55 protein-coding genes and 1 pseudogene (2 of these 56 running past the window's edge) are annotated in these 55,946 nt (G+C 58.2%); 20 read left to right on the forward strand and 36 right to left on the reverse strand.

All coding sequences use genetic code 11. The features are described 5' to 3' along the window. The 4 genes in view from mrdA to GRI41_RS05115 are tightly spaced (at most 21 nt apart) and all read right to left on the reverse strand, a layout consistent with a single transcriptional unit that may run on beyond the window. Nucleotides 1–1,518, reverse strand: the 5' portion of a protein-coding gene (gene mrdA, locus GRI41_RS05100) for a penicillin-binding protein 2 (RefSeq protein ID WP_160603665.1). The gene continues 528 nt to the left of window position 1, outside the view; the window shows 1,518 of its 2,046 coding nt (coding positions 1–1,518); its start codon is at nt 1,516–1,518; its stop codon lies beyond the left edge, outside the window. Further along, the gene (locus tag GRI41_RS05105; protein ID WP_160603666.1) at nt 1,518–2,072 is read right to left on the reverse strand and encodes a rod shape-determining protein MreD; all 555 of its coding nucleotides are present in this window, start codon (nt 2,070–2,072) and stop codon (nt 1,518–1,520) included. Before GRI41_RS05105 ends, mrdA begins: the two co-directional genes overlap by 1 nt. After that, nucleotides 2,072–2,995, reverse strand: coding sequence for a rod shape-determining protein MreC (mreC, locus tag GRI41_RS05110; protein WP_160603667.1), 924 nt, complete (start codon nt 2,993–2,995; stop codon nt 2,072–2,074). The genes GRI41_RS05105 and mreC overlap by 1 nt, the downstream gene beginning before the upstream one ends. A 21-nt stretch (nt 2,996–3,016) precedes the next feature. Then, complete coding sequence (locus GRI41_RS05115; RefSeq protein WP_160603668.1) at nt 3,017–4,060, reverse strand: rod shape-determining protein; 1,044 nt, start codon at nt 4,058–4,060, stop codon at nt 3,017–3,019. Between the two features lie 200 nt (nt 4,061–4,260). Here GRI41_RS05115 and mutL point away from each other — a divergent pair, with 200 nt between their 5' ends. Further along, nucleotides 4,261–6,084, forward strand: coding sequence for a DNA mismatch repair endonuclease MutL (gene mutL, locus GRI41_RS05120; RefSeq protein ID WP_160603669.1), 1,824 nt, complete (start codon nt 4,261–4,263; stop codon nt 6,082–6,084). Between the two features lie 22 nt (nt 6,085–6,106). Here mutL and GRI41_RS05125 read toward each other — a convergent pair whose 3' ends face one another. From GRI41_RS05125 to ychF, 3 genes are read right to left on the reverse strand one after another with little or no spacing between them, the layout of a single operon-like run. Next, nucleotides 6,107–6,571 (reverse strand): MaoC family dehydratase, encoded by a 465-nt coding sequence (locus GRI41_RS05125; RefSeq protein WP_160603670.1) that lies wholly within the window; start codon nt 6,569–6,571, stop codon nt 6,107–6,109. Nucleotides 6,572–6,579: 8 nt separating this feature from the next. Then, entirely contained in the window at nt 6,580–7,032 is a 453-nt protein-coding gene (locus tag GRI41_RS05130) for an OmpA family protein (protein WP_160603671.1), read from the reverse strand. Between the two features lie 15 nt (nt 7,033–7,047). Next, entirely contained in the window at nt 7,048–8,148 is a 1,101-nt protein-coding gene (gene ychF / locus GRI41_RS05135; protein ID WP_160603672.1) for a redox-regulated ATPase YchF, read from the reverse strand. A 107-nt stretch (nt 8,149–8,255) separates the two neighbouring features. On the opposite strand from ychF, the gene GRI41_RS05140 reads away from it, so the two are divergent. Then, nucleotides 8,256–9,359 carry a tetratricopeptide repeat protein gene (locus GRI41_RS05140; RefSeq protein ID WP_160603673.1) on the forward strand — a complete coding sequence of 368 codons (1,104 nt, stop codon included), beginning with the start codon at nt 8,256–8,258 and terminating at the stop codon, nt 9,357–9,359. Between the two features lie 62 nt (nt 9,360–9,421). Here the strand turns inward: GRI41_RS05140 and GRI41_RS05145 are convergent, their stop codons facing one another. The 10 genes from GRI41_RS05145 to GRI41_RS05190 all read right to left on the reverse strand — a co-directional run bounded on the left by GRI41_RS05145 (nt 9,422) and on the right by GRI41_RS05190 (nt 16,427). Further along, complete coding sequence (locus tag GRI41_RS05145; RefSeq protein ID WP_160603674.1) at nt 9,422–9,754, reverse strand: PEP-CTERM sorting domain-containing protein; 333 nt, start codon at nt 9,752–9,754, stop codon at nt 9,422–9,424. Between the two features lie 201 nt (nt 9,755–9,955). After that, on the reverse strand, nt 9,956–10,525 hold the full coding sequence (gene pth, locus GRI41_RS05150; protein ID WP_160603675.1) for an aminoacyl-tRNA hydrolase: 570 nt from the start codon (nt 10,523–10,525) through the stop codon (nt 9,956–9,958). A 96-nt stretch (nt 10,526–10,621) separates the two neighbouring features. Beyond that, nucleotides 10,622–11,305 carry a 50S ribosomal protein L25/general stress protein Ctc gene (locus GRI41_RS05155; RefSeq protein WP_160603676.1) on the reverse strand — a complete coding sequence of 228 codons (684 nt, stop codon included), beginning with the start codon at nt 11,303–11,305 and terminating at the stop codon, nt 10,622–10,624. A 121-nt stretch (nt 11,306–11,426) separates the two neighbouring features. Continuing rightward, on the reverse strand, nt 11,427–12,314 hold the full coding sequence (locus tag GRI41_RS05160; RefSeq protein WP_160603677.1) for a TraB/GumN family protein: 888 nt from the start codon (nt 12,312–12,314) through the stop codon (nt 11,427–11,429). Next, the gene (locus GRI41_RS05165; RefSeq protein WP_160603678.1) at nt 12,311–13,249 is read right to left on the reverse strand and encodes a TraB/GumN family protein; all 939 of its coding nucleotides are present in this window, start codon (nt 13,247–13,249) and stop codon (nt 12,311–12,313) included. The genes GRI41_RS05160 and GRI41_RS05165 overlap by 4 nt, the downstream gene beginning before the upstream one ends. Nucleotides 13,250–13,350: 101 nt before the next feature. Continuing rightward, entirely contained in the window at nt 13,351–13,971 is a 621-nt protein-coding gene (locus GRI41_RS05170; RefSeq protein WP_160603679.1) for a hypothetical protein, read from the reverse strand. Further along, nucleotides 13,958–14,152 carry a helix-turn-helix transcriptional regulator gene (locus tag GRI41_RS05175; protein WP_160603680.1) on the reverse strand — a complete coding sequence of 65 codons (195 nt, stop codon included), beginning with the start codon at nt 14,150–14,152 and terminating at the stop codon, nt 13,958–13,960. The genes GRI41_RS05170 and GRI41_RS05175 overlap by 14 nt, the downstream gene beginning before the upstream one ends. 1 nt (nt 14,153) lies before the next feature. Continuing rightward, entirely contained in the window at nt 14,154–14,654 is a 501-nt protein-coding gene (locus tag GRI41_RS05180) for a hypothetical protein (protein ID WP_160603681.1), read from the reverse strand. An 84-nt stretch (nt 14,655–14,738) separates the two neighbouring features. Further along, a complete protein-coding gene (locus GRI41_RS05185) occupies nt 14,739–15,077 on the reverse strand; it encodes a UrcA family protein (protein WP_160603682.1) in 339 nt (112 codons plus the stop codon). 198 nt (nt 15,078–15,275) lie between these two features. Continuing rightward, the gene (locus GRI41_RS05190; RefSeq protein WP_160603683.1) at nt 15,276–16,427 is read right to left on the reverse strand and encodes a TraB/GumN family protein; all 1,152 of its coding nucleotides are present in this window, start codon (nt 16,425–16,427) and stop codon (nt 15,276–15,278) included. A gap of 191 nt (nt 16,428–16,618) precedes the next feature. Between GRI41_RS05190 and GRI41_RS05195 the strand changes: the two genes are divergently transcribed. From GRI41_RS05195 to ppdK, 3 genes are all read left to right on the forward strand, one after another. Then, nucleotides 16,619–17,542: a glycine--tRNA ligase subunit alpha gene (locus GRI41_RS05195; protein ID WP_160603684.1), complete on the forward strand. Its 924-nt coding sequence runs from the start codon at nt 16,619–16,621 to the stop codon at nt 17,540–17,542. Next, nucleotides 17,539–19,683, forward strand: coding sequence for a glycine--tRNA ligase subunit beta (gene glyS, locus GRI41_RS05200; protein WP_160603685.1), 2,145 nt, complete (start codon nt 17,539–17,541; stop codon nt 19,681–19,683). The genes GRI41_RS05195 and glyS overlap by 4 nt, the downstream gene beginning before the upstream one ends. Nucleotides 19,684–19,758: 75 nt before the next feature. Continuing rightward, nucleotides 19,759–22,428: a pyruvate, phosphate dikinase gene (gene ppdK / locus GRI41_RS05205; RefSeq protein WP_160603686.1), complete on the forward strand. Its 2,670-nt coding sequence runs from the start codon at nt 19,759–19,761 to the stop codon at nt 22,426–22,428. 4 nt (nt 22,429–22,432) lie between these two features. On the opposite strand, the gene GRI41_RS05210 is transcribed toward ppdK, so the two are convergent. Further along, the gene (locus tag GRI41_RS05210) at nt 22,433–23,188 is read right to left on the reverse strand and encodes a methyltransferase domain-containing protein (protein ID WP_160603687.1); all 756 of its coding nucleotides are present in this window, start codon (nt 23,186–23,188) and stop codon (nt 22,433–22,435) included. A gap of 53 nt (nt 23,189–23,241) precedes the next feature. Here GRI41_RS05210 and GRI41_RS14450 point away from each other — a divergent pair. The 5 genes and pseudogenes from GRI41_RS14450 to GRI41_RS05230 all read left to right on the forward strand — a co-directional run. Further along, nucleotides 23,242–23,451 (forward strand): annotated as a pseudogene (locus tag GRI41_RS14450) (double zinc ribbon domain-containing protein); the annotation flags it as partial. 120 nt (nt 23,452–23,571) lie between these two features. After that, entirely contained in the window at nt 23,572–24,054 is a 483-nt protein-coding gene (locus GRI41_RS14455; protein ID WP_328600540.1) for a ComF family protein, read from the forward strand. 308 nt (nt 24,055–24,362) lie between these two features. Then, on the forward strand, nt 24,363–24,746 hold the full coding sequence (gene hisI / locus GRI41_RS05220; protein ID WP_160603689.1) for a phosphoribosyl-AMP cyclohydrolase: 384 nt from the start codon (nt 24,363–24,365) through the stop codon (nt 24,744–24,746). 32 nt (nt 24,747–24,778) lie between these two features. Continuing rightward, on the forward strand, nt 24,779–25,246 hold the full coding sequence (locus GRI41_RS05225; RefSeq protein WP_160603690.1) for a MerR family transcriptional regulator: 468 nt from the start codon (nt 24,779–24,781) through the stop codon (nt 25,244–25,246). Between the two features lie 22 nt (nt 25,247–25,268). After that, nucleotides 25,269–27,074 (forward strand): acyl-CoA dehydrogenase C-terminal domain-containing protein, encoded by a 1,806-nt coding sequence (locus tag GRI41_RS05230; RefSeq protein ID WP_160603691.1) that lies wholly within the window; start codon nt 25,269–25,271, stop codon nt 27,072–27,074. Between the two features lie 168 nt (nt 27,075–27,242). Here the strand turns inward: GRI41_RS05230 and GRI41_RS05235 are convergent, their stop codons facing one another. The 6 genes from GRI41_RS05235 to GRI41_RS05260 form a co-directional block, all read right to left on the reverse strand. Beyond that, complete coding sequence (locus GRI41_RS05235) at nt 27,243–27,926, reverse strand: hypothetical protein (RefSeq protein WP_160603692.1); 684 nt, start codon at nt 27,924–27,926, stop codon at nt 27,243–27,245. A gap of 69 nt (nt 27,927–27,995) precedes the next feature. Next, the gene (cysK, locus tag GRI41_RS05240; RefSeq protein WP_160603693.1) at nt 27,996–28,916 is read right to left on the reverse strand and encodes a cysteine synthase A; all 921 of its coding nucleotides are present in this window, start codon (nt 28,914–28,916) and stop codon (nt 27,996–27,998) included. Then, on the reverse strand, nt 28,913–30,220 hold the full coding sequence (locus tag GRI41_RS05245) for an MFS transporter (protein ID WP_160603694.1): 1,308 nt from the start codon (nt 30,218–30,220) through the stop codon (nt 28,913–28,915). The genes cysK and GRI41_RS05245 overlap by 4 nt, the downstream gene beginning before the upstream one ends. 96 nt (nt 30,221–30,316) lie before the next feature. Continuing rightward, nucleotides 30,317–30,655 (reverse strand): PilZ domain-containing protein, encoded by a 339-nt coding sequence (locus GRI41_RS05250; RefSeq protein ID WP_160603695.1) that lies wholly within the window; start codon nt 30,653–30,655, stop codon nt 30,317–30,319. Nucleotides 30,656–30,766: 111 nt separating this feature from the next. Continuing rightward, on the reverse strand, nt 30,767–31,996 hold the full coding sequence (gene tyrS, locus GRI41_RS05255; protein WP_160603696.1) for a tyrosine--tRNA ligase: 1,230 nt from the start codon (nt 31,994–31,996) through the stop codon (nt 30,767–30,769). Between the two features lie 46 nt (nt 31,997–32,042). After that, nucleotides 32,043–32,624, reverse strand: a complete 582-nt coding sequence (locus tag GRI41_RS05260; RefSeq protein WP_160603697.1) for a hypothetical protein — start codon at nt 32,622–32,624, stop codon at nt 32,043–32,045. 123 nt (nt 32,625–32,747) lie between these two features. Between GRI41_RS05260 and GRI41_RS05265 the strand changes: the two genes are divergently transcribed. Beyond that, nucleotides 32,748–33,269 (forward strand): DOMON domain-containing protein, encoded by a 522-nt coding sequence (locus GRI41_RS05265; protein ID WP_160603698.1) that lies wholly within the window; start codon nt 32,748–32,750, stop codon nt 33,267–33,269. Continuing rightward, nucleotides 33,266–34,477, forward strand: coding sequence for an exo-beta-N-acetylmuramidase NamZ family protein (locus GRI41_RS05270; RefSeq protein ID WP_160603699.1), 1,212 nt, complete (start codon nt 33,266–33,268; stop codon nt 34,475–34,477). The genes GRI41_RS05265 and GRI41_RS05270 overlap by 4 nt, the downstream gene beginning before the upstream one ends. A gap of 44 nt (nt 34,478–34,521) precedes the next feature. Here the strand turns inward: GRI41_RS05270 and GRI41_RS05275 are convergent, their stop codons facing one another. Further along, nucleotides 34,522–35,706 carry a vWA domain-containing protein gene (locus GRI41_RS05275; RefSeq protein WP_160603700.1) on the reverse strand — a complete coding sequence of 395 codons (1,185 nt, stop codon included), beginning with the start codon at nt 35,704–35,706 and terminating at the stop codon, nt 34,522–34,524. 125 nt (nt 35,707–35,831) lie between these two features. Between GRI41_RS05275 and GRI41_RS05280 the strand changes: the two genes are divergently transcribed. Then, nucleotides 35,832–37,232, forward strand: a complete 1,401-nt coding sequence (locus GRI41_RS05280; RefSeq protein ID WP_160603701.1) for a methyl-accepting chemotaxis protein — start codon at nt 35,832–35,834, stop codon at nt 37,230–37,232. Between the two features lie 26 nt (nt 37,233–37,258). Here the strand turns inward: GRI41_RS05280 and GRI41_RS05285 are convergent, their stop codons facing one another. The 4 genes from GRI41_RS05285 to GRI41_RS05300 all read right to left on the reverse strand — a co-directional run bounded on the left by GRI41_RS05285 (nt 37,259) and on the right by GRI41_RS05300 (nt 42,865). Then, nucleotides 37,259–38,131: an AAA family ATPase gene (locus GRI41_RS05285; protein WP_160603702.1), complete on the reverse strand. Its 873-nt coding sequence runs from the start codon at nt 38,129–38,131 to the stop codon at nt 37,259–37,261. Between the two features lie 82 nt (nt 38,132–38,213). Beyond that, entirely contained in the window at nt 38,214–39,515 is a 1,302-nt protein-coding gene (locus GRI41_RS05290; protein ID WP_160603703.1) for a serine hydrolase, read from the reverse strand. Nucleotides 39,516–39,629: 114 nt separating this feature from the next. Further along, entirely contained in the window at nt 39,630–41,621 is a 1,992-nt protein-coding gene (gene parE / locus GRI41_RS05295; RefSeq protein WP_160603704.1) for a DNA topoisomerase IV subunit B, read from the reverse strand. A gap of 56 nt (nt 41,622–41,677) precedes the next feature. Continuing rightward, nucleotides 41,678–42,865 (reverse strand): penicillin-binding protein activator, encoded by a 1,188-nt coding sequence (locus tag GRI41_RS05300; protein WP_160603705.1) that lies wholly within the window; start codon nt 42,863–42,865, stop codon nt 41,678–41,680. Nucleotides 42,866–42,904: 39 nt separating this feature from the next. Here GRI41_RS05300 and rsmI point away from each other — a divergent pair, with 39 nt between their 5' ends. The 3 genes from rsmI to gshB are packed head-to-tail and all read left to right on the forward strand — an operon-like array spanning nt 42,905 to nt 45,088. Continuing rightward, nucleotides 42,905–43,765, forward strand: coding sequence for a 16S rRNA (cytidine(1402)-2'-O)-methyltransferase (gene rsmI / locus GRI41_RS05305; protein WP_328600516.1), 861 nt, complete (start codon nt 42,905–42,907; stop codon nt 43,763–43,765). Next, on the forward strand, nt 43,762–44,112 hold the full coding sequence (locus GRI41_RS05310) for a YraN family protein (protein WP_160603707.1): 351 nt from the start codon (nt 43,762–43,764) through the stop codon (nt 44,110–44,112). The genes rsmI and GRI41_RS05310 overlap by 4 nt, the downstream gene beginning before the upstream one ends. 25 nt (nt 44,113–44,137) lie before the next feature. Beyond that, on the forward strand, nt 44,138–45,088 hold the full coding sequence (gene gshB, locus GRI41_RS05315; RefSeq protein ID WP_160603708.1) for a glutathione synthase: 951 nt from the start codon (nt 44,138–44,140) through the stop codon (nt 45,086–45,088). A 43-nt stretch (nt 45,089–45,131) separates the two neighbouring features. On the opposite strand, the gene GRI41_RS05320 is transcribed toward gshB, so the two are convergent. From GRI41_RS05320 to rph, 4 genes are read right to left on the reverse strand one after another with little or no spacing between them, the layout of a single operon-like run. Continuing rightward, nucleotides 45,132–46,028 carry a tyrosine recombinase XerC gene (locus tag GRI41_RS05320; protein WP_160603709.1) on the reverse strand — a complete coding sequence of 299 codons (897 nt, stop codon included), beginning with the start codon at nt 46,026–46,028 and terminating at the stop codon, nt 45,132–45,134. After that, nucleotides 46,025–47,176, reverse strand: a complete 1,152-nt coding sequence (gene hemW, locus GRI41_RS05325) for a radical SAM family heme chaperone HemW (protein WP_160603710.1) — start codon at nt 47,174–47,176, stop codon at nt 46,025–46,027. Before hemW ends, GRI41_RS05320 begins: the two co-directional genes overlap by 4 nt. Before the next feature lie 28 nt (nt 47,177–47,204). Then, entirely contained in the window at nt 47,205–47,831 is a 627-nt protein-coding gene (rdgB, locus tag GRI41_RS05330) for an RdgB/HAM1 family non-canonical purine NTP pyrophosphatase (protein ID WP_160603711.1), read from the reverse strand. Beyond that, on the reverse strand, nt 47,828–48,541 hold the full coding sequence (rph, locus tag GRI41_RS05335) for a ribonuclease PH (RefSeq protein ID WP_160603712.1): 714 nt from the start codon (nt 48,539–48,541) through the stop codon (nt 47,828–47,830). Before rph ends, rdgB begins: the two co-directional genes overlap by 4 nt. 173 nt (nt 48,542–48,714) lie before the next feature. Between rph and hrcA the strand changes: the two genes are divergently transcribed. Next, nucleotides 48,715–49,758, forward strand: a complete 1,044-nt coding sequence (gene hrcA, locus GRI41_RS05340) for a heat-inducible transcriptional repressor HrcA (RefSeq protein ID WP_160603713.1) — start codon at nt 48,715–48,717, stop codon at nt 49,756–49,758. Between the two features lie 10 nt (nt 49,759–49,768). After that, nucleotides 49,769–50,374, forward strand: coding sequence for a nucleotide exchange factor GrpE (grpE, locus tag GRI41_RS05345; RefSeq protein WP_160603714.1), 606 nt, complete (start codon nt 49,769–49,771; stop codon nt 50,372–50,374). Here the strand turns inward: grpE and GRI41_RS05350 are convergent. Then, nucleotides 50,371–50,874 (reverse strand): vgr related protein, encoded by a 504-nt coding sequence (locus tag GRI41_RS05350; RefSeq protein ID WP_160603715.1) that lies wholly within the window; start codon nt 50,872–50,874, stop codon nt 50,371–50,373. The genes grpE and GRI41_RS05350 overlap by 4 nt on opposite strands. Nucleotides 50,875–50,879: 5 nt before the next feature. Continuing rightward, on the reverse strand, nt 50,880–51,359 hold the full coding sequence (locus GRI41_RS05355) for a copper chaperone PCu(A)C (protein ID WP_160603716.1): 480 nt from the start codon (nt 51,357–51,359) through the stop codon (nt 50,880–50,882). A gap of 165 nt (nt 51,360–51,524) precedes the next feature. On the opposite strand from GRI41_RS05355, the gene dnaK reads away from it, so the two are divergent. After that, nucleotides 51,525–53,471, forward strand: a complete 1,947-nt coding sequence (gene dnaK, locus GRI41_RS05360; protein WP_160603717.1) for a molecular chaperone DnaK — start codon at nt 51,525–51,527, stop codon at nt 53,469–53,471. Nucleotides 53,472–53,540: 69 nt separating this feature from the next. Then, nucleotides 53,541–54,677, forward strand: a complete 1,137-nt coding sequence (gene dnaJ / locus GRI41_RS05365) for a molecular chaperone DnaJ (protein WP_160603718.1) — start codon at nt 53,541–53,543, stop codon at nt 54,675–54,677. A 12-nt stretch (nt 54,678–54,689) separates the two neighbouring features. Here the strand turns inward: dnaJ and GRI41_RS05370 are convergent, their stop codons facing one another. Then, nucleotides 54,690–55,946, reverse strand: the 3' portion of a protein-coding gene (locus GRI41_RS05370) for a tetratricopeptide repeat protein (protein ID WP_160603719.1). The gene runs 51 nt beyond the window's last position; 1,257 of the gene's 1,308 nt are visible here — the last part of the coding sequence; the start codon falls outside the window, past its right edge; its stop codon occupies nt 54,690–54,692.

Below are 55,946 nucleotides of genomic sequence, written 5' to 3' on the forward strand. Positions count from 1 at the left end.
CACATCGCTCATCGCCTTGCGAATGTAAGCGATCTCATCTTCGGCAAAATTGTAGCTTTTCGGAGAGGGGGTAGCGGGATCGAGCACCAATCGCGGCTGCAGGATCTTGCCCGTCGCCAAGCGCGCGCTCATCACCGCCAATTGCAACGGACTGGTCAGGTAATAACCCTGGCCGATCGATGCGTTGACCGTGTCAAACGGCTCCCATGCGCGGTCATATTTCTTCAGTTTCCATTCCGAATTGGGAACCGTTCCGAAAAACTGGCTCGTCACGGGCAACGGATATTGTTTTCCCAGCCCCAGATTGCTTGCCATTGCGGCAACTTTGTCGAACCCGACCTTTTGCGCGAAATGGTAAAAATAGCTGTCACAGCTTTGATAGATGGCCTTGGCCATATTGACACTGCCGTGGTTGCTCCAGCAATTGAAGAAGCGGTTGCCGATCCGCCGGCCGCCGCCGCAGACAATCGTTTCTTCTGGATCGATCCCTTCTTTCATGAAAGCCATGCAATGCATCGGCTTGACGGTCGAGCCCGGCGGATAAAGCCCTTTCAGAACCTTGTTGCGCAGCGGGACACGATCGTCTTCGCGCAGCATTGCATATTCGACGCTTCCTATGCCGTCAGAGAATGAATTGGGATCGAAGCTAGGCATCGACGCCATGCACAGCAGATCGCCTGTCTCGCAATCCATCACCACCACCGAACCGGATTCGAGCCCAATCCTGCGCGCTGCATAGTCCTGCAGCGGTCCATCGATGGTCAGTTTGACCGGTTTGCCTTGAACATCCTGACGGGTATCGAGATCGCGGATAATCCGCCCTGATGCGGTAACTTCGACCCGCCTCGCACCCGCGACTCCGCGCAGGTCCAGCTCGAACTGCTTCTCCAGCCCGTCCTTGCCGATCTTGTAGCCGGGCGTGACCAGCAAGGGATTGCGATCGACTTCATATTCTTCTGCCGATGCCGGGCCGACATAGCCGATCAGATGGCCCACCGAAGGTCCGGAAGGGTAATAGCGGGAAAAACCGCGCTGCGGCACTACTCCGGGCAAATCGGGCGTTCTCACGCTGATCGCTGCAAACTGGTCGAAAGTCAGACCGGTTCCAACCTCCAAGGGCTGGAAGCCGCGCACTTCGGACACGGTGGTTTTCAGATCCTGCACCTTCGCCGGATCGAGCGAGAGCAATTCGGCAAGCGTGTCTATCGTCTTGTCCGGATCGGCCATCCGTTCGGGAATAATGTCGACACGGAAGTCTGCTCGGTTGGACGCCAGCGGCGCGCCATTGCGATCCAATATCCAACCGCGCCGCGGCGGTATCAAGGTCAGATTGACCCGATTACTCTCTGACTCGGTTTCGTATTTCTCGTTCTCGGCAATCGCGATGTAGCCCATCCGCGCTGCGAGCAGCAGACCCACACCGCCGCCCATCGCGCCGATCAGGAAGCTGCGGCGTTCAAAGCGGCTCTTGAGCGTAGACGAGGTGATCGAAGGGCGTTTGCGTTTTTTGCGTGCCATCACCCAATGACCCTGATCCGCTTGAGCCTTAATCTGTCGAGCCGGGCAATCACGCGAACGACCATGGGGTAAATCATGAATGACAGCAAGATTTGCGGGGCCAGTGCAATCAGGCCCGGCAATGTCAGCGGAGCCCCCGACAGAACAGCTCCAATCAGCAGATAGGCTGCAATGCCCAATCCCAAGGTTAGCCAGTCTTGCGCAAAGCTGCGCCAGGGAAAACGCGCTTCGAGTATGTCGAACACGATCATTGATATCGACCACAACATAATCGCGCTGCCGAAGGGCTGACCGCTGAACAGATCGTCAAACATGCCCAGCGGGAAACCTACCCAAACCGGAAATAGGCCAGGGCGGATCATTCGCCAGGCAAGCAAAATGATGAAGCCCATTGGCGGGATCAGCGGCAGAGCGCTTGCGATGGGCAAAGTCGGCAAGATCGAGCCGAGCAGAATTGTCAGGTAAGGCACCGCATAGAACAAAACCGGCGAATGCGCGCGATTGATCCGGCTGCCATATTCGTCGCTACGGGCCTTTGGATTGACCTGATCCATTATTCAGCGCCGGAAGCAGCTTCGATTGCGGCCTCGCTCCCTTGCAATGGCTGGTCCGCTGGGCGGCGGGCGGCATCGAGTGCTTCTGGCTGCCATATCCGCTCGATCGTCACGAAATCGGTTGCGGCCGGATCGCTGATCATGCGTGCCACCGCGCCATCATCGACAATTTGATCGACAATCGCGACAGCTATACCCGGGCTGTAATATCCGCCGGTGCCGCTGGTGACCATCACGTCGCCCTTTTTCAGCGGGTTCACACCAAGATTGATCAGGCGGATTTGAAGCAATCCGTCGCCGCGCCCTTCGGCAAAGGCGACAACTTCGTCATTGGCACGGCGAACGGGTAAAACGCTCTGACTATCGGTGAGCAACAGAACGCGGGCGGTATTGGGTGACACTTCGAGGATACGCCCAACCACACCGCGTTCGCTGCGCACCGGCATCCCGACGGCGACACCGTCCCTGCTACCAGCGCCGATATAGGCGAAGCGGCGCGAGCTGGAGGCTGTGGACCCAAGGAACCGGGTGATTGCGACGGGCTTGTTCGCCCCTTCTGACAGATTGAGCAATGCCTTGAGCCGGTTGTTCTCCTGCTCAAGCGCCTTTGCTTCTGCCAAGCGGATACGCGCGACATCCACTTCGCGTTTCAGTTTGGCATTCTGGCTGCCCGCGCGCAGATATCCGGCAATGGAATCGATCAGGCCTTGGCCTTCTACACGCACGGTGGTGGATGCTTCGCCGACGGGGCTTACGGCCTCTTGTGCTATCCCGCGCGGACCATTGAAACTGGCCGGGCGCCAAAGCGACAGGCCCAAAAGCACCGCACCGACCAATGCACCGATTCCGGCCAGGACATAGCCCGTAAATACCCCGTATTGCGCCTTGCGCGAATAGCTGGAGCGCCGGTTGGACGACGCCATATCGGCTTCTCCCTTTGGCTCTTAGGCAGTCATCAAGACGCCGCGGTAGATCGGATCCTCCATCGCGCGGCCGGTCCCGATCGCGACACAGGTGAGGGGATCTTCGGCGATGCTGACCGGCAGTCCGGTTTCTTCGCGCAAATGCTCGTCCAGACCTGCAATCAACGCGCCACCGCCCGTCAGAACAATCCCCTGATCGACAATGTCGGCAGCGAGTTCGGGTGCGGTATTTTCCAGCGCGATCCGCACGCCTTCGACAATCGCACCGATCGGCTCTGCCAAAGCTTCGGCCAGATGGGCTTGATTGATCGAAATTTCTTTGGGAACGCCGTTGACCAGATCGCGGCCTTTGAGAGTGATTGTCTCACCGACGCCGTCTTCCGGTACGATTGCGCAGCCATAATCTTTCTTGATCCGCTCTGCAGTAGACTCGCCGATCAGCAGATTGTGGTGTCGTCGGACATAGGAAACAATCGCTTCGTCCATTTTGTCGCCGCCGGTACGTACGGAAGTTGTATAGGCAAGGCCGCGCAAGGAAAGAACCGCGACTTCGGTGGTTCCGCCGCCAATGTCGACCACCATCGAACCGACCGGTTCGGTCACCGGCATGTCCGCGCCGATTGCAGCGGCCATGGGTTCAAGGATCAGATAAACTTCGCTTGCGCCGGCATTGCTGGCCGCATCACGGATTGCGCGGCGTTCGACCGAGGTCGAGCCGGATGGCACACAAATTGTGATTTCAGGGTAACGGAACATCGTGTTGCGTCCGTGAACCTTGCGGATGAAATACTCGATCATCCGTTCGGCGATTTCGATATCGGCGATAACGCCATCGCGCAGCGGGCGGATCGCTTCGATGCTGTCAGGCGTCTTGCCCATCATCATCTTTGCTTCGTCACCAACTGCTTTGACCTTCTTGAAACCGCCGATTGTCTCCATGGCCACCACGGACGGTTCGTCAAGGACAATGCCCTGATCCTGAACATAGACCAATGTATTCGCCGTACCGAGGTCAATCGCCATATTTTGCGAGCGAAATTTGAAGAGGTTCGAAAAGAAGCTCATTGTAAGCAGATTCCGTATTGTTTTAGGGTCTTTACCGCACGAACCTATGCCCGAAATTGCGATAGCAGCGACCCATTTATGACAGGGATGGTGGTCCCTTAACGAAAGGCAAGCAAAAAGGCCAAAAATTTATGCGGTCTTGCACCGGTTTTTTAACGCCCAAACTCGAAATCAAACCGCTTCGTCGCTAGGCTTGGCCAATGCCGCAAATTCCCCCTCAAATCAGGCGCCTTCCCGAAACGCTGGTCAACCGCATTGCTGCGGGGGAAGTGGTAGAGCGCCCGGCTGCCGCGCTCAAGGAATTGGTGGAGAATGCGATCGATGCCGGGTCGCACCGGATCGCGATCAAGATAGTCGATGGCGGCTTGTCGCGGATTGAAGTGACCGATGATGGCTGCGGAATGTCGCCCGATCAGATGGCGTTGGCTCTGGAACGGCACGCGACTTCCAAACTTCCCGATGAAGCGATCGAGCAAGTCGTTACCTTGGGGTTTCGGGGCGAGGCCTTGCCTTCGATCGCCAGCGTGGCGCGCTTTTCGATAGAGAGCCGCCCCCGCGATGCCGAGCAAGGCTGGCGCAAAGTGGTGGATCACGGTGATCTGGTTGAGGATGGGCCGGCGGCGCTGCCACCAGGAACCCGGGTCAGGGTCGAGGATCTGTTCGGCAAACTGCCTGCGCGGCGCAAATTCCTGCGGACGCCGCGCAGCGAGTATGGCGCATGTCTGGATGTAGTGCGGCGTCTCGCCATGGCGCGGCCTGATATCGCGATCTCTTTCGAGCATGGAGAGCGCAAGATCCTGTCCTTGCAAGCCGGCGAAAAGGTAGAAACGCGCGTGGCAGAGATTATCGCGCGCGAACTGGCTGATAATGCAGTTCTGATCGATATGGAGCGGCCAACCGATGGCGGCGCGATGCGGCTGACCGGTGTCGCCGGCCTCCCGACATACAACCGCGGGGTTTCCGACCACCAATATCTGTTCGTCAACGGGCGCCCGGTGAAGGATCGCTTGCTGACAGGGGCGGTGCGCGGGGCTTATGCCGACATGCTGGCGCGCGATCGTCACGCGGTGTTGGCATTGTTCCTTGAAATTCCGCCAGAGGAAGTGGACGTCAACGTCCATCCCGCCAAAACCGAAGTGCGGTTTCGTGACAGCCGCGCGGTACGCGGGTTTATCGTTTCTGGCCTTCGGCAGGCGCTTGCGACCGGCGACCGCCGCAGCGCGCAAACCCCGGACGCAGCGGCGATGGGGCGCTGGCAGGCCGAACCTGCGCGCGAGGAACCGTCGCCTGCGCTGCGTTCGATTTTCGAAGGGCGCGATTGGGGGCAAAGCAAGCCGTCTTACGTTGCAGAGCCGGCACAGGCCTATCGTCCTGATGGCGATCTTGCTGTGCCTCAGGGCAGGGCCGAGATGGCCGAAGCACTTCCCGACGATGCAGAACAATATCCGCTTGGTATCGCCCGCGGTCAGGTCGCCAATACCTATGTTGTGGCGGAAGCGGCAGATGGCTTGGTGATAGTCGATCAGCACGCCGCGCACGAAAGGCTCGTGCTCGAGCGTTTGCGCGCTGCAGGGGCGGAAGATGCGATCAAACGCAGCCAGGCGCTGTTGATGCCCGAAGTTGTCGAAATGGAAGAGGTCGATTGCGACCGGCTTGAAGATGCCATCGCAAAATTGGGCGAGCTTGGCTTGGATATCGAACGGTTCGGCCCGAACGCGATGCTGGTCCGCGCGGTCCCGCATGCATTGGGCAAAGCCAACCCGCACAAGCTGCTGCAAGATATTGCCGATGATATTGCCAAGCATGGAGAGGCAATTTTGCTGGGCGAGAAGCTCGATCTGGTACTCGCGACAATGGCGTGTCACGGATCGGTCAGGGCAGGGCGCACGCTCAACGTAACCGAAATGAACGCTCTGCTTCGCGAAATGGAGCGAACCCCGCGCTCAGGCCAATGCAATCATGGCCGCCCGACTTGGGTCAAACTGAGCATGGAAGATGTCGAGAAGCTGTTCGGGCGGCATTAGCCCTTGGAACCAACCTTCGCGCTTATTCTTCGATGGGCGCGTCCGGATCGCGCACGCTGATCAATCCGTTCGAGACCATTTCCAGCACGACTTCATCATTCTGGTTCAAAGTCCGCTGCTGGCTTTTGAATATGCCCATCTCGCGCCGCGATTTGCTGCGGCGTTTTTCCAGAATTTTGGTTTCAACGCGCAGCGTGTCCCCGGGGTAAACAGGTTTTTTCCAGCGGATGCTGTCGACACCGGGGGAGCCAAGCCCGGCCTGCTTATGCTCTTTCATATTGTCGACCATCATCCGCATGGTCATCGAGCATGTGTGCCATCCGCTTGCGGAAATACGCCCGAAATGCGTCTTTGCGGCGGCTTCATTATCGAGATGGAAGGGTTGCGGATCGTATCTTTCCGCAAACCGCTTTACTTCCTCGAGCGTTACTTCATAGCGCCCGAAGGATTGCGTCGCGCCGACAACCAGATCTTCGAAATAGAGCAAGAGCAGTCCTAGCTTTCGATAATAATAACAGTCATTTCCACGCGGCGATTGAGTGGCTCGCGAACCCCGTCGGCGGTCCTCCGCGCCTGATCCATTTCACCGGCATAGGTGACCGAAATGCGGGACGGATCGACGCCAAGGTCCACAAACGCCTTGGCAACCGCCAGCGCCCGAGCTTTGCTGAGTTTCATGCTTTCGGCTTCGGTCAAAGATGTGTCTGCGTGACCTTCAAGATGAACATGTTTGCCGCTGTCAGCGAGATGGTATTTGACGAGCGATTCAAGCAGCCTCAATCCGCTCGGTGTGATCTGCGCACTTTCCGATTCAAAATAGATCGAATTGCTTTGCGCCTGCTGGCCGCTTGGCTTCGCAGCATAGACGGGCTCTTTGGCTATTGCCAAAGGTGCGTTGCCCAGCGCAGCAGCCATAAGCGCCACCACAATAATCGCTCTGTTCAACATCCGCGTCTCCCCCGTTCAAACGTTGAACTTGAATAGCATGACATCGCCATCTTGCACGAGGTAATCCTTGCCTTCCTGCCGCAGCTTTCCGGCTTCGCGCGCAGCACTTTCGCCGCCAAGGGATACATAGTCATCATAGGCAATCGTTTCGGCGCGGATGAAGCCGCGTTCAAAATCGGTGTGGATCTCGCCCGCCGCCTGCGGTGCCTTGGCGCCCGCCGGGAAAGTCCAGGCGCGCGATTCCTTGGGACCTGCGGTGAAAAAGGTCTGCAGGCCCAGCAAAGCGTAACCGGCGCGGATCACGCGCGAGAGCCCGCTTTCGCTAAGGCCCAGTTCGGTGAGATATTCCGTACGTTCTTCCGCTTCCATCGCGACAAGTTCAGCCTCAATTGCGGCGGACACGACAACAGCCTGCGCCCCTTCGCTTTCGGCCTTGGCAAATACTTTCGCTGACAGATCGTTGCCCTCCGCCGCTTCATCCTCCGTGACATTGCAGACATACAGCACCGGCTTTGCCGTCAAAAGCTGCGCCTGCTCGAACAAACGTTGCTCTTCGTCATCCTTGGGCTCGGTCAAACGGGCCGGTTTGCCATCGCGAAGCAGTGCAAGCGTCTGCCCGAGCACGCTTGCGAGGATTTTGGCCTCTTTGTCACCACCGGTTGCTTTCTTCTCCGCAGCCGGAACGCGCTTTTCCAGACTTTCCAGATCGGCCAGCATCAGCTCGGTTTCGACAACTTCTGCATCGGCAATTGGATCGACCTTGTTGGCGACATGCTGGATGTCGTCATCTTCGAAACAGCGCAGCACGTGGACAATAGCGTCCACCTCGCGGATATTGCCAAGGAACTGGTTGCCCAATCCTTCGCCCTGGCTCGCGCCTTTGACCAATCCGGCAATATCGACAAATGCCAGCTGCGTGGGGATGATCTTCGCGCTCTTGGCAATGGCCGCGATTTTATCGAGCCGGTCGTCGGGGACCGACACTTGCCCGACATTGGGTTCAATGGTGCAAAACGGATAGTTCGCAGCTTGCGCAGCCTGCGTTTCGGTCAATGCATTGAACAAGGTGGACTTGCCGACATTGGGCAGCCCGACGATCCCGCAACGGAAACCCATCGAAAACTCCGGAAATAATGAACGAGCGGCCCTGTAGCGAGTGTATGAAACAAACGCCAGCTTCACCGAAACTTTAGAGTTTATACCGTATCTGCGGGCTTATGAAAATGCACCGCATTCTTTTCATATCGGCCGCTTCGATCGGCCTTCTGCAAGCCTGCTCGGCTGACCCAGACGCCAGCTTTGACCGCGCGCAGGCGGCGCTGGAGAAGCACGATTATGGTGCAGTCAGGCTCGATCTGATCGAGGCGCTGAAGGCCAAACCGGATGATGCGGCAATGGTTGAGATGCTCGCCAGAACCGAACTTGCGCTGGGCAACGGGGAGGGCGCTCTACGCCAGCTCGACCAACTGGATGCGCTGGGTGTCACGCTGGATGATCACAGCCGCCTCCGCGCAGAGGCCGAAGTTACCCGCGGGCAAGCAAAGTCAGCGCTGACTTTGCTGGAAGGGGACAAAACAGCCGAGGCCGCGCGTATCCGCTCTCTCGCGCTTGTCCAACTGGAAAAATTCGATGAGGCGCGGGAAGCACTGAAAGCGGGTCTTTCCGCCTCAGGTCCCAAAACCCGTTTGCATGCCGATTATGCGATGTTCGTGCTGGTCGATGGAGAAGCGGACGAAGCCCGCCGATTTGCAAATATGGCGATGAAAGAGGCGCCGCACCTTCTTGATCCGCATATTGCCCTCGCTAGGGTGGAAGAGGCCGCTGGCAACTGGGGCAAAGCGCTCAATCTCTATGAAGGCGCGTCATCGGCTTTCCCGAACAGTCGTGCGGCAATGCTGGGCAGGATCCGGGCATTGGGCGAATTGGGCCGTATCGATGATGCCGAACCGCTGATTGAAAGTGCCTATGCGAAGCTTGGCCAGGATGTCGATGTCGCGTTTCTGATGGCGCGGTTAAAAGCAGAGCGGGGTGACTGGGACGAAGCGCGCACTATACTTCAGGGGAAGGAAGCGGAGCTCGGCTCCTATCCGCCGGCGCAGTTCCTGTATGCGCGGGCATTGATGGAAGTCGGGCTGGGCGAACTGGCTTACAAAAATCTGACCAGCCTCAACCTGCGTTATCCCGGAAATCCCGATGCAGCAGGCCTGCTCGCGAAGCTGAAAATAGAGCGCGGGGACAAGGCGGGGGCAGTCGATCTGCTGCGGCCGATCGTCGAAGGCGGCAATGCCCCCTCCGAGATCATTTCGCTCTACAACTCTGCAAAATAGAGAATGGCGCAGGGTGGTGATGTCCACCCCGCGCCATCAGCAACTTTTCAGCTTTTGGGTAGTTAGCGCTTCATCGCGCGGCGACGGGCATAGCCGAGGCCGAGCAGGCTAAGACCGAAAATGCCCAGCATGCCTGGTTCTGGAACCTGCGTGCCGCCCGAAGTGGTCGAGCCGCCGGTTGTGGTTCCGCCAGATGTCGAGCCACCCGAAGAGGACGAAACGCCGCCGGAAGAGCTGCCACCGCTGTGGCCACAGCTTGCCGAGTAGCAGCCACTCCAGCCGCCCCAGCCGCCCCAGCCACCCCAGCCGCCCCAGCCCCAAGTAGCTGCGGCAGGTGCTGCGATTGCGAAGGAACCGATTGCTGCGGCTGTAATCAGTTTCTTGCCAATGATCATAATTCTAGCCCCCGTTGGAAAACAAAATTGGTTGATCTTGTGAAAAGCAACTCGCGTGCCAATCGCAGGAACGTGCGGCTTCTGATGGTTAACGGGGGAGGGGAAGCTCCCTAACTGTAAAGCATCTCGACAGTATTTGACGGAACTTTTGGGGTTTCAGGCCACCGAAACGGGCGCGGAAAAGGGCATCTGGCGGCGAACTTAGCCTTGCAGTCTCAGCGCCAAATCACTCACGAAACGCGCGCTTTCGCCTTTGGCGAGCCAATCTGCCTCTGCACCGATCGCGCCCAGCATATCGACCAGCATCGGTTGTTCCGCTTTCGCGTAATTGCCCAGCACATAACCATGAACGCGGTCCTTGTGCCCGGGATGCCCGATACCGATGCGCACGCGGCGGAAATCGGCGCCCAAATGCTGATCGATATTGCGCAGGCCGTTATGCCCAGCATGCCCGCCGCCCTGTTTCACTTTCACTTTGAACGGTGCGAGATCGAGTTCGTCGTGAAAAACGGTAAGCGCATCGAGATCGAGCTTGTAATAGCGCAGCGCTTCTCCGACCGATTGGCCGCTCTTGTTCATGTAGGTCGCGGGTTTGAGCAGCAGGATTTTCTCGCCGCCAATCCGGCCTTCCTGGGTCCAGCCCTGGAACTTCTTCTGGACAGGCGCGAAGCCGTGCATTTCGGCAATGACGTCTACCGCCATAAACCCGACATTGTGCCGGTGCATCGCATATTGCGTGCCGGGATTTCCAAGGCCTGCCCAAATCTGCATGCGTGCCGGTTAGAAGGGTTTGGCGTTGGTCTCAAATCAAAAACGCCGGCCGCACTTGCGTGGGCCGGCGTCTTGTTGCGTAGAAAGGAGCGTGGATCAGCCTTCGCTGTTCTCTTCGCCGCCTTCACCGTCAGTGCCTTCGGCTTCTTCGCCGTCTGCACCTTCTTCACCTGCTTCGACGTCATCTCCGCTCTCGTCATCCTGCGATTTCAGAGCAGATGGAGCAACGATGGTGGCAATCGTGTAGTCACGATCAGTAATCGCGCTTTCCGAACCTTCGGGCAGATCAACACTGCTGATGTGAACCGAATCGCCAACTTCGAGGCCAGCCACATCGATTTCAATCTCGTCAGGGATCTTGTCCGAAACACAAATGAGTTCGAGTTCGTGACGGACCACGTTGAGAACGCCGCCTTTGACGAGGCCAGGGCAGTCTTCCTGATTCACAAATACAACTGGAATGTTCACCTCGATCTTCGCGTCTTTCGACAGGCGCAGGAAGTCGGCGTGGGTCGGGACATCGGTTACCGGGTGGAACGCGACGTCTTTAGGCAACACGCGGACGCTCTTACCGTCAACGTCGATCATCACGATCGAGTTCATGAAGTGGCCGGTCATCAGCTGACGAACCAGTTCCTTTTGCTCGACGTGGATCATGTGGGGTTCTTCCTTGCCACCATAAATAACAGCAGGAATCCGGTTTTCGCGACGCAGTGCACGGGAGGCTCCCTTGCCAGCCCGTTCGCGCGTCTCAGCCGGCAGTGTAAGAGCTTCGCTCATGATATTTGCCTTTCGAAATGCATTAAAAACAATCTTCCGCCCTACGCCTCCAGGGTGACCATAGGATGCGGAAGCGCGCGCCTCTAAGGCGTAAAGCGGCAATTGGCAAGCAAAAGCGGCGCTATTGTATGCGCGTTACCCTGTAGCCGCGTTCGGTCAGCAGCGCAGGCAGCCCGTCTACGCCAACCATATGGGCTGCGCCAACCGCGATCATCAGCGGCCCTTTTTTATCGGCCTCCGCCACAATAGTGTCGATCCACGCCCGGTTCCGGTTCTTGAGCAAAGCATCATACAGTTCCGGATCGGATAGCATTCCGGACGGATCATCTTCCAGCAATGTATCGATATCGCCGGTCAGCCACGATCTGGTCAGGTCGGTGGTTTCGGAATCGTCGGGCGATTGGCTTTCGCGGACAACCGCCTCAAGCAGGTCGCGCTGGTCTTGTTCGGGCAAGCGGTCAAAAATGGTCAGCTGCTTCCGGCCGCCTTCCAGTTCTATCACGGCAGCAAATTGTGCGATCAGAGCGCGGTCAACGCCGTTTTCCGAGTCACCCTTGCTGGATAGTTGCGCCAAGGTCAGCGCGGCTGCCCAGGTCTCTGTTCCGGTGAAATCGTCGCTGTCGAGGCCGCCTTCGCTCAAAAGTAGCCTCAGATCCTTGCGATAGTCCGGGCGAACCCTTTGCAGCAGCGGCGGCAAATTGTCTGATACCGCCAATTCGGCGAAGATAGCGCGCAATTGCGTGGAGTTTTCCAAATCGCTGACTTCCACAATCAGCCAGTCGGATTGCGTCAAAGCGCGTTCCAGCTTTTCGGTTCGCCATTCGACCCCGTCGGGTAATTCGTGGATGGTTCCGAACAGCCATCCCTCTTTGGTCCCATCCTGCGCGGTCACTTCCCACAGTGCGGGCGAGGGCGGGGGATAATCCTCTGCCGGAGAAGAACATGCGGCCAGCAGCGATAAAGCTGCCAGCCACATGATTTTCAGAGTAAAGCCGGATGGTTGCGTCATTGCACCCGTGTAGTTTCGATCCCGATGCTTGCCAATGCATCCTGCACGCTTTGCTCACCGGCCAGATGCCCAGCGCCCACAGCGATGAACACGGTCCCAGGAGTGTCGAGCCGCGTATCGATCCACTGTGCCCAATTGCTGTTGCGCTTGTACAGCAGCGCTTCTGCCAATGCGGGATCGCTGAAGCCTTCGTTCATTAGATCACCCAGGGTTTCAGGATCGCCCTTCGCCCATTCATTTACCATGGCATCAAGCGAGGGCACGATTTCGTCCACGCCATCGGCGGTTTCCATCAGGAATTTGATCTGCGATTCCATCGGAAGTCCATCGAAAACGCCGACTTGGAATTCGATTGTTTCCAGCTCGCCGCGCGGTGTGTCGGGCACTTTGGCTTCGAGAACAGTTTCGACACCTGCGTCGGGTGAATATCCGGCCTGAAGCAGCGGCAGCATCGACAGGTTGATCGCTGCAAACCACGGTTCAAACGTGTCGAACGATGCGACCGGCAGGCCAAGCTTGGTCATCGCTGCTTCGTAACTTTCTTTCTGTTCTTCCGAAAGAAGATCGCGAAGCGATTGTCCTTCAGGCAAATTGGCTTTGGCCAAAAACGCCTGCTGGGCTTGCATTTCCGACCCTTCGGGCATGTAAATCTCTGTCACAAGCTCGTCTGAAGTGGTGAGAGCGGTAGCGATCTCAGCATTGTACCACTCGACATCCTTGGGAAGGATGTGGACCGTGCCGAACAGGTAAATGGTCGTGTCTTCATCAGCGACTTTCCACAAAGCCGGTGCTGTGGGAGCGGCGGTTTCAGCGGTCGCTTCGGCAGCGGCCTCTGCTTTTGGCGCCGTCTCGTGAGGATGGGCGAAAGCGGTGTTTGAGAAGGCAAACGCCAGTGCCGCAGTTGAAAGGCAGAGTTTCTTTAGTGTTTGTTTCATGTCAGTTCTCTTGTTGAAGCAATGGGGTGGAGTGGGTTGAAGATATTTCTGTTGTTACCGTAGAGCCAACCTAAGTTGCCCGGGCAGGGTTTATGCCCAAATCAGTCGCCACGTTGATACGTCCAAACAGCAGCATAAACCGCAAGGACAATCGCGAAGACTATCATCGGATCTTGAGGGGGAACCAGCGAGGCACGTGCACCGAGCCACCAAAGCGGCGTGAGCACGACATAGGCAAGCATGCCTGCATAAGCGCCCGAGTTTGCTGCCGCTCGTTCGTGCTCATCAGCTGCGCGATGCCAGCGAATGCTGCTCCAGATGCTTGCGAGAACAAAGAGCGCGCCAAAGGCGATCGCTGCGATGGGCGCGATTGGGTTGTTGCTAAACAGTGCAGCCCCGCCGTCGCGCAAATCGCCTGACAAAGCGAAGCCGAATCCTATTACACCGCCGATAATCGCTGCAAAGAGCAAGACATTTCGCGACTTCTGGGTGCTTTGGCTGACAGGCTCTTCTTGGGGTCCAACGATACCGAGGGCTTTGATCCAGAGGAATGTTATGACGACAATGGTGACGGCTGCAGTGAGGACGGCAGCAAGAACAGTTCCGTCGCCATATCCCTCCAACGCGCCGTTTTGCGAGGCGATCATGATCCCAAAGGCTAAGAGGTAGAGGATCGCACAGAGAGCGATCTTGAGGGCGCGGGTGTGGTCAATTTTGGTCATCGAAAATCTCCTCAATCGAGAGGTCAAATAGGCGGGCCAGCTTGAACGCCAGCGGAAGCGACGGATCGTGTTTGCCGGTTTCAATGGCATTCACGGCTTGGCGCGAAACATCGAGATGGACGGCCAATTCGGCTTGGCTCCAATCGCGTTCTGCGCGCAGGACTTTGAGGCGGTTTTTCACTTCATCCTCTCCATCTGTGAAATTTGTAAATCGTGGTGAATACGAGCGGTGCGTAAAGACCGGCGAACATCACAACATTTACCACGCCGGTGTACATATTCCATTGCGCTGGATATTGGCCGGGAGAAGGCTGCGCGCGGAAGAATTCGTTACCCGCTGCAAAATAGGCTGAGATTGCGGGATGGAAAACCATCGATGCGATGTACAGCAGTGGCGGCAGAAAGATCATCAAATAGGTGAAATTCAACGCCGTCTGACGCCAAAGGCGCTCGGCATATTCATCCCGCATAAAGCGCGCCGCAACGGTGAAGAGCAGAATGAGCCAGCCAATATAAAAAACTGTAACGGCAATGGTCGTTATCTCAGTTTCCAGCGCTGTATAGCGCGCGACGATCCCGCGAAGCAGAAATCCGTAGAGCGTTCCGACAAGCTGCAGATAGAAACCAACGTCGACCAGAGTGTCGTAGTACTGGAAGCGTGTTTTCTTAATAGCATTTGGCATTGAAGTTCTCTCATTAATGTCGTTGGCTTGGATCAGCGGAAGAGGTGCGTAGGTGCGACCTCTTCCGCGAGAGAAAGTGGCTCATTACGCTTCTGGATTTTTCGATCCCGAAGCAGCGATACGCACCCGATCACGGTTGGCCATCGCGATCGCAACGTCTGCCATCCGTTCTGCATTGGCGAGCGCGGTCTGGCGGCATTGCTTGTCCAGCTTGTGGCCGGCAACTCCGCCAATGCCCGAACGGCACATTGTGCGAACCTTGTATTCAATCCGTTCTTCGAGCTGCTGCTGTCCGGCCTTTGTGGTGAGATCGAGGTCCGAGGTTTCAATGACCGTGCTCGGTGCGGGTTCTGCAGCGCTGGCCATTGCCGGAACTGCGGCAAAAGCGATGGCGACGGGGGCGAGAAGAGAGGTGATACGCATAATCTGGGTTCCTTAGTGCTGTGTTCGTTTTGTCGTGTCAACCTCACTGAATGTCAGGTCGCCTTTACTTTATGTAGCGATTCGCTGACAATGTCAACACTACCTGACATAAAGCATGCATTTCATGACATTTACGGATGGCGCACGGGGTTTGGGACGGTGCATTGACCGTCAATTCCAGCGAAAATTTTTGGAGCTTTAGTGAAGCCGTTCGGCAGTAAGGCCGCGCTCGGTCAACATGATCTGCACCGAGTCCTTGCCTTCAAAATGGCCTGCGCCAACCGCCAACAAGATCGTTCCCGGCTGTTCCAGCCGGTTTTCCAGCCACTCGGCCCAAGCGCGGTTGCGGTCGATCAGCAATACTTTGTAGATTTCGTCACCCACCGCGTTGCCGCCAAAATCTTCCGCGCTCATTTCGTCAAGTTCGCCCTTGGCCCATAAATGTTCGGTCGCGAACACATCGACTTCTACCGGGCTGGGGTTCTCTGGATCGGACGAAGACGAATTGGTGGCTTCATTCTGTTCGTTCTGGCCGCCGCTGAACAAGGCGTCGATATTCTCGCCGTTCCAATCAGTCAGGTCGGCATCGAGTTGGGCAAGCAATCTGTCTTCGTCGATTGCCATCAAGGCGCGCATGACTTCGCCGCTATCTTCGATCGAGCCAATCGGTTTGCCGGCTGCCTTGAATTCCGCTTCCAGCACGGTCTCGACACCATACTCGCCTCGCGATCCGTATTGTTCGGACATCGCCAGACCTGCGCTGAGCATCGACAGCAGCAGCGGCATGCGGTCGAAGAATGACCGCGGCATGCCCACTTCATCGGCAATGCCCAGCCATTTCTCCCTATTACCGGGGCTGAGCCGTGAGGAGATTGTCACGCGGTCCTTGCGCATCACTTCGCTCATCAGCGCCGCCATAAATCTGCCCAGGTCTTCCGCGCTGTCGTCATCGCTGGTTTCGACGACCAGTTCGTCAACTTCCTCGACGATGGCGTTGAATTCATCGCTGCGCCAGCGGAAGCCCTCGGGCAGAATGTGAAACGTCCCGAACATGTAAATCGTTGTGTCTTCGTCCGACAATTTCCAGATCGCCGGTGTCGGTTCGTAATCTTGCGTGAAAGGTACAGGCTCGGGCAGGTCAGCACGGCGGCGTGAGGGCAGAGACGGGGGCGCATTCTCCCGCCGCGCTTCGACGGTTTTGACCTTTTGCTTGTGCGACGCAGTTGTATTGCCAGCCGATACCGTGCGTTTATTCGTGCAATCGGGCTGATCGCAAGGGGTTTCCTGAGCAGCCAATGGGGTAGCCACAAGAGCGGCGAAGAGAGCAAAACAGGAAGCCAGTGTTTTCATAGTCGAGTCCGCAAGACGGGGCAAACTGCCCAAATGTTGACCTACAGCACTGAATTTCCACCTGTCTGTCAACTCAACTTGCGCAGTTTTTTGATCCGCTTGGTCGATAAATGTCCCAAAGCCGTCCAAATCCTGCTCAAATCGGTCCGGGCGGCATTGACGCGTTTGGGGGCATCGGTCAAAGCCGCGCCATGGCGACGAAAGCTCCTCCTGTGCCGACGCGAAATCCGGCAAAATCGTTTCAGGATATGATCCTTGCGCTGCATGATTTCTGGGCGGCGAATGGCTGCCTGATCCTGCAGCCCTATGACATGCGTATGGGTGCGGGGACATTCCATACCGCCACGACGCTACGCGCGCTTGGGCCAGAGCCGTGGAATGCGGCCTTTGTGCAGCCATGCCGCCGACCGACCGATGGGCGCTATGGCGAAAACCCGAACCGGCTGCAGCATTATTACCAATATCAGGTGATCCTGAAACCCAGCCCGCCCGACATTCAGGAGCTCTATCTCGAGAGTCTCCGAGTGATCGGCATTGATCCGCTCAAGCACGATATCCGCTTTGTCGAGGATGACTGGGAAAGCCCGACTTTGGGCGCATGGGGCCTTGGCTGGGAAGTCTGGTGCGACGGGATGGAAGTCACCCAGTTCACTTATTTCCAGCAAATGGGCGGATTCGACTGCAAGCCGGTCGCTGGCGAACTGACATACGGGCTGGAGCGGCTCGCCATGTATATCCAGGGCGTCGACAATGTGTACGATCTCGATTTCAACGGGCAGGGCGTCAGCTATGGCGAAGTGTTTCTCGAGAACGAGAAGCAAATGTCCAAATGGAACTTCGAAGTCGCCGACACCGATGCCCTGTTCGACCTGTTCAACAAGGCAGAGGCAGAGTGCAAAAACTGCCTCGCCAATGAAGTGCCCATCGCGGCCTATGAACAAGCGGTCGAGGCGAGCCACATCTTCAACCTGCTGCAGGCGCGCGGCGTTATCAGCGTGCAAGAACGCGCAAGCTATATGGCCCGCGTCCGCGACTTGGCGCGCGGATCTTGCGAGGCGCATATGGCGAAAGAAGCCGCTGGCTGGGCGGAAAAATATCCGGAGTGGTCACAATGAACGACTTCCTCCTAGAGCTGCGCAGCGAAGAAATCCCCGCCCGTATGCAGAAGGGCGCGCGGGCTGAATTGGAAAAGCTGTTCCGCCGCGAAATGGAAGCTGCCGGTGTCGCGCCGGGCGAACTCACCATCTGGTCCACACCGCGCCGACTGGCGCTGATTGCACGTGATCTGCCTGCCGAGACCGAGGCGGTCAGCGAAGAGGCAAAGGGTCCGCCAGAGGGTGCGCCCGATCAGGCGGTTGACGGGTTTTGCCGCAAGAACAATGTTACCCGCGATCAGCTTGAAGTGCGCGATGTCAAAGGGCGCCCGACCTATTTTGCGGTGATCAACACGCCGGGAAGAGCGGTGAAAGACGTGCTCGCCGATGCGATCCCGGCGATTATCCGCGACTTCAGCTGGCCCAAATCGCAGCGTTGGGGCGCGGCATCGATCACCACCGAAAGCCTGCGCTGGGTTCGCCCGCTATCGGGCATCGTTGCGCTGTTCGGCGATGAAGTGGTTGAGTGCGAGGTGCATGGTAGCGCTGCTGGTGCAACCACGCGCGGCCACCGTTTCCATCACTCGGGCGAAATCTCCATCGGCAATGTCGATGATTATGCCGGCAAGCTGCGCGCGGCGCATGTGATCGTCGATCACGAAGAACGGCAAGATATGATCCGCGACGGCGCTAAGAAGGCCGCTGCCGATGCCGGGCTCGATCTGGTTGAGGATGAAGGTCTGGTCGTGGAAAATGCCGGTCTGACCGAATGGCCGGTGCCGCTGCTCGGCCGGTTTGAGGATGACTTCCTCGAAGTTCCGCCTGAAACCATCCAGCTCACCGCGCGCGTAAACCAGAAATACTTCGTGTGCGAGAAGGACGGCACGCTGGCCAACGCCTTCATCTGCACCGCCAATATCGATGCGGTCGATCCGGCGGTGGTGGTGGATGGCAACCGGAAGGTGCTCGCCGCGCGTTTGTCCGATGCAAAATTCTTCTGGGATGTGGACCGGAAGAAGTCGCTGGCAGAGCATGCCAAGGGGCTGGAACGGATTACTTTCCACGAGAAGCTGGGCACGGTTGCCGACAAGGTCGAACGCGTTGCCAAGCTGGCGCGGTGGTTGGTCGAGCAAGAGATCGTCACCCCAGCGAAGGCTGGGGTCGTTGCCAATGATGGCGCTTCGTCGAAAGCGATCCCAGCCTCCGCTGGGATGAGGAAAGAGGAACTGGCCGACCAAGCCGAACAGGCGGCACGCCTATGCAAAGCCGATCTTGTCACCGAAATGGTCGGGGAATTCCCCGAACTGCAAGGGCTGATGGGCGGTTACTACGCCCGCGCCGAGGGACTGGACGATGCGGTGGCCGATGCAATTCGCGACCATTACAAACCGGTTGGGCAGGGCGATGATGTGCCCACAGCACCGGTGACGGTGGCGGTGAGTTTGGCGGATAAGCTGGATACGCTGGTCGGGTTCTTTCAAATCGATGAAAAACCTACCGGTTCCAAGGATCCTTTCGCGCTTCGCCGCGCGGCGATCGGCATTCTCAGCTTGATCCTCACGAATGACATTCGCGCCACAATGCGAACATTGATTACCGCGGCTGCACACGAAGGTGGTAGCGCAGATGCGGGGCGTCCGGTTGCAGGGTTCCTTATCGACCGGCTCAAAGTCCAACAGCGTGACGCCGGTATTCGACATGACATGCTGGACGCAGTTTTCGCTTTGGAAACTGACGGGGATACTGTCCGGGTCGTGCGCCAGACCCAAGCCTTGCAGGACTTTGTCGAAACCGAAAACGGTACCAACCTTCTCGCCGGCTACAAACGTGCGGCGAATATTCTGAAGAAGGAAGACTGGGCAAAGCAGGAATCAACCGGGGGCAAGAACAATTCTGTGTCCTACTCGCCCGAAAATGCCGAAAAGGCCTTGATCGACGCGCTCAATACCGCGGAGCCCAAAGCCTCTGCCGCTATCGGGAACGAAGATTTTGGCGAAGCGATGGCGGCGCTTGCGTCGCTTCGCGCGCCGATTGACGCATTTTTTGAAGAGGTAACGGTGAATGACGAGGACGAAGGCAAACGCGCAGCGCGGCTCGATCTGCTTTTGCGGTTTCGCAACGCCGTTCACCAGGTCGCCGATTTCTCGAAAATCGAGGGGTAAGTTTTTTCCCTCTGTACTGTGGTCCATGTGGTCCATGTCTCTGGGTGAATCCCGGGAAAATAGGAGCTTAGCGAAGTGACATCAGTCTACACATTCGGCGGCAAAACGGACTATGCGGACCCGCGCCAGAAGGACAAGACGGTCACTGGCGGTAAAGGCGCCAACCTTGCCGAAATGGCCGAGATCGGCTTGCCCGTTCCTCCTGGCTTCACGATCACCACCGACGAATGCGTAAAGTACCTCGCGGGCGAGACAGGCTTTTCTGACGCACTGCGCGATAATGTCGCTGGCGCGCTCAAACATATCGAAGAAACGGTTGGTAAGTCATTGGGCAACAATGACGATCCACTGCTGGTGTCGGTACGTTCCGGCGCGCGGGTCTCGATGCCGGGCATGATGGATACGGTTCTCAACCTTGGCCTCAATGACGCCACGGTGCAGGGCCTCGCCAAGACCTCCGGCGATGAACGCTTTGCCTGGGATAGCTATCGCCGGTTCATCCAGATGTATTCTGACGTGGTGCTGGGTGTGGACCATGGCCTGTTTGAAGAAGCACTGGAAATCGCCAAGGAAGACAAGGGCTTCTACAACGATACGGAAATGGAAGCTGAAGACTGGCAGACGCTGGTCGCCGAATACCAATCCATCGTACAGGATGAACTTGGCAAGCCATTCCCCCAGGATGTGAGCGAACAGCTGTGGGGTGCCATCGCCGCTGTGTTCGACAGCTGGGACAGCGATCGCGCGAAAGTATACCGCCGCCTCAATGACATACCGGGGGGATGGGGCACTGCCGTCAATGTGCAGGCGATGGTATTCGGCAATATGGGCGACACATCAGCCACCGGCGTGGCATTCACCCGCGATCCGGCGACTGGCGAGAAAGCCTATTACGGCGAATGGCTGGTCAATGCGCAGGGCGAGGATGTCGTCGCCGGCATCCGTACACCGCAATATCTGACCAAAGCGGCGCGAGAGAAAGCCAACGCCAAACCGATGAGCATGGAAGAAGCCATGCCCGAGGCATATGGCGAGTTGGCAGCGGTGTTTGAGCTGCTCGAGAAGCACTATCGCGACATGCAGGATATCGAGTTCACCGTGCAGGACGGCAAGCTGTGGATGCTGCAAACCCGTTCGGGCAAACGCACTGCCAAGGCCGCGCTCAAAATGGCGGTCGATATGGCGGGCGAGAACCTGATCGACGAGAAAGAAGCGATTCTGCGCGTCGATCCGATGGCTCTGGACCAGCTGCTCCACCCGACACTCGATCCCAAAGCGCATCGCGACATTCTGACAACCGGCCTACCCGCATCACCGGGTGCGGCATCGGGCACAATTGTGCTCGATGCCGACAAGGCAGAGCAGCTTTCCAATGCCGGAGAGAAAGTCATCCTCGTCCGGGTCGAAACCAGCCCCGAAGACATCCACGGCATGCACGCGGCGCAGGGTATCCTAACCGCGCGTGGCGGCATGACCAGCCATGCGGCGGTGGTTGCACGCGGGATGGGCCGGCCGTGCGTTTCAGGGGCCTCGGCAGTCTCGATCGATATGACGTCAAGAAGTCTCCGTATCGGAAATCGTGAGTTAAAAGAAGGCGATACGCTCACTCTCGATGGTGCGACCGGCCAGGTCATGGCGGGCGAAGTCCGCACGATCGAGCCCGAAATGGCGGGCGATTTCGGCACTTTGATGGAATGGGCCGACAAGCATCGCCGGATGCGCGTGCGGACCAATGCGGAAACACCCGCCGATTGCCGTATGGCGCGCCAGTTTGGTGCAGAAGGTATCGGCCTGTGCCGGACCGAGCATATGTTCTTCGATGCCAACCGCATCACCGCGGTGCGCGAAATGATCCTTGCCGAAGCGGAGGCCGGTCGCCGCGATGCGCTGGCCAAGCTGCTACCGGAGCAACGCGCTGACTTTAAAGAGATATTCGAGGTTATGGCAGGCCTGCCATGCACCATCCGCCTGCTCGATCCGCCGCTGCACGAATTCCTGCCGCATGGTGATGCGGAGTTTCAAGCATTGGCCGAAGTCTCCGGCTTTGGTGTCGACCATCTGAAGCGTCGTGCGGGCGAATTGCACGAGTTTAACCCGATGCTGGGCCATCGCGGGTGCCGTTTGGGCATCACCTACCCCGAAATCTACGAAATGCAGGCACGCGCCATTTTCGAAGCCGCCTGCGAAGTTGCAAAGGAATCGGGCGAGGCGCCAATCCCTGAAGTCATGGTTCCGCTGGTGGCGACGAAACGCGAACTGGAGATCCTGCGCGCTTTGATCGACCGTACCGCGCAAGCTGTGTTTGCAGAGCAGGGCACCGATATCGACTATCTGGTCGGCACTATGATCGAACTGCCGCGTGCCGCTCTCATGGCGGGGGAAATCGCCGACGAGGCGCGGTTCTTCTCCTTCGGAACCAACGATTTGACCCAGACCACTCTGGGCGTTTCACGCGACGATTCCGCGCGTTTCCTTGCGCCTTACACCGATCAGGGCATTTTCGACCGCGATCCGTTTGTCAGCCTTGATGTGGAAGGTGTCGGCCAATTGGTTGAAATGGCCGCTGAACGCGGGCGCGCCACACGCGGCGATATCAAGCTGGGCATTTGCGGCGAACATGGCGGCGATCCGGCCAGCATCGGCTTCTGCGAAAAGGTCGGGCTCGACTATGTCAGCGCATCACCATACCGCGTCCCGATCGCTCGACTGGCCGCCGCACAGAGTTCTCTGCGGAGCGACGGGTAAACCCCTATTTCCAAGCCGTTAGAGTCATCATTTCAAAGTTTTCGGTAACTTTTCCGTCCTCATCACGCAGCGTGTCAAAAGCCTCCTGAGCTCGCGAGAGCCATTGCCGGCCAAGCGCTGGTGACGGCTTCTCCAAAGAGGCGGTGAGCCCATGATCGCGCAAATCGCTCACCAGCTGGCCGAGCGAGCGATACCGGACCGACAAAGTGTGGCTGTCGACCACTTGTCTGCCAAATCCGGCGCGTTGCAGCAAAGCGGAGGACGATGCGCTATCGATCATCGGATGAATGCGCGGGGCAGGCCTTTCGCCATCTGCTGCCAAGGCAATGTTGCGCAAAGAGGACAGGCTTCCGGCACCCGGAAAGGCTGCAATAAACACACCGCCTTCGGCCAAAGTGGCACGGGCATGGATCAGCGCCCCGGGCAGGTCATTGACCATGCCAAGGCCCATCAAATGCACGATGAGATCGAAGCGACTTCCTGCGGGCGCTGGCAACTCTTCGTTGAAATGGCCAAGCTGTCCTACAGCGATGTCAGCGCCTAGATCGGAGAGCGCCGTCGCCACCGAATCCGACCAGTCGCCAACCACCAACGCCCGTTGGGGTTGAAGCTGCATGAAACCAACCCGCTCGATCACGTCGCCGGTGAGATCATCGAGGAGGAAGGAGGAGCTGTTATCGCATTTGTACCGCGCCCTCGCACGGCCCCATTTGGCCGCACAGCGATTGCGGGAGAATATGGCGGGAGGCGCTTTGTTCATCGCCGCTCCGTGCCGCGCTTGCGTGAAAATCGCAAGCAGGACAGAATGATCGGATGACGGCAGCACAGCGCCTTGCGGATGTTCTCAAGCCAGCGGTAGATCTGGTTTACCCGCCGCGTTGCCCGCTATGCGGCGATGCAATTGCCGAGCAAAAAGGCCTTTGTGCGCCATGCTGGTCGCAACTGGTGATTCCCGGCGAACCAAGTTGTGTGACGTGCCAGCGGCCTTTTTCAGACGCCTTCGCCGCACCCGAAATGCAATGCGCGCCGTGCATGGCAAAACCGCCGAAACATGACGGGATCGCGGCGGGAACGCTGTATAATGATGCCTCGCGCAAATTGATTTTGGCGTTCAAACATGGGCGCAGAATTGCCCTCGCTGATATGATGGCGCAGTTGATTGCAGCGCGATTGCCAAAGTTGGAAGGCAATTGGTTGCTGATCCCCGTTCCGCTTCATCGAACCCGCCTTTGGCATCGCGGGTTTAACCAGGCCGGTTTGCTTGCCCGCCGACTGGGCCAGTTGACCGGGCATTCACTGCTGGTTGATGGTTTGGTTCGGACCCAACGCACGCAATCGCTGGGTGGTCTGGGTCGTAAAGCGCGCGAGCGGGCTCTCTCTGGGGCGATTGCGGTGAACAGCACTCACTCCGATCGTTTGAAGGGAGCCAAGATTGTACTTGTCGATGACGTCCTGACCAGCGGAGCAACAAGCGACGCCTGCGTTCGCAGCCTGAAAAAAGGCGGCGCAGAAAGCGTAATTATCGCGTGCTTCTCCCGCGTTCTAAACGAAGCAGTTAGAAACAGTCCGGACCAAGAAAGCGAAACGCCCGAGATTCGAAAATCTCGGGCGCCACGTGACGAATAATAATGGACCCGCCTTTCGGCTGTGGCAACCATCCCCCTTGAAGGCCGCCGGGTCCGATCCCTCATCGTTCAAAAGGGGCGCCTGGCGTTTCGGCCGGCTGCATCCCTTGTCCCCCTGAACCTGGCACTCTGATGGTACCGATGTTCCGGTGAGCAGTTCTTGCGAACTACGAGCGCGGTATTTCCACTCATCGGCGAATCATGAAAGTGGCAAGCGTGGAATGGTTGGATTTTCGGAAGAATATGTGGTTATCGTGCAACAAATCTTTAACACGCTTATGGCGTGGCTTCTTCTAAGGCCGTCCACCTATGTCTGATACAACCAACGACACCGAGAAGCGCGAACTGGGGCAGGATTTCATGCCCAAATTCGATGCCCAAGGCCTCCTAACAGCGGTCGTTCTGGATGATTCAACCTCTTCGCCATTGATGGTCGCTTTCATGAATGAAGAAGCGCTTGCCGCCACGAGAGAATCCGGCATCGCGCATTTTTACTCCCGATCAAGAGGGACACTTTGGAAGAAGGGGGAAACATCGGGGAATGTTCTGACGGTTAAATCGATCCTTGTTGACTGTGATCAGGACGCGCTCGTGCTGCGTTGCACGGCGGCAGGGCCGGCATGCCATACCGGTGCCACCAGTTGTTTTTACAGAAAACTGGAAGGCGATACGCTCTTCCCCGCGATTAGTTGACGTTTACGTAAAGGTTAGTTATGTCGCGGGGCATGGCTACAGTAACTGATCCCGCAAAAAATAATCCAGCTTCCCAAGGCCATTCCGGCGCCCATCTTGACCGCCCGGACAAACTGGCCCGAGAGCAGTTTAGCATTTCCGATCTCACCACCGAGTTCAATTGCACAGCGCGCGCTTTGCGGTTTTACGAGGATGAGGGGTTGGTGGCGCCTCAGCGGATCGGTCTGACCCGCGTCTATTCAAAGCGCGATCGTGCCCGGCTTGCCTGGATTATGCGGGCCAAGAATGTCGGTTTCAGCCTGACCGAGATTCGCGAGATGATCGATCTTTATGATCTCGACGATGGCCGCGTTGAGCAGCGCCGCGTTACGGTTGAAAAATGCCGGAACCACGTCGCTAAACTTAAACGCCAACGGGCCGATATCGATTCTTCGATCAAAGAGCTGACCGCCTTTATCAAACAAATTGAAAATATGGACATCGACAGCTCCAACGGCTGATCGACCAACCGAGGACACCCACATGCCGACTTACACCGCCCCCACACGCGATGCCCGCTTCGTAGTGAACGAGCTGCTTGATCTCGCGAGCTATAACAATCTTCCGGGCTTCGAAAGCGCGACCCCTGATATGATCGATACCGTGATCAATGAAGCCGGGAAGTTCTGTTCCGAAGTTCTTGCACCGATCAATCATAGCGGTGACAAGGAAGGCTGCACGCGTCACGAAGATGGCAGCGTAACCACGCCTTCGGGTTTCAAAGAGGCGTTCGAACAATATCGCGAATCGGGCTGGGGTACGATCTCGCAGCCGGAACAATTTGGCGGGCAGGGCATGCCACACGTTCTGGGCATGCTGATCGAGGAATTTGTCGGCACCGCGAACCAGGCATTTGCAATGTATCCCGGCCTAACCGGCGGGGCCGTCGCGGCAATCCTGGCCAAAGGTTCACCCGAACAGCAGGAAAAATATCTCCACAAAATGATCGCCAATGAATGGCTTGGAACGATGAACCTGACCGAGCCGCATTGCGGTACCGATCTGGGCATGATCCGCACCAAGGCAGAGCCGCAGGCGGATGGTTCCTATGCAATCACCGGCACCAAGATTTTCATCTCCGCAGGCGAACACGACCTGACTGAAAACATCATCCACCTTGTGCTGGCAAAAACGCCGGGCGCGCCGGATAGCTCGAAGGGCATTTCGCTGTTCATTGTGCCCAAATTCCACGTCAATGATGACGGCTCACTTGGCGATCGCAATGGCGTGATGTGCGGTTCGATCGAAGAGAAAATGGGCATTCACGGCAATTCGACCTGCGTCATGAATTATGATGGGGCGACCGGCTACATGGTGGGCGAGGAGAACAAGGGCCTCGCCGCGATGTTCGTTATGATGAATGCCGCGCGCTTGGGTGTCGGCATTCAGGGCTATGCGCAGGCAGAAGTCGCTTATCAAAACGCCGTGGCCTATGCGCTCGACCGGCGACAGGGCCGCGCTCTGACAGGCCCGGCGGAGCCAGAGGAAAAGGCCGATCCGATCTTTGTTCACGCAGATGTACGGCGGATGCTGATGGATGCGAAGGCCTATACCGAAGGCATGCGTGCGCTTGCCATGTGGGGCGCGTTGCAGGTGGACCTAACGCATAAAGCCGAAACCGAGGAAGAGCGCGCCAAGGCCAACGAAATCATCAGCCTGCTAACGCCCGTCATCAAAGGTTACGGCACTGACAAGGGTTATGATGTGGCCAACAACATGCAGCAGGTCTTTGGCGGCCACGGCTATATTCAGGAATGGGGAATGGAGCAGTTCGTTCGCGATTCCCGCATCGCGATGATTTATGAAGGCACCAACGGTGTCCAGGCGATGGATCTGTGCGGCCGGAAGCTGGCCCAGAATGGCGGCGCGGCGATCCAGGCATTCTTCGCGATCATCGACGAGGAAATTGCCGCAGCGAAAGCCAATGAAACGCTCGCACCTTTTGCAGAGAAGCTGGAAAAAGCGTTGGGGGAGCAGAAAGCTGCGACCATGTGGTTCATGCAAAATGCGATGGCAAATCCAGACAATCTGGGCGCCGGCGCGCATCATTACATGCACATCATGGGCATTGTTTCGCTGGGCCTGATGTGGCTGCGTATGGCCACGGTTGCCGATGCCAAATTGGCAGAAGGAACCGAGGACAAGGCGTTCTACGAAGCAAAACTGGCGACTGCCCGCTATTACGGCGATCGCTTCCTGCCCGATGCCGGTGCATTGCGCCGCAAGCTTGAGGCGGGATCGGAATCGATGATGGCGCTTGGCGCAGACGCGTTTCAAACGGCCGCATAAACCCGATTCGCAGCTTCACGTTGCGGGTTAGTTGATGAAATACATCCGCGGGGTGCCCTTTCTTAAGGGCATCCCGCTTTTTCTTGGGCGATTCGGTTTTCAAAGAGCCGGGGCGAAGCTAGCAAGCCGCGCGCATGTAGGAAAATCGCGCCCGAACTCAGCCCAAATCTAAGATGTCGGTTCGCCATTCGGGCCCACCAGAGGCTGCGCCAGTTTCACCTGCGTGATGAAGCGCATGTAATCCTTGCGCTCTGCGGGCGGCATCAACAGCTGGAACTGCGAATAGCGGCCATGCAGCAATTTGCACGCAACCGGATCGACTTGCGGACCGATCGGGCCGACCAGAACCAGCGTCGGTTTGGTAATCTCGAATGTCACCACGCGGTCGACATCCTCTTTCCAGGTCAGCAACACCGCAAGATCCTCGCGCACTTCCTCGACGCTGCCGATCCGGTCGAATGTGCCGAAACCGCCAGGCTTGTCATTGGGTTGCGCCTTGGAAAACGCCATTTGAAACCGCCGACCGGGTTCAAGCCGTGCCACGCTGGGCAACATATAGCTGGGCCATGGCGGCGTGTTCTTGACCAGATCGGTATAGGCGGCATTGGCCTCGGCAGATGTAGCATAGCGCCAGCCATAGGCATCCATCCATTCCTTGCCCGGTATCGAATCGAGAGACTCGGCACCGCAGCGCGCCTTTTGCGCGGCAATCCACTCGGCATGCCGCGCTTTCGCGCGCTGTTCCTCTGCAGTCGGTTCAGCATTCGCAGCATCCTGCGCGATGGCAGGAGCGTGTAGCACCGCAGCCAGCAGACCAGCGGCCATCACCAGCGAAAATCGTGATCGTGTCATTCTCTTTCTCCCTCTCAGATGGCTGCATAATGCAGCGAGAGTATGGGAAAGAATTGGACAAATCGGCGCTTACGCCTCCGGCAAGAACTCCGGCACACTCAAATACCGCTCACCCGTGTCGTAATTGAAGCCGAGCACGGTCGATCCGGCATCCAATTCAGGCAGCTTCTTCGCAATCGCTGCCAAAGTCGCGCCGCTGGAGATCCCTACCAACAGCCCCTCAGTCACAGCACATTTCTTTGCCATCGCTTTGGCTTCCTCTGCATCAACGGGGATTGCGCCATTGATTGCCTGCGTGTGCAAATTGCCCGGGATAAAACCCGCGCCGATGCCCTGGATCGGGTGCGGGCCGGGCTGGCCGCCGCTGATCACGGGAGACAGTTCGGGTTCCACCGCATAGGCTTTCATATCGGCCCAGTGGCGTTTCAGTTCTTCTGCGCAGCCGGTCAAATGGCCGCCGGTGCCCACGCCGGTAATCATCACATCGACCGGCTTATCCGCGAAATCGGCGAGGATTTCCTGTGCCGTGGTGCGCACATGCACCGCGACATTGGCCGGATTGTCGAATTGCGCGGGCATCCATGCGCCATCGGTCTGTTCAACCAGTTCGGTCGCGCGTTCGATCGCGCCCTTCATGCCTTTCGCTTTGTCTGTCAGATCGAATGTCGCACCATAGGCGAGCATCAGGCGGCGGCGTTCGAGCGACATGGATTCGGGCATCACCAGAACCAGCTTATAACCTTTGACCGCTGCCACCATGGCAAGGCCGATGCCGGTATTGCCGCTGGTCGGTTCGATGATCGTGCCGCCCGGCTTCAGGTCGCCAGCTTCCTCTGCGGCTTCCACCATGGCCAAGGCGATCCGGTCCTTGATCGATCCGCCGGGGTTCGAACGTTCCGATTTAATCCACACATCGTGATCGGGAAACAATCGTGAAAGGCGGATATGCGGTGTGTTGCCAATGGTGGCGAGGACGGAATCGGCTTTCATGTGGGGTCTCCCGGGGATTTCGCGGACTGCGTGTCTGACTGTGCCTTTGTATCTAGTAATTCTTCGGGCGGATCAAAGGTCTTTGTTGTTCTGAGCACAGGGAACAGGCGGCTCCAGATCGCCACCGTGATGATCGCACCCGCGCCGCCAGAGACAACCGCCAGCACCGGACCGATCAGAAATGCGAGCGTTCCGGAAAAGAAATCGCCAAATTCGTTCGATGCGGAAATGGTCAGCATCGAGACCGACGAAACCCGCCCGCGCTTGTCATCGGGGGTGTGCAGCTGGATCAGCGATTGGCGGATATAGACGGAGAACATGTCCGCTGCGCCAACGATAAACAGCATGGCGAGAGAGAGCGGCATCCATGTCGAGAAACCGAATGCGATGGTCGCCAATCCGAAAATCGCCACTGCCAGCAGCATTTTTGGCCCGACATTGCTTTTGAGCGGGCGGAAAGAGAAGAACGCCGCGGTGATCGCCGCACCGGCTGCGGGCGCCATTGCAAGCTGCGCCAGACCTTCTTCGCCGACCATCAGAATATCGCGCGCATAGACCGGGAACAGAGCCGTCGCCCCGGCCAGAAAAACCGCAAACAGATCGAGCGTAATCGCGCCCAGAACCATTTTGTTGCGCACGACATAATGCAGCCCATCGACGATCTGCCCGATGGGCCGCTGCGCGCCGGGGATCGGCGGCTGCGGGACTTTGCCGATAAAGCTGAGAGCGAGCACTGACAGGCCAAAAAGGCCGGCGGCAATGGCATAGGGAAGGGCGGGGACAATCGCGTAGAAATAGCCGCCAATGGCAGGGCCTGCGATCATCCCGACTTGCCACGCGATCGAAGACAGGGCGATGGCGTTGGGCAGGATTTCCTTGGGAACCAGATTGGGGGCGAGCGCCGACAATGCGGGCCCGGAAAAAGCGCGCGCGATGCCGAGCAAAACGGCAACCGCAAACAGGCTGAGCAGGCTGATCGCGCCGGTCCATGTTAGATAAGCGAGCAGTGCCGCGCAGCCCAGCTGCAACAGCACCATGATCCGCGCGACATTGCGCCGGTTGAGCCGGTCAGCCGCCAATCCGACAAAGGGTGTCAGCAGGAACAATGGAACAAACTGCAGCAGGCCGATCAGCGCCAGTTGCCCTGACGCTTCGGCCACGTTCATCCCGTTATCGCGCGCGATATTATAGGTCTGCCACCCGATAATCAGCAGCATCGCATATTGGGCCAGCGTCATCGACAGACGCGACACCCAATAGGCACGGAAATTGGCGATTTTGAAAGGATGGGATTGCGCAGTCACAAGCTGCGCAATGGCACCGGATCAGGTGGTTGTGAAGTCAGCCCCTCTTGCAGGCCGGAAATTCAATCTTTGAACTCGCCTTTGGCAGGCAAAGTCTCAACGATCCTTGCGCAGACGCGGATTGGGCTGAAGCTCGTCAATCATCGCCATAAAGTCATCAACGCGCAGAATGCGTTCGAACTGGAAACCGGCGCGATCATCTGTGGTCCAGATAACATAGGCCTCGATCCGGCCAACCACCGGCAGGCGAATGATAACGCGGTCCCCGCGGTTCAGGTTTTCACCATTGTCGATCATGAAACCATGCGCGGAAATATTGCAGATGTGCATTTTCACATCGCCGCGATCATGATGCTCCGCGATTACCGGAAAATCCACCGGATGACGTGCGGCACGCCGCAAATCGGTTACTGACAGCTGTGCGCCTACACTCATTGGCCCGCGATCCCTTACGTTCTAACAGAACAACCCTAATGGGCTGGAAAGCCTGATATTGTGTAAAAATATTTGTGCCAATTCGGGACGAAATGCAGGTTTTTCTGCGGCTTAGCGAGTTACAATTGCGTGCTTTTTCTTGCCCAAACTCAGTTTAATCTCTGTATTATCAGCGGCTTCTACAATAAAACCCACGTCAGTGACGGGCTTGCCATCAAGTTTAACCGCGCCTTCCGCAATCTTACGCTTGGCCTCGCCATTGGATGCAGTGAACCCGATCTCGGTCAAAACCGCGCCGATCCGCATGCCCTCTGCCCCCACCGAAATCGTGGGCAGATCATCGCCTGCGCCGCCGCCGGCAAAGGTCTGCTGTGCAGTGGCGGCGGCCGATTCGGCAGCCTCTTTGCCGCGCACCATAGTGGTTACTTCATTGGCCAGCAGAATCTTGGCGTCGTTGATCTCGCTGCCTTGCAGCTTCTCGAGCCGGGCGATTTCTTCAAGCGGCACATCGGTGAAGATGCGCAGGAACTTGCCCACGTCGCGGTCATCGCTGTTGCGCCAATATTGCCAGAAATCATAGGCGGGCAGCTGGTCTTCATTGAGCCAGATCGCGCCATCGACCGATTTGCCCATCTTCGCCCCGTCCGCGCGGGTGATCAGCGGCGCGGTATAGCCATAGACTTCCTTGCCATCGATCCGCCGGGTCAGCTCGATCCCGTTGACGATATTGCCCCACTGGTCGCTACCGCCCAGCTGCAGGCGGCAGCCATATTCACGGTTCAGCACCAGATAGTCATAGGCCTGCATGATCATGTAATTGAATTCGATGAAAGTCAGCGGCTGTTCGCGATCAAGCCGGGTTTTGACCGAATCAAATGTCAGCATCCGGTTGACGGTGAAATGCGGCCCGACATCGCGCAGCATCTCGATGTAGCCAAGCTCGCTTAGCCAATCGTCATTGTTGATCAGCAGCGCGCCGGTGGGGCTGTCATCGAAGCGCAGGATCCGTTCAAAGCTGCCTTTGATCCCGGCAATATTGCTGGCGAGTTTTTCCTCGGTCAGCATTTGCCGGGTTTCGTCGCGGCCCGACGGGTCACCGACACGCGCGGTGCCGCCGCCCATGATCACTATCGGGCGGTGTCCCGCCTGTTGCAAACGCTTGAGCAGCATAATCGACGCAAGGTTGCCGATATGCAGAGAGGGCGCTGTCGGATCGAAGCCGACATAACCGGTCACCACTTCCTTGGCGGCAAGCGCGTCCAGCGCGCCGGCATCGGTGATCTGGTGCAAATGGCCGCGCTCTTCGAGCAGAGTCAGCAATTGGGATGTGTACTGGGTCATAGCGATTGCGCGACTAGCACGCGAAACGCCCCGTGCAACCGTATATTCAAGTCGATCGCGCCGCAGCGATTGCCGCGACCATTTCGCCGTGGGTCTCCGCGTCGCAGCTTTTCGACGCGACCGAGATCACATGCACCGCGAAACCGTGCTTGATCGTGGCAGAGGTTACGCAGCCACCGGGATAGCCCGGCGCGACATTGAATTTCTGCCCGTCGCGCGCGGTCAACGTGGCCATCGCAATCGAAAGCGGGCCGTTCTGCAGCGAAGTGACCGAAACCTCTTTCTCGACAGATTGGCGAAGATATTGCCCGGCGGTGCTGCGCAGCAAAGTCGCCTGCGCTTCAACCGCATCGGGCGCGGTCGAATCAGGGGTCGGCTTGTCCGAATTGAAATGCATGAAGCTGACCAAAACGCCGGTGCCGCCCTTTTTGATCCGCGTCTCGCTTGCACCCGCAATCAGGTCTTTCATCGAAGGCAGCGACATCGCGGCGTTGGGTTTTGTATCGACATTCCATCCGCCCGACAGCGCCACCACAACGCCGCCATCCAGTTCGACATCCTTGATCTCCGCCGCAAGGGCGGTTCCGGTGACCAATAGCAACGCCGCCAATGCACATGTTCGAATCATTATTTTCGCTCCGCAAACTAGGCCCAAAATTACGGCATCGCCCACACAGAGTATAGCAAAATGTTGTTCGGCATCGCCCTTCGCCACCTTGCGAGCATGGCATCAGTCAGCGATAGGAGCGCGATGCATCCACTGCTTCTCCACCCCGATTGCGCCGAAGGGCCGGTCAAGGCCGTCAGCGCCGATATAGAGACCACTTCCGGCGGCTGCCGCGCGCGGTTTCGGCTGCAGGGTGACATTGCCGCCATCAAGGTTCCGCCGCATGCCGCCAGCGCGCGCGCAGACCACCTGTGGAAGACCACTTGCCTGGAAATCTTCTGGCAACCGCATGGCGGGAAATCCTACCGAGAGTTCAACCTGTCTCCATCAAGCCGCTGGGCTAGCTATGATTTTGACGATTACCGCCTGAACAGCCGCGATGCTGCGGTGGATGCGATTGCGATTTCTACCTCGCGCACAGACAGCGAGCTGGTTCTGGAAGCGAGCATCGCATCCGATCTGCCTGTTCCCGCCGATATTGCGCTGACTGCGATTGTCGAAGACGCGGAGGGAACGATCCAGTATTGGGCATTGGCTTTCGCCGACGGAAAGCCCGATTTTCACAACACCACATGCCGCATGATTACATTGGAGAACCGGTTATGAGCGTTCAATTCGGTATCGACCGCTTGTTGGCCGACCCTGATTTGCGCGGGCAGCTCGATGGCCGCCGCGTCTCGCTGGTCGCGCATCCGGCATCGGTGACGGCCGACCTGACCCATTCGCTCGACGCTTTGATCGCGGCAGGGGTGAATGTGACTTCCGCCTTCGGCCCGCAGCACGGGCTGAAAGGCGACAAGCAGGACAATATGGTCGAAACCGCGGACGAGACAGACCCGACATATAACATCCCGGTTTTCAGCCTTTATGGCGAAGTTCGCCGCCCGACCGGGCAGATGATGTCGAGCGCGGACGTTTTTTTGTTCGACCTGCAGGATCTCGGCTGCCGCATCTATACTTTCGTCACCACGCTGCTCTACCTGCTCGAGGAAGCCGCGAAGCACGGCAAAGAGGTGTGGGTGCTCGACCGGCCCAATCCCGCGGGCCGCCCGGTGGAAGGCTCGCTGCTGATCCCCGGGAATGAGAGCTTTGTCGGCGCCGCGCCGATGCCGATGCGGCACGGGCTGACAATGGGCGAGATGGGGCACTGGTTTATCGATCATTTCGGGCTCGATGTGGCCTATCGCGTGGTCGCGATGGAGGGATGGGATCCCGATGCCGCGCCCGGATATGGCTGGCCTACCGACCGCGTATGGATCAACCCGAGCCCCAATGCGGTCACCGTCAATATGGCGCGCGCCTATGCCGGAACGGTGATGATAGAAGGCGCCACATTGAGCGAGGGCAGGGGGACCACCCGCCCGCTCGAAGTGCTGTTCGGCGCGCCCGATGTCGATGCCGGGGCCGTGCTAAAAGAAATGCACCGCGTCGCGCCGCAATGGTTGGAAGGATGCGTGTTGCGCGAATGCTGGTTTGAACCGACCTTCCACAAGCATGTCGGCCAGCTGTGCAGCGCGCTGATGATCCACGCCGAGGGCCCGCATTATGATCACGCAAAGTTCAAGCCATGGCGGCTGCAAGCGCTTGCTTTCAAAGCGATCCGCAATCTCTATCCAGACTATCAGATCTGGCGCGGGACCGATTTCAAATATGAATACACCAATGATGTGCTGGCGATTGACGTGATCAATGGCGGGCCGGGTCTGCGCGAATGGGTGGATGATGCGGAGGCAACGCCGGGTGATCTGGATGGTGCGGCCGCTGCAGACGAAAAGGTCTGGTCAAACATCGTCCGCAAACATTTGCTATATTAAGATTTTCACCCGCTAACCTAAGCAGGTGGGTGGACTAGAAGAGGCTATTGCCCCGCTTTCCGGCTAAGCTCGCGCATGGCGTCGTCCAATCCGTCTAGCGTCAGCGGATACATCCGGTCATTGACCAGCTGCTTCATCATCTTGGTGCTTTGTGAATAGTTCCACTGCTTTTCCGGCACCGGATTGAGCCACACCGTCGCGGGATAGGTGTTGGCCATGCGCTGCATCCACACCGCGCCGGCTTCTTCGTTCATATGTTCGACACTGCCGCCCTGATGGGTGATTTCATACGGGCTCATCGCCGCATCGCCGACAAAGATCACTTTATAGTCGTGACCGAATTTGTGCAGGATGTCCCAGGTGTTGGTGCGTTCCTGCCAGCGGCGGCGATTGTCCTTCCACACACCTTCGTAAAGGCAGTTGTGGAAATAGAAAAACTCCAGATTTTTGAATTCCGTAGTCGCCGCACTGAACAATTCTTCACACAGCTTGATGAAGGGATCCATCGACCCGCCGACATCGAGAAACAATAGCAGCTTCACCGCATTGTGCCGTTCGGGCCGCATATGGATATCGAGCCAGCCCTGCTTGGCGGTGCCATCGATCGTCGCGTCCAGATCAAGCTCGTCCGCCGCGCCTTCGCGGGCAAAGCGGCGCAGACGGCGCAGCGCCATCTTGATGTTGCGCGTGCCCAATTCCTTGGTGTTGTCGAGATTGGCAAATTCGCGCTTTTCCCAGACTTTGACCGCTTTCTTGTGCTTGCTTTCGCCGCCGATGCGGACGCCTTCGGGGTTGTATCCTGAATTGCCGAACGGGCTGGTGCCGCCGGTGCCGATCCACTTATTGCCGCCTTCGTGCTTCTTTTCCTGCTCGGCCAGACGCTCTTTCAGCGTCTCCATGATCTTGTCCCAATCGCCCAGTTTTTCGATTTCGGCCATTTCTTCGGGCGTGAGGAATTTCTCCGCCACGGCCTTGAGCCATTCTTCAGGAATATCGACCGCATCCTGCCCGTAGTCGGTCAGAATGCCTTTGAAGACCTTGTTGAACACCTGGTCGAACCGGTCGAGCAGCCCTTCATCTTTCACGAAAGTCGCCCGGCTGAGGTAGTAAAACGCCTCGGGCGATTGCTCGATCACGTCGCGGTCCAGCGCTTCCAGCAGCGTAAGGTGCTCTTTGAAAGAGGCCGGAATTCCCGCGGCGCGCAATTCGTCGATGAAGTCAAAAAACATGCCAGCGGTCCTAACCGGCCTTTTCGCAGAGCGCCAGTGATGATCGCATCGCAATCCTTAAAACAAAAGTAACCATGGGATGCCTATGGGGAGGATACAGAAAACTCGTGGGGGCGCCGCACTCAATGAAACACACCGTATTTGATGACGCTGAACAGCAATCAATCGATCTTATTCCGGATAGCTGCGGAGAGGTCACCGTCGGCTGCGCCGATGTTGCAGGGATTGTCAGCGCGGTTATCGAATCTTCGGAAAAACTGCGCGCCGAACATGACGAGCTGCAGGGTACCGTTTCGGAACTGGAGGCGGACCAACGCAAAGTTTCCGAAGCCAGCGACGAGGCGCGGCTGCTATCCGAACGCGCGATTGAACGGTTGGGGCAGGGGACATCGCTGATCCAGTCTTCGCTCGGCCAGATATCTGGCCTGCTCGAACTGGTTGAAACGTTGAGCCAGCACGTTACCGGCTTTGCCGCGGCGATGGAGCAGGTTCGCCGGTGTTCGCAGGATATTGACCAGATTGCCGAAACCACCAACATTCTCGCTCTCAATGCCACTATCGAGGCGATGCGTGCGGGCGATGCCGGGCGCACTTTCGCCGTGGTTGCCAACGAGGTAAAAAGCCTGGCCGGTGATACGCGCCGCGCGACCGAGGAAATCGGCCGGACAATCGATACTCTGGGGGATGAAGCCGCAAGTGTGATCGGGCAAATCGAAAGCGGCGCCGAAGCGAGCAAGAACGCCAAGAAATCCATCGCGCAGATCGAAGACACAATCGGCGGCGTTGCCGAACTGGTCGAGGAGGTTGACCGCCAGAATGACCAGATCGCCCGCGCAACCGGGACGATTTCCGATCATGTCGTGCGCGTTCAGGACGTGCTCGGCTCTTTCGACAGCGCGGCCATCGCCAACGAGGCGCAACTGCGCGAGGCACAACAACGGATGGACGGACTGGAAATTACCGCCAGCGAAATGTTCGATGGCGTGGTCAAAGCCGGCCTTTCGCCAAGGGACAGCCTGCTGGTCGAGAAGGCCAAGGAAGTCGCCAAGGAAATTTCGGGCAAAGCCGAAGAAGCAATTGCCGCTGGCGAGTTGAAGCTCGATGCGCTGTTCGACCAGAATTACCAGCAGGTACCGGGCAGCAATCCGCCGCGGTTCCGCACATCGCTCAGCGATTGGGCTGACGCAAACTGGCGCCCGGTGATCGACCGCGTGGCATCAGAAGGCGCTCCGATCAAAATGTGTTCGCAAGCCGATATGAACGGCTTCCTGCCAACGCATATCTCCGACCACTCGCGCGAGCCGACCGGCAATCTGACGCATGACACCAAATATTGCCGCAATGGCCGGATCATCCTCGAGACGATCGACAAAAAAGCCAAAAGCAGCAATGAACCCTATATGATGGCCGTTTACCGCCAGGAAGGCGACGGAAAACAATATCTTGTCGTGCGGAACATCTACGTCCCACTCTACATCAACGGCCGCCGCTGGGGCGATTTCGAATTGGCTTATACGTTCGATTGAGGCTGGTGATTGAGACCGTGGTGCTGTTAGGTCTGACGCCGCGACATGAAGGCGAGGCGTTCGAATAGCATTACATCCTGTTCGTTCTTCAGCAGCGCGCCGTGGAGTGGCGGGATTGCTTTTGACGGGTCCTGATCCTGCAGGACTTCAAGCGGCATATCCTCGTTCAGCAGCAGTTTGAGCCAGTCGAGCAGTTCGGATGTGCTGGGCTTTTTCTTCAGGCCGGGCACTTCGCGGATTTCGTAGAAGACATCCATCGCCTTGGTCACCAATGCTTTCTGGATGCCGGGGAAGTGGACATCGATGATAGAGCGCATCGTGTCGCGATCGGGGAACTTGATATAGTGGAAGAAGCAGCGGCGCAGGAATGCGTCGGGCAGTTCTTTCTCGTTATTCGAAGTGATCACCACAATCGGGCGTTCTTTGGCTGCGACGGTTTCCTGTGTTTCGTAAACATCGAAGCTCATCCGGTCGAGCTCTTGCAGCAGATCGTTGGGAAACTCGATATCGGCCTTGTCGATTTCGTCGATCAGCAGAACGGGCAACTCTTCACAGGTGAAGGCTTCCCACAGCTTGCCCTTCTTGATGTAGTTGCGGATGTCGTGGACGCGCTCTTCGCCCAACTGGCCATCGCGCAGGCGCGCAACCGCGTCATATTCATACAGGCCCTGCTGTGCCTTGGTGGTCGATTTGACGTTCCATTCGATGATCGGCGCGCCCATGGCCTTGGCCACTTCATGCGCGAGCACGGTCTTGCCGGTGCCCGGTTCGCCCTTGACCAGCAGCGGGCGGCGCAATGTCACCGCAGCATCCACAGCGACCTTGAGATCGTCTGTGGCGATGTAATCGTCGGTGCCGTCAAAACGCTTAGTAGCTTGGGTGTCTTCAGATTTTGGCATCGGTTTTCCTGTGCAACTGGAACTTTACGTGCGCGTTAAGCGGCACGCGGGCAAAGGGCAAGGGGGTGGGAGGCAGGAAAATCTACTGCGCGGCCAATGCAATCAGGCGATGCGAAAGCAATTCCAGTTTGTCATCATCGAGCGAAGCTTCGGTGTTGTTCCAGCTCATCGCCAAAATCCACCACGCACCGGCCTCGTCGCGCAGCAGCCAGGTAAGGTTGAGCACTCCCGGCTCGGAGCCGCCCTTATATCCGATATAGTCCCACTTTTTGACTGTTTCGTCGGGCATGGAAGGGCTGATCGCCATGATCTTGCGCGCGGTCGGATCCTTGATCGCGATGATGCGCTTCATCAGCTTTTCCAGATCGCGCCCACTGGCAAACCATTCGACCGTGTCGATGGCGAGCGGCTTGGTAAAACGGGGCGGAGTGATCAGATCGCGGTTGCCCGCCACATCATCTTCGAAATCGGCGAGAATGAAGCGTTGGCCTGCCTCATCGGCGGAGACATATTTGGCGAGGTTTCCAGGGCTTCCCTTCAGCCCGAACATCTGCAGCGTGCTGAGAAAGGGTAAAGTCCTGTCAGGATCGGAATGGCCGCTTGCCCGCAATTCCGCCTCAACCGCCTCGCGGCCCAGCTCGTAAAACAGCATATCGGTGGCGGTGTTGTCGCTGATGGTGATCATCATGGTGGCAAGTGTTTGCAGCGTCACCGGCGCGCCATCGGGCCAGTTCTGCATCCTGCCGCTGGGGAAGGAACGCCGGTTGATCGTGACCACATCGCTCCATTCGCGCTCTCCCTTTTCGATAGAGCGGGCCAGGGCGGAGAGGATGTAGAGTTTGAAAGTCGATCCGATGGCAAACTGGCTGTCGGGATTGATTTCCATCAGCGCGTCGCTGCCATCAAGCCGCGCGAACAGCACGCCTATCTCCCCCGGAAGAGCGTTAAGATCATGCTCTACCTTGGCGAGCGAATCGTCGAGCGTTTCGAAGCTCCGGATCAGCAGCCCGTTGATCTTGTTGGGGGCATTGTCCTCGATCGAGATTGATCCAATGCCAAGCGCCTTTTCAAAGCCGAAGACGATTTCTGCCGAATGGTCATCAACGGGCGTTATGCTTTCAACGCCCACAACCGCGCCAAACTGGCCCGTCACCTGAGCCATAAATGCCGCAAATTGTTCTGCCGACACCGCATCAAGAAACGATTGCGCGAACATATCCTGCGCATCTTCTGTGCCCTGCATCACCGCCAAAGCATCATCCGCGCGGCTTTCGAGCAAGCTCTGCTCGCTCGCGGTTTCCTCCGCTTCTGAAGTTTGCGCGGCAACCGGCGCAGCAAAGGGTGCGGCAAGCAACAATGAAAGCGCGGAAAGGCGTGTCAGCATCGGGGTCTCCTTACCAGCAGACCATGCGCGGGCACGCGGCGCGGATCAAGAGTGCAGGCGTTGGATAGCGCGAAAGCTCAAGCGGCGATCACCGCGTTCGAGCCATTCGCCCGATCACGCATCGATCATTTCGCGATCCATATCGCCGGCATTGTTCTGGATGAAGTTGAAGCGATGTTCGGGGTTGCGGCCCATCAGTTGATCGACCAGTTCCTTCACCACCGCGCGCTGTTCGAATTCTTGCGGCAAAGTAATGCGCAGCAGGCTGCGGGATTTGGGATCCATCGTGGTTTCGCGAAGCTGCGAGGGGTTCATTTCGCCGAGGCCTTTGAACCGGCCCACTTCAACCTTTTTGCCTTTGAACACGGTTTCTTCCAGCTCCGCCCGATGCGCGTCGTCGCGGGCATAGCGGCTCTCTTTACCCGCAGTCAGCTTGTAGAGCGGGGGCTGGGCGAGGAACAGATGCCCCTTGCGCACCACTTCGGCCATTTCCTGGAAGAAGAATGTCATCAACAGCGTCGCTATATGCGCGCCATCCACGTCAGCGTCGGTCATGATGATGATCCGGTCGTAACGTAAGTTCTCTGGATCGCAGTCTTTGCGCGTGCCGCATCCCATCGCCAGCGAAAGATCGGCAATTTCCTGATTGGCGCGGATTTTCTCCGGCGTGGCGCTGGCGACGTTGAGGATTTTGCCGCGGATCGGCAGGATCGCCTGCGTCTTGCGGTTGCGCGCCTGCTTTGCGCTTCCGCCCGCTGAATCGCCTTCGACAATGAACAATTCGGTGTCGCCATCGCCTTCGCCGCTGCAATCGGTAAGCTTGCCGGGAAGGCGCAGCTTCTTGGCGCTGGTCGCGGTCTTGCGCTTGATCTCGCGTTCCTGCTTGCGGCGCAGGCGCTCGTCCATCCGCTCCATCACCTGACCGAGCAGCGCCTTACCGCGATCCATATTGTCGGTCAGGAAGTGATCGAAGTGATCGCGCACCGCGTTTTCGACCAGACGCGCGGCTTCCGGCGAAGTCAGCCGGTCTTTCGTTTGCGACTGGAACTGCGGATCGCGAATGAAGACGCTGAGCATCACCTCACCGCCGGTCATCACATCATCGGCCGAAATGTCTTTCGCCTTTTTGGTGCCGGTCAGCTCACCAAACGCGCGCAGCCCTTTGGTCAACGCGGCGCGGATGCCTTGTTCATGTGTACCGCCATCGGGCGTGGGTACGGTGTTACAATACCAGCTGGTCGAGCCATCGGAATAAAGCGGCCAAGCGCAGGCCCATTCGACGCGGCCTTGTGATGTGCCGCTGTCATCATCGGGAAATTCCTGCGTCCCTGCAAAAGGTTGCGCAGTGACACATTCGCGCGCGCCGATTTGTTCGGCCAGATGATCGGCAAGGCCGCCGGGAAATTTGAACACCGCTTCGCCGGGTACTTCTTCCGACGTAAGGCTTTCGGCGCATTTCCAGCGGATTTCGACTCCGGCAAACAGATAGGCTTTCGAACGCGCCAGCTTGAACAGGCGGTGCGGTTTGAATTGCCGATCTCCGAAAATCTCTGTGTCGGGCGTGAAGCTGACGGTTGTCCCGCGGCGATTGGGAGTTGCGCCCAGCTCTTCAATCGGGCCCAGCGTCTGCCCCTTGGAAAAGCTCTGCGCATAGAGTTTCTTGTCGCGCGCGACCTCTACCCGCGTGTCGCTGCTCAGCGCGTTGACCACGCTCACGCCAACCCCGTGCAAACCGCCCGATGTGGCATAGGCTTTGCCCGAGAATTTACCGCCCGAGTGCAGCGTGGAAAGGATCACTTCGAGCGTCGATTTGCCCGGAAATTTGGGGTGCTCGTCCACCGGAATGCCGCGCCCGTTATCGGCGATGCTCAGCCGGTTGCCCTCTTCCAGGCTGACTTCGATCCGCGTCGCATGGCCGGCAACGGCCTCGTCCATCGCGTTGTCGAGAACTTCGGCGGCGAGGTGGTGCAGCGCGCGGTCATCGGTGCCGCCAATATACATGCCGGGGCGGCGGCGCACAGGCTCGAGCCCTTCCAACACCTCGATAGAGGAAGAGTCATAATCGCCGCTAGAGACCGGCGTACCGTCGAAAAGATCATCTGACATACGGGTGCTATAAGCGCGCGATTCACACGCTTACAAGCAGCGAAAAAATCTTATCGTCAGCCGCCGAACTTGGTGGGGGCAGGCGAAACGATAACCACTTTGCCATCCTGCACCTGGCGCACCTCCATCGCGCGTTCGATTACCCCGCTACGCTGGAAACGGAACACTCCGTCCAGCCCCAGAAACCCGTCATCATTGCGCAGACGCGAAAGCGGGAAGGAACGGCCCGGTGTCCAATCCTGCGCGACGCGCAAGGTCAGAAGCACGCTGTCATAACCAAGCGTAGCAATGCGGTAAGGATTGCTGCCGAAGCGGCCCTTGTAACTGTCCGAAAACCGTTTGAAGCGCGCGTCGGAGACGGCGGAGAACCATGTACCGCGCATTGCCGAATTGCGCGTCACCGAAGATTCGCCGCTGAGCAATTCGGTGCCGAGCAATTGCGTGTTGCCGTTGCCGCCGGGTTTCAATTCGCCCGCGGCCAGCGCGGAGAGCCGCGCACCGTCAGCGATCAAAACCGTATCGAAACCGCCACGCTGGCGCAGCCGCTGCGACGCGCTGACAATCGAAGTATTTCCGCGAGAAAATCTTTCGGTCGCAACCAAAGTCCCGCCCGATTCCAGAATAGCGGCAGAGAGTGCGGCTTCGGCGCGTTTGCCATATTCGCCGTCGGGAATGATTGCGGCAAAATTGCTCGCGCCGTTTTGCCGGGCATAGCCGACCGTCCGGTCAATCGACTGGCTGGGAACATGCCCCATCACAAATACGTCGGGACCGGCAACCGATGTGTCGTTCGAATAGGATATCAAAGGAATATTGGCCGGGCGGGCCTCTGCCAGAACCTGCGGAACGTTGCTGGCCATCAAAGGGCCAAGGATCAGCTTGTTACCATCCGAAACCGCACTGCGCGCGGCATTGCGAGCGCCTTTGCCGGTGTCATAGGTGGTAATGCGCAGATTGCTTGCATTGGTATCGAGCAGCGCCATCGTAGTGGCATTGGCGATCGCATTGCCAACTGCTCCGTTATCTCCGGTCAGCGGAACCAGCAGCGCAATCCGGTGGCGCGTTTCATCGGAAGGCAGGCCGGTTGCGGTCGGTTCGGGAGTGGGGCCGGTGGTCGGTGGCGGCTCTGTCGAGCTTGTCGGCGCTTTGGGCACCAGCTGGCAGCCCGCCAGCAAAATTGTCGCACCGACGACGAAAAGCTTGCGCCGGTCTATGGTGAATTGGCGAGGTTTGGTAATGTTCATCCTTGCGATCCCCTTTGCCGCCCGTCATTGAGAGCCACTGTGACCCACAATACAGACAGCACCGCCTCTGACGAGGCCCTTCTTCCGGGTCTCTATATCGTGGCCACGCCGATTGGCAATCTTGGTGACATAACATTGCGTTCGGTCGATGTATTGGGCCGGTGTGATGCCGTGGCCTGCGAAGATACGCGGGTGACCGGCAAATTGATGAGCCATTTGGGTATCAGCAAACCCCTATGGCGATATAACGATCACAGCGACGAAGCGGCGCGCGCCAATCTGGTGCAGCGTATGCACGATCAGGCGGTTGTGCTGGTCAGCGATGCAGGGACACCGCTGATTTCCGATCCCGGTTACCGCCTGGTGCAGGATGCCCGCGCGGCGGGAATAATGGTGACGAGCCTGCCCGGTGCCTGCGCGGCGGTGGTGGGATTGACGCTATCGGGCTTGCCCAATGACAGGTTCCTGTTTGCCGGCTTCCTCCCGAGCAAGGAACAAGCCCGCGCGCGGGCATTGGAAGAATTTGCCGCCATCGATGCGACGCTGCTGTTCTATGAAACCGGGCCGCGCTTGGTAAAATCGCTAACCGCTATCGACGCTGCCATGCCCGCGCGGCAGGTTTCCGTGGCTCGCGAGCTGACCAAAATGTTCGAAGAATGCCGTTCGGGCACCGCCGCCGGTCTGGCCGCTCACTATACCGACAATCCGCCCAAGGGAGAGATCGTGCTGATGGTCGGTCCGCCGCCGCAAAAGGATGCAAGCGCGTTTGATGTGGATGCCTTGTTAACCGAGGCTCTCAAGGCGGATAAGCCTTCGCAGGCTGCGGGAAAGATAGCCAAGGCAACCGGGCTGGATCGCAAAATGCTCTATGCCCGCGCGCTGGAATTGCGCGCCGGATGAAACGCCAGCTTGCCGAGAAAAGCGGCCGCGATGGCGAAAGGCGGGCGGCAATCTGGCTCAAGCTGAAAGGGTGGTCGATCCTTGCCGAAAGGCGCAAAACGCCGCTGGGCGAAGTCGATCTGATTGCCAGACGGGGCAATGTCGTTGCTTTCATCGAAGTGAAATGGCGCAAGCGCAAAGCCGATCTCGATCATGCGATTGACGAATACCGGCTGCAACGCGTTGCCGCGGCAGCTGAATCGATCGCGCATGAATATGCCACCAAGGGCGAAGATATCCGGATCGACGTGATGCTCCTTGCGCCCGGCGCTTTCCCTCGCCACATCGTCAATGCATGGCAGCCCTAAGTCTGCCGGTTTGGAGTAAGTGAGAATGGCTTTGCGCGTTGCTGTCCAGATGGACCCGATGGAATCGATCAACATTGCGGGCGATTCCAGCTTCGCGATCATGCTGGCGGCGCAGGCGCGCGGGGCGCAGCTGTGGCATTACGATGTCCGCACATTGGCATACGACACCGGAAATGGCGCGCTGACGGCGCATGCGGCGCCGGTGACCGTCCAACGGGTAGAGGGCGATCACTACACCATGGGCGAACATCGCCGCATCGACCTCGCCAAAGACATCGATGTGATCTTCATGCGGCAGGATCCGCCCTTTGACCTCGGCTATATCAGCGCGGCGCTGATGCTCGACAGGCTCAAAGGGACCACACTGGTCACCAATGACCCGCGCGAGGTGATCAACGCGCCGGAGAAGATGTTCGTTCTCGATTACGCGAAATTCATGCCGCCAACGCTGATTGCGCGCGAACTGAGCGATGTGCGCGCCTTTATGGAGACGCATGGCGCGGTCGTGGTGAAACCGCTGCACGGCAATGGCGGCAAAGCCATTTTCAAAGTCGATGCGGATGGCACAAACATTTCTGCTCTGTTCGAAATGTTCAACCAGACCTGGCCAGAACCGCACATGATCCAGCCTTTCCTTCCAGAAGTGTCGGAAGGCGACAAACGGATCGTGCTGATCGACGGGGAATTTGCCGGGGCGATCAACCGCAAACCGGGCGAGGGCGAGTTCCGATCAAACCTCGCGCAGGGCGGCTATGCAGAGGCAGCTGATTTGACCGCGCGCGAGGAAGAAATCTGCGCCGCTATGGGGCCGGAGCTGAAGAAACGCGGCCTGTTGTTTGTTGGGATCGACGTGATCGGCGGCAAATGGCTGACCGAAATCAATGTGACATCGCCCACCGGCATTGTCGCGATCGACAAGTTCAATGGGACCGACACGGCGGGCAAAATTCTGGACGCGGTCGAGGCGCGTTTATAGTCGCATCAGTGCGAAGCGATTTAGTCGCCACGCCAATGGCAAACTACTTTTTCTCTCGGGGATGCGCGTCACGATAAGTGTCGAGCAAAGTCGCCGCATCGACTTTGGTATAGATTTGCGTGCTGCCAAGGCTGGCATGGCCAAGCAATTCCTGCAGGCTGCGCAGATCGGCCCCGGCGCCCAGCAAATGGGTGGCGAAACTGTGCCGCAGTGCGTGCGGGGTCGCGGTGGCAGGAAGGCCGAGGGCAATGCGCGCCTTGGCCATCGCTTTTTGCACCATTCCCTGGCTCAGCGCACCACCTTTCGCACCGCGAAACAGCGCCCCGTCGGCCTCAATCGGCCACGGGCATTCCTTGGTATATTCGGCCACGGCATCGCGAATGATCGGCAAAACGGGGACGATCCGCTGCTTGTTTCCTTTGCCGGTCACCGAGAGCGTTTCCCCCAGCGGGGCATCGCGACCTTTGAGCGAAAGCGCCTCGGCAATCCGCAAGCCCGCACCATAGAGCAACAGCAGCACCGCCCGGTCGCGCGCGCCGATCCAGCCATCGCTCGCGCTTGCTTCGACCAGATCGGCGATATTGGTGGCATCGTCCGGGGTAACGGGGCGGGGCAGGCCCTTCTTGATTCGCGGCCCACGGATACGCGGCGCCGCGTTATCGCTGCCGCCGGTTTGCGCAAGAGCAAACCTGACCAGCGCCTTTATCGCCGATAGTTCGCGCGCGGTGGAGCTGTTGCTCAAGCCGTCCTGACGCCGGTCGGCCAGATGCAATCGGATCGCCGCGCTATTGAGCCCGGCAATCTGTTCCCAGTCCTTCAGCCCCTTGCGTTCGATCAGCAGATTTGCGGCGGACAGATAGGCGCGGACCGTATGCGGCGACCGCCGCCGCCCCTGAACCAGATGCGCTTCCCATTGTAACAACAATTCAGCCTTGCTCATGCCGTCACCAGATCGCCATGGACCAATTCGCCAAGCAGCGCATCGAGCACCGGCATCCCGCGCGATGTGACGCCAAGACGCTCATTGCTCTGCCACACAAATCCCAAATCTTTCAGCATGCTCAGGCGGCTTTCATCGATGAGGTTGGCGAATGGTATGCCGAACCGTTCGCTCAGCAACGGTAGCGAAATTCCCTCGGCAAGCCGCAGCCCCATCAGCAAAGCTTCCGAAGCCTGTGCAGCGGCTGAAAGCGGCGTTTCCTCACGCAGTCCATTGCCGCTGTGCTCGACCGCAGCCAGCCAGTTCTCCGGCTTTTTGTGACGCAATGTCGCTGCGGCGTTGCGCCGCCCATGCGCGCCGGGGCCTATCCCGCAATAATCCTGATACCGCCAATATGTCAGATTGTGGCGGCTTTCCTGCCCGGCGCGCGCGTGATTGCTGACTTCATAGGCGGGCATTTGTGCCTGCGCCGTCATTTCGCGCGTGACGTCAAACAGATCTGCCGCCGGATCATCGTCCAGCGGAGCAAACACGCCTCTGCGCACATCGGTGGCGAAGCGCGTATTGGGTTCGATGGTCAATTGATAGAGCGAAAGATGATCGGTGCCGAAGGACAGCGCACGGGCAAGATCGGCGCGCCATTCGGCTTCACTCTGGCCGGGCAGCGCATAGATCAGGTCCAAACTGACCCTGCCGAAGTGCTTCTGCGCAACTTCCAATGCCGCCAATCCTTCATCCGCATCGTGCAACCGGCCCAGAAACTTCAGCGCCTCGTCGCGCAGCGATTGCAGGCCCAGCGACACCCGGTTGACCCCGGCAAGCGACAGATCGGCGAAATTGGCGGCCTCAACCGATGATGGATTGGCTTCAAGGGTGATCTCAATCTCGGGTGAAAAGCCCCACAGCCTCTCGGCCTCATTCAGCAGCGAACCCACCATTTCCGGCGGCATCAAGGACGGCGTGCCGCCGCCGAAAAAGATTGATTCCAGCGGTTCACCGCCGGCCAGCGCTGCCTCGTGCTGCATATCGCGCAGCATCGCGGCTTTCCAAGCATCATGGTCCACGCGATCACGGACATGGCTGTTGAAATCGCAATAGGGGCATTTCTTCAGGCAGAAAGGCCAGTGGATGTAGAGTGCGCGTGCCACGGGGTAACCTTACAGGCGATTGGGCGCGTTAGCCAAATTGTTCGGCAACCAGCTTGGCAAAGGCATCGGCGCGGTGGCTCATCGCGTGTTTTTCTGCCGGATCGAGCTCCGCGAATGTCTGCTCGCGCCCCGCAGGCACAAACACCGGATCATAGCCAAAGCCCAGCGTGCCGCGCGGCGGCCAAGTCAGCGAACCGTCAACGCGGCCTTCATAGACCGCGCTGTCACCATCGGGCCATGCAATCGCCAGCACGCAGGAAAACCACGCATCGCGCGGGGCATCGGGGCCTTTTTCCGCCAGCATGCCTTCGACTTTGCCCATCGCCATATACCAGTCGCGGCCCGGCGCGCCTTCGAAATGCTGCCGCTCTGCCCAGTCGGCGGTGTAGACACCGGGGCGGCCATCAAGCGCCGCCACGGACATCCCGCTGTCATCGGCAAGCGAGACAATGCCAGATGCCTCCGCCGAAGCACGCGCCTTGATCAGCGCGTTTTCGACGAAGGTGGTGCCGGTCTCTTCCGGCTCGGGCAGACCGAGCGATCCCGCCGACAGGCATTTCATCCCATGCGGCTCCAGCAAAGCGGAAATCTCTTTCAGCTTACCCGCATTATGCGTCGCGATCACCAGCGATCCGGAGCCGAGACGCCTGGTCATTTTACCGCATCAAGTTGCGCCGCAAAAATGCCGTCGCAGCCGATTTTGGCGAGGCGCAGCAGGCGCAGAAGGCCTTCTTCGTCATAGGTTGCGCCTTCGGCGGTGGCTTGCACTTCGGCGATTTGCCCTCCTTCGATCAGCACGAAATTGGCATCGGCATCGGCGTTGCTATCCTCTGCATAATCGAGATCGAGAACCGGCGTGCCCTGGTAAATGCCGCAGCTGATCGCAGCGACCTGTTTTTCAATCGGGTCTTGCTTGATATCGCCCGAAGCCATCAGCGAATTTACCGCCAAACGCAGCGCAACCCATGCACCCGAAATAGATGCTGTGCGTGTGCCGCCATCGGCCTGGATCACATCGCAATCGAGAGTGATCTGGCGTTCGCCCAGCTTTTTCAGATCGACAACCGCGCGCAAGCTCCGCCCGATAAGACGCTGGATTTCCTGCGTCCGCCCGCTTTGCTTGCCGCGCGCTGCCTCGCGGCTGCCGCGTGTATGGGTGGCGCGTGGCAGCATCGAATATTCGCCCGTTACCCAGCCTTCGCCTTTGCCGCGCAGCCAAGGCGGAATCCGTTCTTCAACGCTCGCGGTGCACAATACGCGCGTATCGCCGCAACTGATCAGGCACGAACCTTCTGCATGTTTGGTAAAGCCGGTTTCGATAGTGATAGGGCGCATTTCATCGGGCGCACGGCCGGAAGGTCTCATTGGATTCTCCAGTGATATTTTCTCAAGGCCGTTCACCCTGAGCTTGTCGTTGGGTCGTCCTTACTATTTAATCCGGCAAAAGGAAGTGCGATGGTTGGGGTTGCACCCCGGCTTCTCTTGGGACAAGCTCAGCATGACCGGATAGTTGATGTAATTCTCGGTTGAAGATCGCAATGCCAAACGTACCCCTCACAGAATTGACCGACCGCGCGCGGGATATCTTTCGTCTCGTGGTCGAAGGATATCTGACCAATGGCACGCCGGTCGGTTCCAAGGCGCTGGCGGGGGAGGGGGGCGTTGACCTGTCGCCCGCCTCGATCCGGTCCGTGCTCGCCGATCTGGAATCGCTCGGTCTGCTGGCGGCGCCGCATACCAGCGCCGGGCGGATGCCGACCGAATCCGGATTGCGCTTGTTTGTCGACGGGATGATGCAAGTAGCCGAACCGACCGTGGAAGAACGCGCGACAATCGAACAGCGGTTGCAAACCCCCGGGCCGATCGAGCATGCGCTGGAGGCCACAAGCTCGCTCTTGTCCGACATTACCGGGGCTGCGGGAATGGTTATGGTCCCGCAGCATGAGGTGCGGCTGAGCCAGTTGAGCCTGGTGTCGCTCGCTGCCGATCGCGCGCTCGCCGTGTTGGTGGGCGAAGATGGCAATATCGAAAACCGCGTGGTGGAACTGTCTGGCGGGGTCGATGCGTCTACGCTGGAACAGGCGTCCAACTATATCACCGCGCGGATCGGCGGGAAAACCCTGACCGAAGCGATTGCGGAAATCGAAAGCGAGATTTCTTCGGGCAAATCCGCGCTTGATCGCGCCAGTCAGGATCTGGTCCAGCGCGGTTTGGCCGTGTGGAGCAAGGACACGGCGCAGCGCCCTGTGTTGATCGTGCGCGGTCAGGCGAACTTGCTGGATGACAGCGCGCTGGAAGATCTCGAGCGTGTGCGATCGCTGCTCGATGATCTGGAGAACAAGCAATCGGTTGCAAGTTTGCTTGAGGACGCAAAAACCGCCGATGCGACGCGGATCTTTATCGGCGCGGAGAACCGCCTGTTCGCCTTGTCCGGTTCGTCTGTCATCGCCTCTCCCTATCGCGACCGCGAAGGCAAAGTGGTGGGAGTTTTGGGTGTGATTGGCCCCACGCGGTTGAATTACGCGCGGGTCGTCCCCATGGTTGATTTCACAGCCCGCTCGCTGGGCAAATTGATCGGATAAATGGAACACAATGACCGACGAAAACAAGCCGGACCCAAAGGGTGCCGAAGATAAAGATGCAGCCGTTGAAGAGGAACTGAAAGGCGTTCCTGAAGAATTTCTCGACGATGGTGGGGACGATGAAGCCGACGAGAAAGGCAGCGTGGAAGATGCGCTGGAGGCGCTGCGCGGTGATCTGGAAGCGGCGAAGCAGGAAGTGCTCTACGCCCGCGCGGAAACGCAAAATGTCCGCCGCCGGATGGAAAAAGACGTGGCCGATGCGCGCGCCTATGCCGCAACCGGCTTTGCCCGCGATATCCTGTCAGTGTCCGACAATCTTTCGCGCGCCATCGATGCGGTTCCGCAGGAACTGCGCGAAGACGACAAGATGAAAGGTCTTGTCGCGGGTATCGAAGCAACCCAGCGCGAGCTGGAGAAAGTTTTCGGCCAGCACGGCATCACTCGCATTCCGGCGATGGGCCTTCCGCTCGATCCCAACCACCATCAGGCGATGATGGAAGTCCCGACTGACGAACAGGAACCGGGAACCGTGGTGCAGGAAATGCAATCGGGCTTTATGATCAAAGACCGCTTGCTGCGCCCCGCCATGGTCGGGGTTGCGAAAAAGCCGGACTAAGGCGCGCCGGGAAAATCGACCAGCAGGCTGTAGGCTTCGGGATCGCTGACGCCGGTCACGCGTAGTCCGTTGCGCAGCCAGAAGGCGTGTTTGACGATTTCGGCCTGTTGCTCGATCCCGTATTTGGTCAGCGGCCAGCCCGGTTTCAGGCTGTAATCATATCGGTCCCACGGCATCCGGTTGAAAACCAGCCACCAGCGGCCCTTGGTCTGCGCCTGCCACACATGGACCATCTCGTGAATGAACAACCCTTGGCGGATCATTCCTTCGGTGGAGAAATCATCGCAATAGCTGTTGCCGCGCGGGTGGAAATGGATGTGCCCGCGCGGGGCCATGGTGACGCGGCGCGGTTGGAAGAACGCCCATTTCCGGCGGTGAATTCTGACCTCCGCATAATCAATCGCGGTGCCAAAGACCGTTTTGGCCAGCGCGATCTCGCCGGCAGTCAAAGGCCGCTCTCCGCCGACGGGGCAGGAATAGTTTGAAATCTGTCCCGACATTACGCCTAGCGGGCATCCCCCGCGGCCATGATATCAGCGGTGACCGTGGTCTTGTCGCCGCCTGCCTCGATCAAAGTTACTTCGGTTTTTCCGCCAGCAGTCAGTTCGGGGGAAACACCCATCGCCATGATATGCTTGCCGCCCGGTTCGAAGGATACTTTCAGACCTTTGGTCAGGGCGACCGATTCAAGCGGAACCATCTGGATTTTATAATCCTTCTCCGCATATTCATGCATCATCGCTTCTTCGGCGCCATCGACATAAACCGCCGCAAGCGTGGCGTCTTTTTCGCCCTCATAGGCAATGTCGAGATAGATTGCCGCCGGATTTCCGCTGACCGCAGGCAGGATCATACGCGCGTTTTCCACGGTCAGCCCGGTAATTCCCTCGGGCGCCTGCGCCACTTCTTCGCTTTGTGATCCGCAAGCGGTCAGGCCAAGTGTTGCAATGGCAAGAGCCGCGCTCGCCAGAAACCGTGTTGTCACGTGTAATTCTCCATGCAGTAATTTGATGTGCAACTAGCTGCCGCAATCCCTTGTGCCAACAAAAACCGCACCTATATCCGCTGCACAATCGAGCTGCCGAGTTGTTTCGCCAATCATGGGAAACACACAGAGCAGCGTCCAACATGAAGAGTAAATGGGGAAACCATGGCTAAAGTAATCGGTATCGACCTCGGCACCACCAACTCGTGTGTCGCTGTAATGGACGGCGGCAAACCGAAAGTTATCGAAAATTCGGAAGGCGCGCGCACCACGCCGTCGATCGTTGCGTTCACCAAGGATGATGAACGTCTGATCGGCCAACCTGCGAAGCGCCAGGCAGTGACCAATCCGGACAACACCCTGTTCGCGATCAAGCGCCTGATCGGCCGCCGTTTCGACGATCCGATGACGAAGAAAGATATGGATCTTGTTCCATACCAGATCGTCAAAGGCAAAAATGGCGATGCTTGGGTGAAAGCCGGATCGGAAGATTACAGCCCGTCTCAGGTTTCCGCTTTCATCCTGCAAAAGATGAAAGAAACTGCCGAGAGCTATCTTGGCGAAACAGTTTCGCAGGCGGTTATTACCGTTCCTGCTTACTTCAATGATGCACAGCGTCAGGCGACCAAAGACGCCGGCCAGATCGCTGGTCTTGAAGTTCTGCGGATCATCAACGAGCCGACCGCAGCCGCGCTCGCTTACGGTATGGACAAGGACGATGGCAAAACCATCGCCGTCTATGACCTTGGCGGCGGCACCTTCGACGTTTCGATCCTCGAAATCGGTGACGGCGTGTTCGAAGTGAAATCGACCAATGGCGATACCTTCCTTGGCGGTGAAGACTTCGACAATGCGATTGTCGAGCATCTCGCTGATGCCTTCAAGAAGAAGGAAAACATGGACCTGCGGACCGACAAGCTCGCTCTGCAGCGCCTGAAAGAAGCGGCTGAAAAAGCGAAGATCGAACTGTCGAGCTCGGCAACCACCGAAGTGAACCTGCCGTTCATCACCGCGCGTATGGAAGGCGGCGCTTCGACTCCGCTACACCTCGTGGAAACCATCAGCCGCTCCGATCTGGAGAAAATGGTTGGTGATCTGATCAAGCGCACTCTGGAGCCGTGCAAGAAAGCTCTGGCTGACGCTGGCGTCGACAAAGGCGGTATCGACGAGGTGATCCTTGTCGGCGGTATGACCCGCATGCCCAAGGTTCGCGAAGTCGTGGAAGAATTCTTCGGCAAGAAACCGCATACCGGCGTGAACCCTGACGAAGTCGTTGCGATGGGTGCGGCCATTCAGGCTGGCGTTCTGCAGGGCGACGTCAAAGACGTTCTGCTGCTCGACGTGACCCCGCTTTCGCTCGGCATTGAAACGCTGGGCGGCGTGTTCACCCGCATGATCGACCGCAACACCACGATCCCGACCAAGAAATCGCAGACCTATTCGACTGCTGAAGACAATCAGCAGGCGGTGACGATCCGCGTTGGTCAGGGTGAACGTGAAATGGCGGCGGATAACAAGCTGCTGGGTCAGTTTGACCTTGTCGGCATTCCTGCGGCACCCCGCGGTGTTCCGCAAATCGAAGTCACGTTTGACATCGACGCCAACGGCATCGTCAATGTGTCGGCAAAAGACAAAGGCACCGGCAAGGAACAGCAGATCCGCATCCAGGCATCTGGTGGTCTTTCGGATAGCGACATCGAACAGATGGTGCAGGACGCCGAGAAATTTGCAGACGAAGACAAGAAGCGCCGCGAGCAAGCGGAATCGCGCAACCAGGCAGACAGCCTGGTCCACGCGACCGAAAAGCAGCTTGAAGAGCATGGCGACAAAATCAGCGCTGATCTGAAGTCCGATGTCGAAGCCGCCCTGGCGGAAACCAAGACCGCGCTCGAAGGCGATGATCTTGATGCGATCAACGAGAAGTCACAGGCTTTGACCGAAGTCGCGATGAAGATGGGTCAGGAAATCTACCAGCAGGAACAAGCCAATGCGGCCCCTGAAGGTGATGCAGGCGACTCTGCCTCTTCTGAAGATGATGACGTTGTCGATGCCGAATTCTCCGAAGTCGGCGATGATGACAACGCTGAAAGCGAAGACGAAGCCAAGGGCTGATGCTTTGATTGGAAAATGACCGCCACTGATGCAGATCGCGTCGGTGGCGGTCGCTTTTTGGGATGATCAATGTCTTCGACTGAAACCGACTTTTACGAACTTCTTGGCGTTAGCCGCGATGCGGATGATCGCACGATCAAATCCGCATATCGTAAGCTGGCGATGCAGTTCCATCCGGACCGCAATCCGGGTGATGCAGAGGCCGAGGCGAAGTTCAAAGCTGTCGGTGGTGCGTATGAGTGCCTGAAAGACCCGCAAAAGCGCGCAGCCTATGACCGTTTCGGTCATGAAGCTTTCCAGCAAGGCATGGGCGGTGGCGGCGGTTTTGGTGGAGGCCGCGGCCAGCAAGGCGACTTTGGCGATATCGGCGATATTTTCGAGACCATATTCGGTGGCGGATTTGGCGGCGGCGGCCGTCAACAGGCGCGTCGCGGCGCAGATTTGCGTTACGACATGGAAATCGGTCTCGAAGACGCATTCAACGGCAAAGACACCCAGATCGAAATCGAAGTTTCGCAGAGATGCGAACCTTGCGACGGGTCGGGTGCAGAACCGGGCACCAGTACGCGCGGATGCAATCTATGCGGCGGCCACGGCAAAGTCCGCGCCAAGCAGGGCTTTTTCGTTGTCGAGCGGCCATGCCCGACATGCCACGGCCGCGGCGAAGTAATCGAAGATCCTTGCAAACAGTGCCGCGGCGAAGGCCGTGTGGACTTGCCGCAGGCGCTCGATGTCGAAATTCCGCCGGGCGTCGACACCGGTACACGCATCCGCCTATCCGGCAAGGGCGAGGCGGGGCCGAACGGCGCGCCTCCCGGTGACCTTTATATCTTCATCCATATCAAAGAGCACCGCGTGTTCGAGCGCGAGGGAACGACGCTGCTGACCCGCGTTCCGATCAGTTTCACAACGGCATCGCTTGGCGGGTGCGTGAACATTCCCGATCTCGACGGGAGCACCAACACAGTCGATATTCCCGCCGGTATTCAATCCGGCAAACAGCTGCGCGTCCGCGGGGCGGGTATGCCCGTGCTGCAGGGCCGTGGCCGCGGCGACATGGTGGTAGAAATCGCGGTTGAAACGCCAACCAAGCTCAGCAAAGCCCAGAAGGAACTGCTGCAACAGTTCCAGGAAACCGAAACCGGCGAAGAATGCCCCGAGAGCCGGGGATTCTTCGACAAGCTGAAAGATGCGTTTGGCGGGTAGGGCGCGTGGAGCTTAATTCGATCCGTATTTGATCAGACAATCAATCGTCATCAGATTGTTCTCGTCACACTGCGGTTTCGATTGCTCGAACGTATTGGCCCTGCGTTCATACTCATTGGCCAGAAGATCGCTTTGCCTGTTCGCCGTACCTTCGCGGAACATCGTGGCAAGCATGCGGGTGCCATCCACATGTTTGCGCCCCATCGAGGTGCGGAAATAGGCTTCCGCTTTCGCGTAGTTTCTCGGAATGCCCTTGCCCAGATAGTTGAGCAGACCCAGATCGTAGGCCGCATCGGCATTGCCGGCGTTGTAGCTGAGCTCAAGATACTCGACGGCCAAAGGCACGTTTTCGGGGAACAGTTTTCCGGTCACCAATTCGTGCCCATAAATCTGGGCAGTTTTCGCAGAGCCCTTGTCCCCGGCTCGCGAGGCCATATCCAGGTAGCGGGCTGCTTCCTTCGGGTTTTTCTTGATCCCCGAATCTTTCGGGCTGGCATAGTAAAAGCCAAGCAAGGAAGGGGCCCAGCTGTCGCCGGGATCGGCAGCGGCAACTTCCTTCAGCTTCTGTTCTGCCCTCTTGCCGTCGGGATCGAATACAAACCGCTTGTTGTAGTCATAGTAATTGGCGTGCGGCAGTCCGACTCCGGACAGATAGAAATTAATCAATGAAGTCGTGCCGATGGTGCTTTTGGGCTGGTATGAAGCTTCCAGAGCAGCAATCACCCTTTTCACCATGTCTGCCTTGGTGGCGAGATAGCGATCACCGGCTTTCTTGATCTCGTCGATGTCAAACATCGCACCTTCGGGAAGCTCCAGCTTGAGCGTGCCGTTTTCCAGTTTCGAACAGCCAATGCAGGCAACCGGATCCTTGGCCAGCCTGACCGCCATGACCGTCGATGTTTCGTCGCCGAGCTCGGTTCCTTGCAGATAGAAGCCGAACGCGTCTTCAATTGTCGCTTCGGGAAGCAATTGCTGGCGATAAATCATATCGCCCATGCGCCCGAACGCCTCGGGATAATTCTTCTGCATGGCGCCAACCAGCAGCTTCATGCGCATTTCGGTGGCGGTGTTGCGGTTGTTGAGCGTGCCGGCAAGCTTGGTCCTTACAGCGTGCTCGATCTTGAGCATCGCATAGGGATCACCGGCTTTGGCCTTGCCCAAATATGCCCTGTGTTCCGGATCCCCCTGAAACTGTTCGATCAGCTTCGCGTCGCATTCATCGCTGTAGCATGTGTTATATGTCAGCTGCGCACTGGCCGGGGCGGCCGA

Origin of the sequence: Pontixanthobacter aquaemixtae (assembly GCF_009827395.1) — a bacterium.
GTDB lineage: Bacteria > Pseudomonadota > Alphaproteobacteria > Sphingomonadales > Sphingomonadaceae > Pontixanthobacter > Pontixanthobacter aquaemixtae.

What these genes read in the sequence shown, in the direction of transcription:
- GRI41_RS05105 (WP_160603666.1), bottom strand. Translation starts at nt 2,072, where the DNA reads ATGGATCAGGTCAATCCAAAGGCCCGTAGCGACGAATATGGCAGCCGG.
- mreC (WP_160603667.1), bottom strand. Translation starts at nt 2,995, where the DNA reads ATGGCGTCGTCCAACCGGCGCTCCAGCTATTCGCGCAAGGCGCAATAC.
- GRI41_RS05115 (WP_160603668.1), bottom strand. Translation starts at nt 4,060, where the DNA reads ATGAGCTTCTTTTCGAACCTCTTCAAATTTCGCTCGCAAAATATGGCG.
- mutL (WP_160603669.1), top strand. Translation starts at nt 4,261, where the DNA reads ATGCCGCAAATTCCCCCTCAAATCAGGCGCCTTCCCGAAACGCTGGTC.
- GRI41_RS05130 (WP_160603671.1), bottom strand. Translation starts at nt 7,032, where the DNA reads ATGTTGAACAGAGCGATTATTGTGGTGGCGCTTATGGCTGCTGCGCTG.
- ychF (WP_160603672.1), bottom strand. Translation starts at nt 8,148, where the DNA reads ATGGGTTTCCGTTGCGGGATCGTCGGGCTGCCCAATGTCGGCAAGTCC.
- GRI41_RS05140 (WP_160603673.1), top strand. Translation starts at nt 8,256, where the DNA reads ATGCACCGCATTCTTTTCATATCGGCCGCTTCGATCGGCCTTCTGCAA.
- GRI41_RS05145 (WP_160603674.1), bottom strand. Translation starts at nt 9,754, where the DNA reads ATGATCATTGGCAAGAAACTGATTACAGCCGCAGCAATCGGTTCCTTC.
- pth (WP_160603675.1), bottom strand. Translation starts at nt 10,525, where the DNA reads ATGCAGATTTGGGCAGGCCTTGGAAATCCCGGCACGCAATATGCGATG.
- GRI41_RS05155 (WP_160603676.1), bottom strand. Translation starts at nt 11,305, where the DNA reads ATGAGCGAAGCTCTTACACTGCCGGCTGAGACGCGCGAACGGGCTGGC.
- GRI41_RS05160 (WP_160603677.1), bottom strand. Translation starts at nt 12,314, where the DNA reads ATGACGCAACCATCCGGCTTTACTCTGAAAATCATGTGGCTGGCAGCT.
- GRI41_RS05165 (WP_160603678.1), bottom strand. Translation starts at nt 13,249, where the DNA reads ATGAAACAAACACTAAAGAAACTCTGCCTTTCAACTGCGGCACTGGCG.
- GRI41_RS05170 (WP_160603679.1), bottom strand. Translation starts at nt 13,971, where the DNA reads ATGACCAAAATTGACCACACCCGCGCCCTCAAGATCGCTCTCTGTGCG.
- GRI41_RS05180 (WP_160603681.1), bottom strand. Translation starts at nt 14,654, where the DNA reads ATGCCAAATGCTATTAAGAAAACACGCTTCCAGTACTACGACACTCTG.
- GRI41_RS05185 (WP_160603682.1), bottom strand. Translation starts at nt 15,077, where the DNA reads ATGCGTATCACCTCTCTTCTCGCCCCCGTCGCCATCGCTTTTGCCGCA.
- GRI41_RS05190 (WP_160603683.1), bottom strand. Translation starts at nt 16,427, where the DNA reads ATGAAAACACTGGCTTCCTGTTTTGCTCTCTTCGCCGCTCTTGTGGCT.
- GRI41_RS05195 (WP_160603684.1), top strand. Translation starts at nt 16,619, where the DNA reads ATGGCGACGAAAGCTCCTCCTGTGCCGACGCGAAATCCGGCAAAATCG.
- glyS (WP_160603685.1), top strand. Translation starts at nt 17,539, where the DNA reads ATGAACGACTTCCTCCTAGAGCTGCGCAGCGAAGAAATCCCCGCCCGT.
- GRI41_RS05210 (WP_160603687.1), bottom strand. Translation starts at nt 23,188, where the DNA reads ATGAACAAAGCGCCTCCCGCCATATTCTCCCGCAATCGCTGTGCGGCC.
- GRI41_RS14455 (WP_328600540.1), top strand. Translation starts at nt 23,572, where the DNA reads ATGATGGCGCAGTTGATTGCAGCGCGATTGCCAAAGTTGGAAGGCAAT.
- hisI (WP_160603689.1), top strand. Translation starts at nt 24,363, where the DNA reads ATGTCTGATACAACCAACGACACCGAGAAGCGCGAACTGGGGCAGGAT.
- GRI41_RS05225 (WP_160603690.1), top strand. Translation starts at nt 24,779, where the DNA reads ATGGCTACAGTAACTGATCCCGCAAAAAATAATCCAGCTTCCCAAGGC.
- GRI41_RS05230 (WP_160603691.1), top strand. Translation starts at nt 25,269, where the DNA reads ATGCCGACTTACACCGCCCCCACACGCGATGCCCGCTTCGTAGTGAAC.
- GRI41_RS05235 (WP_160603692.1), bottom strand. Translation starts at nt 27,926, where the DNA reads ATGACACGATCACGATTTTCGCTGGTGATGGCCGCTGGTCTGCTGGCT.
- cysK (WP_160603693.1), bottom strand. Translation starts at nt 28,916, where the DNA reads ATGAAAGCCGATTCCGTCCTCGCCACCATTGGCAACACACCGCATATC.
- GRI41_RS05250 (WP_160603695.1), bottom strand. Translation starts at nt 30,655, where the DNA reads ATGAGTGTAGGCGCACAGCTGTCAGTAACCGATTTGCGGCGTGCCGCA.
- tyrS (WP_160603696.1), bottom strand. Translation starts at nt 31,996, where the DNA reads ATGACCCAGTACACATCCCAATTGCTGACTCTGCTCGAAGAGCGCGGC.
- GRI41_RS05260 (WP_160603697.1), bottom strand. Translation starts at nt 32,624, where the DNA reads ATGATTCGAACATGTGCATTGGCGGCGTTGCTATTGGTCACCGGAACC.
- GRI41_RS05265 (WP_160603698.1), top strand. Translation starts at nt 32,748, where the DNA reads ATGCATCCACTGCTTCTCCACCCCGATTGCGCCGAAGGGCCGGTCAAG.
- GRI41_RS05270 (WP_160603699.1), top strand. Translation starts at nt 33,266, where the DNA reads ATGAGCGTTCAATTCGGTATCGACCGCTTGTTGGCCGACCCTGATTTG.
- GRI41_RS05275 (WP_160603700.1), bottom strand. Translation starts at nt 35,706, where the DNA reads ATGTTTTTTGACTTCATCGACGAATTGCGCGCCGCGGGAATTCCGGCC.
- GRI41_RS05280 (WP_160603701.1), top strand. Translation starts at nt 35,832, where the DNA reads ATGAAACACACCGTATTTGATGACGCTGAACAGCAATCAATCGATCTT.
- GRI41_RS05285 (WP_160603702.1), bottom strand. Translation starts at nt 38,131, where the DNA reads ATGCCAAAATCTGAAGACACCCAAGCTACTAAGCGTTTTGACGGCACC.
- GRI41_RS05290 (WP_160603703.1), bottom strand. Translation starts at nt 39,515, where the DNA reads ATGCTGACACGCCTTTCCGCGCTTTCATTGTTGCTTGCCGCACCCTTT.
- parE (WP_160603704.1), bottom strand. Translation starts at nt 41,621, where the DNA reads ATGTCAGATGATCTTTTCGACGGTACGCCGGTCTCTAGCGGCGATTAT.
- GRI41_RS05300 (WP_160603705.1), bottom strand. Translation starts at nt 42,865, where the DNA reads ATGAACATTACCAAACCTCGCCAATTCACCATAGACCGGCGCAAGCTT.
- GRI41_RS05310 (WP_160603707.1), top strand. Translation starts at nt 43,762, where the DNA reads ATGAAACGCCAGCTTGCCGAGAAAAGCGGCCGCGATGGCGAAAGGCGG.
- gshB (WP_160603708.1), top strand. Translation starts at nt 44,138, where the DNA reads ATGGCTTTGCGCGTTGCTGTCCAGATGGACCCGATGGAATCGATCAAC.
- GRI41_RS05320 (WP_160603709.1), bottom strand. Translation starts at nt 46,028, where the DNA reads ATGAGCAAGGCTGAATTGTTGTTACAATGGGAAGCGCATCTGGTTCAG.
- rdgB (WP_160603711.1), bottom strand. Translation starts at nt 47,831, where the DNA reads ATGACCAGGCGTCTCGGCTCCGGATCGCTGGTGATCGCGACGCATAAT.
- rph (WP_160603712.1), bottom strand. Translation starts at nt 48,541, where the DNA reads ATGAGACCTTCCGGCCGTGCGCCCGATGAAATGCGCCCTATCACTATC.
- hrcA (WP_160603713.1), top strand. Translation starts at nt 48,715, where the DNA reads ATGCCAAACGTACCCCTCACAGAATTGACCGACCGCGCGCGGGATATC.
- grpE (WP_160603714.1), top strand. Translation starts at nt 49,769, where the DNA reads ATGACCGACGAAAACAAGCCGGACCCAAAGGGTGCCGAAGATAAAGAT.
- GRI41_RS05350 (WP_160603715.1), bottom strand. Translation starts at nt 50,874, where the DNA reads ATGTCGGGACAGATTTCAAACTATTCCTGCCCCGTCGGCGGAGAGCGG.
- dnaK (WP_160603717.1), top strand. Translation starts at nt 51,525, where the DNA reads ATGGCTAAAGTAATCGGTATCGACCTCGGCACCACCAACTCGTGTGTC.
- dnaJ (WP_160603718.1), top strand. Translation starts at nt 53,541, where the DNA reads ATGTCTTCGACTGAAACCGACTTTTACGAACTTCTTGGCGTTAGCCGC.